The organism is Tunturibacter psychrotolerans, from assembly GCF_040359615.1.
Classification (GTDB): Bacteria; Acidobacteriota; Terriglobia; order Terriglobales; family Acidobacteriaceae; genus Edaphobacter; species Edaphobacter psychrotolerans.
The window spans coordinates 2,821,356-2,879,026 of sequence record NZ_CP132942.1 but is presented as its reverse complement, the minus strand read 5'-3'; the positions used below and the strand labels follow the sequence as shown (position 1 = coordinate 2,879,026).

Genomic DNA, 57,671 nt, shown 5'->3' with positions numbered 1-57,671 from the left:
CCAAACTTCGTGGTATCGAGTGTCAAATAAAAATCCTCACGCACAGATCACGAAGTTGCAGACCGTGCCAAACTCGGTTAGATCAAACGAGATCGGTATCGTCTCGATGTGGTCGAATTTTAACATCTTCGATCTATTGAACTGTAAAATTCCTGCTCAGATCGTACACTGTCTCCATCGTACAATTTGGTTTGAAGATTTCGCGCAATTTGATTTCAATCATTTGTTCTGCGACTCCGATTTTCAGAAGTAAATCAAAAATAAATAAGCGAACTCTTTCCAAGTGATCGCGCTATCAACCGGCCCGTTTCTTAGTGCCGATAATTTTCTGGATGAAACGCCGCCAAAGTCAGAGGATCATTCTTATGCTAGCAGCTATCCAAAGATCGATCGTACGACTTCACGACGAATCAGATAACGTTCGGCTTCCCGCATACTCAGTGCACATGGATGCAATTCGGGCTACAGCCGCCTTCCTTGTGCTTGCCGGTCACTCGAGGATGCTCTTCTTCGGTCAACATCAATCGCATCACACCAATGGAGGTGCTCCAACGAGCGCCCTAGGCTTGGGTGGCCAAGCAGTTGTTGTCTTTTTTGTATTGAGCGGATTTCTTGTCGGCAGCAGTGCATGGCGAGCGATTGAAGGAAACCGATGGTCCTGGAACAAATATCTTTTCCAGAGGATGACCAGGCTCTGGATCGTTCTAATCCCTGCGCTTATATTTGGAGGCCTTCTCGATCATATCGGTCTGAAATTCCTATCAAGCAATGGTGGGATCTATGCAGCGCCTCAGGGCCAGGGCATGGTTGAACACACTCTTATTGCCGGAATGACTCTCAAGGTGCTTCTCGGAAATGCCCTCTTTCTTCAAAAGATCCTGGTTCCTTCCTACGGGACGAATGCGGCGCTTTGGAGCTTGGCAAACGAGTTCTGGTACTACATGCTCTTCCCTCTTTTGCTCTTGCTTTTCAATGGCCGCACCGCGATCCGTCCGCGTGTGCTTTATGGACTCCTCGCTGTCGTCATCCTCGCGCTGATTGGAATAAAGATTGCCAGTTTCTTTTTAGTGTGGCTCTTGGGTTTCGGGATTTCGACGCTGGAACTGAAAATTCCATCGAAGTTCCGGCGGACCATGACAGTACTCGCTTTGCTTCAGTTCTTGACTGTCATCGTCTTCTTCCGCATACATCAAACAAGTTATGCGATAACGGCCGGTTCGATCGGCATCAGCTTTGCAGCGTACCTCTATGTGATCCTTCACGCGAGACAGCCGGTCGCTAGCTTTTACTATCAGAAGCTTGCAGTTACCTTCTCGAAGTTCTCCTATACGCTTTACTTGACTCACTTACCTTTCCTGGTGTTCCTCGTCGCGCTGACCAATAGACCGTGGCACCCATGGCCTAAAACTCCAGCTCACTTTATGCTCTCGATTCTCCTCGTTGTCGTTGCTTATTTGTACGCGTGGATGATGTATCTGCTCTTCGAACGGAATACCGACGCAGTTCGCAATCGGCTTACTCAAAAAGGAAGTGTAGCTGCTCCGGTGATTAGTTCATGACTATCAGTGAGAGAATTTGTTCATATTGGCACGGAAGTATGAGCCGATATGCACTGCCGAAAGATATCAATAAGTTGTCGGTAGTTTTGCTCTTCAGTGTAAGTTGTGAGATATCTTTCTCGGGCCTTAACTCTCATCAGCTTTAGCCGTTCCGGATCTATTAGAAGGGCGTTGACGACGGAGGCTAGTTCCTTGCTGTCTCCAGGGTTATATAAGTGGCCGGTTGCGCCGTCTTCAACCATTGCTTTCATCGGTGGAGTCGAAGCAGCTATCACGGGCGTGCCCTTGGAATAAGCTTCAACGATCGTTCGGCCAAATGGTTCATACCACTCTGAGGGAAATATGAGAAATGCAGCGTCGCCAAGATACTGGCAGACGTCGGAGAGTGACTTGCGGCCTAAAAACTCTATCCGCGAATCCTTCTGAGACGCTTCACGGACGACTGATTCGAGAGGACCATCGCCGATAATCTTCAGACAGATGGATTGCGGGATATCCTGCCAAGCGCTAAGGAGAGAACGAACGCCTTTTTCCTCTGTCAAACGGCCAACGTAAAGTCCGTAGCCACCAGAACCATCGCCGACGCCCGAGTCAGAGATGAAGTTCGGCTTTACCAGAATTCTATCTTCGGCAAATCCACCTGCAACAAGTTGTTGCTTCACAAAACTGCTAACAGCGATGAACCGATCTACGGAGTTTGTCCACACGCCGCGCAAGTGAGAGTACGCGTTGCTCGCGACAACCGCCGCTGACTGCAGATAACTCTTGCGGTAGCACCGATGATGAATCGCAGCAAGGGCCAGTTTGCTGCCAACGCATGTGGTGCATACGTGTCCGTCGCGAAACAGGTTAGCCGAGGGACAAACAAGCCTGTAATTTCTCACGGAAAGAGCAGTGGGGGTACCCGTTTCTCTTGCGGCACTAAAGATGGAGGGAGATAGACGTGGAAAAAAGTTATCCACCTTCATGATGTCTGGTTTTTCAGACCGAAGAAGTTGCTTCACTTTATGGAATTCGCTGGCATTCCAAATTGACTCCAAGCCAACGGTTAGCAGGTTGGCCGACCTCAATTCGGCATTGTCCAGGACATATTCGATGACCTCTTCGCCCCGGGAACGAAGCATCGAGATCTCTTGCTCTCGGGACTCGTCTTCTCCACCTCGGTAAATATATCGATTGTGTAAAAACAAAATCCGCATCAGGCCTCAAGTCTGTGGATGATACTTCCCATGGAGCGGTGTTCCGCTTCTCCATTGTGCCTATCGACCAAAGATTGTGAGTGAGAAAGATCTCTCATCCTCGTTTCAAAGAGCAGACTTGTCGCAGCTGCGAAAGAAACGGAGCTGTTGACGAAGGATAGATAAATGAACGATCTAGTTATTCGAGACTAGCTACTTGATCTTTTCGCGAACGAAATCGTAGACGATTGGCGGCGTGAATCTACGGGCCAAACTGCGCACGCTGGGTCTGGGTCGATAGCACTCTGGTGCGTAGACAGAACTGTGAACGCCCATCTCTTTCCCCAATGCTTTTCCCGAAGTGTTGTAGTAGGCCATGAAGGAGTAGCGCGATCGACCGCTCGGTTCCACGACCGGTTTGATGCCGTGATAGGACGTCTCAGAGATCTCCATCAGCATGGTCCTGTTGAACGCCGGCTCAATCTCTGCGACCTTACGACTGGCATCTTCATTCCAGAGTTCAAGTTGCCCCCCGTACTCCGGGCTCCAGTCTTCGTTCAGGTAGATGATCAGGGCGAGCCGACGGATCAAGCCACTCGTGAGATCGGCATTGGAATCGATGTGAACGTCAAATTTTCCTTTTGGAGGGATGATGCTGTAGCCAGCGCCATGCATATACGGATCGGGAAGCAAGTTCCAAATCCCGGTGATCTCCGAAAGAAGGTAAAGAAACGGGGCTGAGTGGAGCAAAGCAACGAGCTGAAAGCCGGCGTGACCGAGTCCTGCCGCGGACTTTTGTCCAAGCTTCTCAAGATTGTGGGTGTTATGGTGCACCCAATCTGACCTCTTGGTGTTGGACATCTCATGCAGGACGGACGATAGGTGCTCCGAATTGAATAAGTTATCGATCGTGAGATGGGGGAAAGGAGAATTCTTTTGATACCTTTGGGCCAAGCTCGCTGAGCTCTCAGAAAGTGAGAGTTGATCGAGCAGTCTGGAAACATCGCGGATACCCGGTTCGTTTTGCATATTTCTCCGTTGCACGGAACGCCAGAAGCTGCATTATCAATAAATTCATTATAGGTCCGTACCGCGGTGGTAATTGCGACTAACGTGCACCAGCCGAGGTACATGAGGGAACGAAAGTTCCCATGGGGTAGCAAATTTTTAGCACTTTCCTTTTTTCTTTGGAGACGCTCTACCTTCTGGCATGGCCGTCCTTCTCTTTTCCTTGGTAATGAAGTTATTTGCTGCCAAGACTTTGAGCATTTCTCAGTCCAAACCAGAACTCCTTTTTGTGCAATTCGCGAATCTGACTATCGCACTCCAGAGAAGGTTCTAGCAGGGGACATTTATTGGGCTGTTCGTTCAATCAACAGACTTATCTGATTGATCCTCTGTCCGGCCTCAAAATTGCTCATAACGATTGAGATAACAAATGTTCGTCGAATATGAGAAGGCTTTCTTAGATCGTCCGCTTCATTGCGGTGTTCTTGTTAGCTGGTTACTCTAGTTATGCTTGGTAATCAATTTTTCCCTTGACAGTTTTGGCATCATAACTCGCTGTACAGCGTTCAAAAAGGGGTTACACCAATGACGCCACCCAATAGAAGAATATTTATAGAGTTGGTGGGGCTTGGCGACATTTGTCTGTTGTTCGGTAGTCTGGGTGCCGCGTATGCCCTTACCTCCATACCCCGCTTCTTTGGGATTGTCGACTCGCTGGAGACCCGCCATCCGATACAGGTCTTCTTGGCGACACTTATCTTAGCGGTAGTGTGGCACGGAATCCTTCGGTCGAATAAATTTTATCGGTCTCGAAGAGTGGACGGACTTCTAAGAGAAGTGATGGATTTGTGCCTGGCGAGCTTTCTTTGCGCGCTCTCCTGCTTTGCCTGGCTACGGCTGGTGTGCTCCCACTCTAGGCACAGCATCGCGGATCTTGGTCTTGTCAGCGTCGTTTTTGGAGTGGTCAGCTTCGGTGTCTTCGTATCCACTCGGCTTCTAGGTCGAGCCTTAGCGCGGGTGTTTCGTTCGAAGGGATACAACCTTCGTCATATTTTAGTGGTTGGTACAAATCAGCGCGCCCACGGCTTTGCGCAGGATGTAGCGCTCCATCCGGAGTGGGGCTACCACCTGCAGGGTTTCGTCGACGATCAATGGTGGTCTGAAGAGACGGGCACCTCGAGTGCGGGCGCGTTGCTGGGAGGGTTGGATTCGATTCCGTCATTGCTGCGAACGATGCCGATTGACGAAGTGATTGTGGCGTTGCCGTTAGCATCTTTTTATCAGCAGATTGCGGAGATCGTCGCGTCGTGTCGCGACCATGGGATTGCGGTTCGAAGCATTGGGACGATTTTCGATCTGGAACAGACGAAGCGAACTGCGTATCTTCCGGGGGGTGTCGGTACGATCACGCTACATGACGAGTCGTGGAATGCGTGGGGCTTCATGATCAAACGACTGACTGATGCAGTGGTATCTGCGGCCATGCTGCTGGCTCTGGCGCCTGTTTTTCTGCTCGTGGCGACGTTGATCAGGTTGACTTCCAAGGGACCTGTCTTCTTTCGGCAAACCAGAATAGGCCACGGAAAACGGCCTTTCGAAATTCTGAAGTTCCGAACGATGGTGGTGGATGCCGAGAAGCTGATGGCCCAGGTGGAGCATTTGAATGAAACCAAAGGCCCTACGTTCAAGTTGAAGAACGATCCTCGTATCACACCATTGGGGAAGTTTTTGCGGAAGTCGAGTCTCGATGAGATCCCTCAACTCATTAATGTTTTTCGGGGAGACATGAGCCTTGTGGGTCCTCGGCCGCTTCCTGTGAGAGATTACGAAGGATTTTCGAAGGACTGGCATCGACGCCGGTTCAGTGTCAAGCCTGGGATTACGTGTCTGTGGCAGGTGATGGGACGAAGCTCGATCAGTTTCGACGAGTGGATGGCTCTGGATATGCGTTACATCGACCAGTGGTCGGTGTGGCTCGATATCAAGATCTTGTTTCAAACTATTCCGGCAGTCTTTCGTGGTTCCGGCGCAGTCTAGTTGCGCTGTTCTGGTATGGATCAAGAAAAACTCCGAGTGGCGAAGGCAGAGATGCCCGTGCTACTCGGAGTTTTTTGTGCGCGTTGCCTCACGCAAGGCTGCCAGTTGCGGGTGGAGGAGCTTGGCAGTGAGCGACCGGGTGAGGGCTTCTACCGCTTCGCGTTGTTGAGGGGAAAGATCCGCGAGTTTGGATTGGGAACGCGCCAGTTCGGCCACGCGGAGTTCTTCGGCCTGCAGTTGAAGCGCCTTGATGGCGGGAACGGCGTCGCGGGATTGGAGACGCTCCTGGTATTTGTCCACTTCCCTGCTGACGATATTCTCGGCTGCCGCAGCTTCGCGGCTGCGATCGGCTAGATTGGCGGCAGCGACCTGCTGGAGATCGTCGATGTCGTAGACGAAGCAACCTTCGACCTCGTTCATGCGCGGATCGACGTCGCGAGGGACGGCGATGTCGATGAAAAACATAGGGCGGTTGCGACGTCGATGGAGGAAGTGCTGGCCGTGGGAGCGTCCGAAGATCTTTTGTGGGGCGCCGGTGGAGGTGATGACGATGTCGGCACGGTCGGCTTGCTCGTAGAGGGCCTCGAAGGGGATGGCTTCGGTATGTACAGTGAGGCTGCTGAAGTTCGCGGCGATTTTCTCGGCGCGGGACTGAGTGCGATTGGTGACGAGGATGGAGGAGGCGCCTTGTTCGATGAGGTGACGAGCGGCTAACTCGGACATCTTCCCGGCGCCCACCAACAGCACGGTCTTGCCGTAGAGAGATCCGAAGATGTTTTTGGCGAGATCAACAGCTACGGAGGCGATTGAGACTGAGCTTGAACCGATTTGAGTTTCGGTACGGATCTTTTTCGCGACCGTGAAAGTGCGTTGCAGCAGAGATTCAAGATGGGTCGAGACTGCGCCAGCGTCACGCGCGATGGTGTAGGCCTCTTTGACCTGGCCGAGAATCTGGGGTTCGCCGACGACCATGCTGTCGAGCGAGCTGGCGACGCGGAAGAGATGGCGGACGGCCTCGCGTTCGCGAAACTCGTAGAGGTGCGGCTGGATGTCATGAGGCGAGACGGCGAAGTACTCGTGAAGGAAGCGGAGGAGATCGGTTTTGGCTTGTGGCGGCGCGGCTTCGGCGTCGTCTTGTAATGTCAGTAGTTCGACCCGGTTGCAGGTGGAGAGGATCAGGCCTTCGCGGATGCCCGGCTGGTGGAGGAGGGTGCGGGTGGCGTCGGCGAGGCGCTCGGCGGGGATGGCGAGGCGCTCGCGCACCTCGATAGGCGCAGTGTTGTGGTTGATGCCGAGAAGGACGAGGCGCCCCTGTGTGATTGTGCTCATGGGGCGGCGAACCTGTGAACGGCGGAGAATTGGTTGGCCACCCAGACGGTGAGCACGACCAGGAAGACAAAGCTGGAGAGGTAGACGGCTCGGCGGCCGCGGAGGCCGGAGATGCGACGTATGTGGATCATCGCTACGTAAACCAGCCACATGGCGAAGGCGAGAAGAATCTTGGGGTCACGGAAGTAAGAAGCGCCGACGGTGGCCTGGGCGATGAGCGAACCGATGAGAAGGCCGGCGGTCATGCAGGGGAGGCCGAAGAGAAGAGATTTGAGGGCGATCTGGTCGGTGGTTTCGAGCGGCGGCAGCCAGGAGATCGTTGGAGACTTTTGCTTGAGGCGGCGCTCTTGAACTAGATAGAGAAGCGAGGCAAGCATGGAGAGGAAGAGAGCTGCGTAGGCGGCAAGGAGAAGAGCTACGTGAAGGAAGATCCAACCGGTGTGGAGGATGGGGAAGGTGGTGCTCTCCTGGCCGGGATGAAAGGCTGGAACCAGACCGAGGAGAAAGCAGATGGGCAGAAGGAAGATGCCCAGGGAGACAGTGCGGTAGCGGGCGTAGACGAGGAGAAAGGCCAAGGCCAGGAGGAGGCCAAGGAGGGTCTGAGTTTCATGGGTATCGACGGGAAGACGATGGTGGGCCAGGTTGAGCATCTCGGCCAACGATACGAAGTGGAAGAACACGGCGGCTACGGTGGCGGGGACGGCAATGTGGCGCCAGCGGGGGCGGTCATAAAGAGCTGCGGGCAAGACCGCGAGCGCGGCGATGCCGTAGAGAGAGACCGCGACTCTGAGCCAGAGGAGGGACATAAGTGACGTACTGGGTGATACTTCGCGGAGTTTTTCCGCAAACCTTGAGTATATCGCTTATGGGTTTGATTCTGGAGGGGTGCTGACGGTTTCGCTGTCTCTGCCGGCTGCGCGCGAATGGGCCTGAGTATTCGTTGTTTTACGCGGAGGATCGCTGGGACATCCTGTGTTGACGCGGCCTTGGCTAGCGAACGGCGAGGAACATGGCGTGGATGCGGTAGATTCCGTATGCGAGGAACATCCAGGCGATCAGGGAGCAGAGAAGGCCGAAGACGATTCCGTAGGGGGCGCCTGGGCCGTGATCGATTTCTTTTTCCTGATTTCTTTCGGTTTTAGAGGGGATTGTGGGGTTGAAGTTGATACCCACTCCGATAGACGACACTGCTCTGGCCATATTTTCTTGTCCTTTCGAACGAAGACGAGAGTACGGCTGTCGGAATACACCTTGATATCCCTCGAAGGGGGTATGTGTGGAAATTTGGGTACGAAATTAAATCCGGCGTGGTGAAGGGGTGAACTTTGTGGGGGTTTTGGGGATTTTAGAGGTTTTTGTGGTGGTGAAAACGTGGTGAGATCGTGGTGGATGCGTGGTAGACGTGGTGTTTTGACATCCACTTTTTCTGGAGCCTGAAAATACGCCGAACTTTTGAAGTTTATTTTTGGTGATCGGACCTGGGGGGCGCGGCGTGGAATCAGGAGTTTGCGAGGATGCGGTAGACCCATTGGGTAGGGGGCGGCGGTAGGGCCTGGGTGATGGCGACGAGGTCGGCGTGGAGGTCGCTGAGGCTGCAGGCGGGGTCGGTGTTTTGGGCGTCGCCGGTTAGCTGGAAGGCCTGGCAGCGGCAGCCGCCGAAGTCGATCTCTTTGCGGTCGCAGTCGGCGCAGGGGTCTTTCATCCAGCTTTGGCCGCGGAAACGGTTGAATGCTGCGGATTGTTGCCAGAGCCATTCGAGGGAGTGGGTGCGGACGGAGTCGAACTCCAGGCCGGGGATGATCGCGGCGGCGTGGCATGGAAGGGCGAGGCCCACGGGGTCGATGAGCATCATCTGGCGGCCCCAACCTCCGACGCAGGGTTTGGGGTAGCGGGCGTAGTAGTCGGGGAACACGGCTTGCAGTTGGATGCGGCCGGCGAGACGGGACTGGGCTGCCTGGATGAGTTGGACGGAGCGCTCTACCTGGCTGGGGGTGGGCATGAGCCTGTCGCGGTTTTTGAGGGCCCAGCCGTAGTACTGGACGTGGGCTACTTCGATTCTTTGCGGTTGGAGGGACTCGGCGAGGGCGAGGATGTCTTCGAGGCGGTCCAGGTTTTCGCGGTGAACTACTACGTTGACGGTGAAGGCTATGTCTTGTTGGCGAATGAGGGTGGCGAGTTTGAGTTTGTGGGCGTGGGCGCGGGCTCCTGCGAACTCGTTGGCCTTTTCTTCGTCTGCGTCCTGGAGGCTTAGCTGGATGTGTTCGAGACCTGCGTCTTTTAGTTCGGTCATGCGGTCGGCGGTGAGGCCGAGGCCTGAGGTGATCATGTTGACGTAGAGGTTCGCTTCCCTGCCCGCTGCTACTAGTTTTGCGATGTCTGGTCGTGCGAGGGGTTCGCCTCCCGTGAGATGGAGGTGGAGGACGCCTAGAGCTGAGGCTTGGTGGAAGACTCTGGTCCAGTCTTTTGTCGATAGCTCATTTTCAGCTGCTTGCATCTGAAGGGGGTTGGAGCAGTAGACGCAGTGCAATGGGCAGCGATGGGTTACTTCGGCTACGAGCGAGAGTGGACCGGGGAGTGTCGACATATTTGCTGCTTGAAAAGATTGTATGCGCCCTGCGCGGGCGGCGGTCACTTCGTGACTTGTATACCCCTTCGGTTGGCGCTCCCGTTGGTCGCGATCATCAGGCGAAGCCGGTATAGATGTCACGAAGTGACCGCTCCGCGCGTAGCGGTCCCGGCCGGAAGGCCATTCTCTTAATCTAGTCCTTGTAGAGGAGCACGCTACGTGCGTGGAGTTTGTCGAGGAACTGTTTTACCTCGGCGGCGATCTGCGACGACTCGGTTGCGCTGTGCTTCTGCTGGAGTTGGGTTGTGATTGCTTCGACGGAGCGCTGGCCGTCGATGAGGGCGATTATTTCGCTGGCTGCGCCCTTGAGTCGAAGCGCGCCTTCGGGGACCAAGAGCATCGCTTCGTCAGGGGAGACAGTGCGGACGCGACAGCCTACTGCAAGACGCGGGATTCTGGTGCCTGCGACGGGTTCGCTCATTATTCCTCGGGACGGAAGACGTCTGGTTGTGGAGGAAGCGATCCGGGTTCGACGTAGCAGTATTGGAGTGCGTCGAGCTGCGCCCAGAGGAGAGCACACTTTCTTTCGAGCGAACGAACTACCAAGGATTGAAGGTGCGGAGTGTCGGCGTGTTCCGCTGCGTAGTCGAAGGCGAAGGCTGCGTCTTCGGGAGCCTGGGTGAGCCTGCCGTGGAAGTAGGCGAGACCGTTTTGAAGCCAGGGGTAGTGTTTCGCGAGAGCGTCCATGCGCAAGGCGATGAGCTGACCGGCGAAGAGTTCGGTGAGCGAAGAAGAGACAGCTTCGAGGAGAGTGCTGTTGGTGACGAGGTCGATATATGCGTCGACTGCGTAGCGAACGCCGGGGAGGATGGCGTGGGTACTGATGACGTAGTTGCGATCGAGGCCAGCGGCCTCTGCGAGTTGCAGCCATTTTTCGATGCCACCGACGCCGGTGTCGCCGTCGTGGTCGATGATGCGTTTTCGCCAGGCGCGGCGGAGGGCTACATCTTCGGACTTCGAGAGGATGATGGCGTCTTTGATTGGGATGCGGCTCTGATAGTAGTATCGGTTGAGCACCCAGGCCTGCATCTGGCCGCGTGTGAGCTGGCCTGCGTGCATCTGCAGATGGAAGGGATGCTTGTGGTGATACATTGCCTCGCCTACCTGCTGGAGGCGTTGGCGCAGCTCGGTTTTACTCAACAAAACCGGCTCTGTTTGATCTAAAGCGTTATCTCTAGTCCGTCCCATGCCACTTCCCAGCCTGCGTCCTCGACTGCGCGACGCTCCGAACTTTGTTCCTGCAAGATCGGGTTTGTGTTGTTGATGTGTGTGTAGATTTTGCGAATGTCTTTCAGGTCCTTCAGAGTTTCGAGTGATCCGTCTGGACCGTTGATTGGAAGATGGCCCATGGAGCGAGCCAAAGGTGTTCCGGGTTGGATTCTTTGGAGTTCGTCGTCGGTCCAGAAGGTTCCGTCGATGAAGATAGTGGAACACGTGGAGAGTAGCTGCTTCAAGGGAGCGGACACGGACGGAAGTGCGGGGAGGTATGCAGCACGGGCTCCCCTGGAGTCCTCGAGGATGAGTCCGATGGTAGCGGCGGTTGGGTCGAGGGCAGCGCGGTCTGCTTCGCTGATATAGGTTGGCAGGCTGTTGGATAGCGCGATTGGGGTGCAGGTGAGGCCGCCGCCTGCTTGAAAGCTGACGTTCGGTTCGATCTCGGTCCAGCGGGATTGTCCGGGGAGACGATCGAGCATATGGAAGAAGCTGTTTTTCTGGAGGATGCTGATGACCGGGCGCGTGGCGTAGATGCGGACGGGGGTGAACTCGCGCATCAGGAGGAGGCCGAGGACGTGGTCGAGGTCGGCACTGGTAAGGATGATTCCGGCGACTGGAGTGTTGCGCAGGCCCTTTGCTGGGTCTGGATGGATTTCAGAATTGTTGATGAGTTGCTGGCGGAGATCGGGGGAGGCGTTGATCAGGAACCAGGTGTTGTCGTCAGCGGTTACGGCTAGCTGTGACTGGGTTCTGGCTTGGATGTGGGGATGATGCTGGCGGAGAGAGGTGCAATTGGCGCAGGTGCAGTTCCATTGGGGAAGGCCGCCACCTGCGGCGGCCCCCAGGATTTTAATGCGCACGGAAACTCTGCTTAGAGTTCTACGGGAGCGTAGGAGTTGATCTCGCAGTTAAGGGATACTTCTTCAAAGTCGGGCGTGGCCCAGGTCGGCTGTGTCATTCGGTGGAACCTCTCGGGAAGATCTGAGACTGCTGTTCCTTAGAGTACCGTATTTGGCGGTTGGTTGCTAGAAAATGGCAAAGGCGTGCTGCGCGCACGGCGCGATCTGCCATCGAGGCTGGCGCGCCTTCGGCGCCTTGACTGCTGGGTACGGTATTCTGCGGTTCTGTGGTTATGACGAATGAGACAGTGACGAAGTTGGCGGGTGAAGCGGCTGGGGCGACGCCGGCGATGCGGCAATATTTTGCAGCGAAGGAACAGTATCCCGACTGCCTGGTGTTCTGCAGGATTGGGGACTTTTATGAGCTGTTTTATGAGGATGCGATTCTTGTCTCGCGCGTGCTGCAACTGACGCTAACTGCTCGCGATCGAGAGAAGAAGCAGCCGATGTGCGGGGTTCCCTACCATGCGGCTGAGGTGTATCTGCAGAAGCTGCTGCGCCTGGGATACAAGGTTGCGATGATGGAGCAGATGGAGGACCCGAAGCTGACCAAGGCGGTCGTGCGGCGTGAGGTTACGCGAGTGCTGACGCCGGGGACTGCGCTCGATCCGACGTTGGGGGCGGAACAGAGCAATTATCTGGCGAGCGTGGCGGTGTTGGGTTCGGGGGTGGGGCAGGTTTGTGGGTTGGCTTTGCTGGATCTTTCTACGGGGGAGTTTCGGGCTACGGAGTTTGCTGGCGGCGGATGGGCGGCGCTGGTGGATGAGTTGGGGCGGGTGCGGCCGGTGGAGTTGCTGTATGGGACGGGCCTGCTGGGTGGCGTGAATTTGGCGGGGGAGAGCGAAACGGCGGCGGGGCTGGATGGGATTCGGACGAAGACGGCGGTGGAGGAGTGGGTGTTTACGGCCGATTATGCGGTGCCGTTGGTGCGGAATCATTTTAAAGTGCATTCGCTGGATGGGATGGGGTTGGGTGGGCATGAGGCTGCTGCGGTGGCGGCTGGGGCTCTGCTGCACTATATGCGGGCGACCAAGCAGGGTGGGCTGGAGCATGTGGATGGGCTGCGTTTTTATGAGCGGTCTACTTGTCTTGAGTTGGATGCGGTGAGTGTGCGGAATTTGGAGCTGGTGGAGCCGCTGTTTTCGGGCGAGTCAGTGCAGACTACGCTTTTTTACACGATGGATGCTTGCTGTACGCCGATGGGAAAGCGGTTGTTGCGGGCTTCGTTGCTGCGGCCGGCGAGTGGGGTGGGGGAGATTGAGGCGAGGCTGGAGGCAGTGGGTGAGGCCGCGGGGGATCTGCGACGTCGGGAAGAGCTGCGGCGGTCGATGGATGGGGTGCTGGATTTAGAGAGATTGCTGGGGAGGGTGGCGCTGGATTCGGCTGGGCCGAGAGAGGTGATGGCACTGGCGAGGACGCTGGATTGTTTGCCAGGGGTGGTGGCGGCGGTTCGATTGTTTGAGAGTGCGAGATGGCGGGAGTTGGGTGCGAGTGTCGATCCGTTGGAGGATCTGCACGAGATGATTGTGCGGACGATTGTGGAGGAGCCGCCGGTTTCGCTTGGGGATGGTGGGGCGATTCGCGAGGGAGTGGATGCGGAGTTGGATGAACTGCGGGAATTGAGCCGCAGTGGGCGGCAGGCGCTGGCAGCGATTGAGGAGAGGGAGCGCGAACGAACGGGGATCGGGTCGCTGAAGGTGCGGTTTAACAATGTGTTTGGCTACTACCTTGAGGTGACGAAGGCGAATGCGAAGGCTGTGCCGGCGGACTATGAGCGGAAGCAGACGCTGGTGAATGCGGAGCGGTTTACTACTCCCGAGTTGAAGGAGTATGAGACGAAGATTTTGAACGCGCAGGAGCGGAGTGGGGAGATTGAGAAGAAGATCTTTGCGGAGTTGCGACGGCAGTTGCTGGAGGCCGCGGGGCGGATGCGGGAGACTGCGAGGAAGATTGCGGAGATCGATCTGCTTGGTTGTTTTGCGCATCTGGCAGCGCTGCGTGGTTGGGTGAGACCGCAGGTTGAGGAGTCGGGAGTGCTGGAGTTTGTGCAGGCGCGGCATCCGGTGGTGGAGAGGCGGATGGAGGAGTCGGGGAGTGGGCGGTTTGTGCCGAACTCGGTTCATCTGGATGCGGATGCGGGACCGGCGGTGCTGCTGATTACGGGGCCGAATATGGGGGGGAAGAGTACGTATCTGCGGATGGCTGCGCTTCTGGTGGTGATGGCGCAGATGGGGAGCTTTGTTCCGGCGGAGAGGATGCGGCTGGGGTTGGTGGATCGGATTTATACGCGCATTGGGGCTAGCGATAATGTGGCGCGGGGGCGGTCGACGTTCATGGTTGAGATGACGGAGACGGCGGCGATTTTGAATACGGCGACGAACCGCTCGCTGGTGCTGCTGGATGAGATGGGGCGTGGGACTGCTACTTATGATGGATTGAGTTTGGCCTGGGCGACGGTGGAACATCTACACGACCGGATTGGAGCGAGGACGCTGTTTGCGACGCACTATCATGAGCTGACGCTGCTTGCGGATCGGCTGGCGAGGCTGACGAATCTGCGGGTGACGGTGAAGGAGACGGCGGGGGGGATTGTGTTTTTGCATACGGTAGAAGCAGGGCCTGCCAGTAAGAGCTATGGGATCGAGGTTGCACGGTTGGCTGGCCTGCCTTCTGGTGTAATTGCGCGTGCTCGCGAGGTATTGAAGGTGCATGAGCGAGCGGAGACGCAGCAGGTACGAGAGGCTTCGCCTGCGCAGGGGGCGCAGATGCAGATGACTATGTTTACGCCGTTGTCGCAGAGGATTGTGGATCGATTGGCGGAGGCGGATGTGGATGGGCTGACTCCGAGGGATGCTTTGAATTTGCTGGCGGAGTTGCAGAGGGAGTTGAAGGGATGATGTTCTGCCGGACGAGCCCGCTACGCGCGGGGCGGTCACTTCGTGACTTGTATACCTTTTGTGGTGATGTCCAATGCATTGGACCGGGCGTTGCCCGGTGTCATTCGGTTGGGGAGGCTTTGTGAAGAGCTTGGTGGTAGCTGGAGTGATGAGTGGTACCTCCGCGGATGGAGTGGATGTTGCGATCTGCAGGATTTCGCCTCCGTCGGTGGCTGGTGGAATGCCGCGTATCAAACTGCTGGGACATTTGGGATTGGCGTATCCGAAGACTCTGCGGGCGGCGGTGCTCGCAGCGATGGATGCCGATGCGATTTCGGTGGCAGAGCTTGCGCGGCTGAACTGGCGATTGGGTGAGGTGTATGCGGATGCAGTGGCAAAGGCGCAGGAGAAGTTTGGGGTGAAGATAAAGCTGGTGGGTTGTCATGGGCAGACGGTGTACCACCAGGGGGCTTCGGAGAAGTATCTCGGGAAGGCGACGCGCGCCACATGGCAGATGGGCGAGGCCGCCGTGATCGCGGAGAGGCTAAGGATTCCAGTTGTGAGCGACTTCAGGCCGGCGGATCTGGCTGCTGGGGGACAGGGCGCTCCGCTGGTCCCTATGCTGGACTACTGCATGTTTCGCTCTGCGAAGGTGAGCAGGGTTTTGCTGAATCTTGGCGGGATTGCGAATGTTACCGCTGTTCCGGCTGAGGCGGGAGTGGATGCGGTGATGGCGTTCGATACCGGTCCGGGAAATATGGTGATCGATGCCTGTATGAAGAGACTGTATGAGCGCGACTTTGACCGTGGCGGTGCGGTGGCTCGGACAGGGCTCGTGCTGCGGGATGTGGTGGAGATGATTCTGAATGAACCATACTTCTCTTCCCTGCCGCCAAAGTCTTGCGGGCGAGAGCAGTTTGGAGAGACGTTTGTTTCGCGATTTATTGCGATGTGCCGGAAGGCGGCTGGGAGTGAGGATCGAGATGAAGATGTAGTCGCAACCGCTACTGCTTTGACAGCTGCGTCGATTTTGAAGGCTTATCGGAAGTTTTTGTGGGGGCACGTGGGCCAGGCAGCTCCGCTGTCTCCGGTGGAATTCGTAATTTCAGGAGGAGGGGCGAAGAATGCTTCCTTGATCGGACTGCTGACGGAAGGATTGGAGCCGATGGGAGTGAAGGTGCGGTTGATGGAGGAGTTGGGGGTTCCGGCACAGGCGAAGGAGGGGGTTGCGTTTGCACTGCTTGCGTGGTTGAGCTGGTTCAATCTGCCTGGAAATATTCCTGCGGCAACTGGGGCACAGAGAGCCGTGGTGCTGGGTAAAGTGACGCATGCTTATTAGCTCGAGGGGTGATACTCAAAGTCAGATGAGGGCATCAGGGTTCTCTGGCGTGCTCCGGACGAGATGACGATATCTTTTTTTAGTGCGAGCTCTACCGCGATTTTGGCTGGAATCCGACGACGATGGATTTGCATGGTCTTTATGGCTGTGTCTGTTGGAATCACTGGGTGTCGTGGGCGAGTGGAAGAGCCGGGGTCGGTGGTTGTGATTATTGAGAGCAGTCCGAATAATCTGGACTTGCGGGTGGGAGCGGATGCGCAGTCGGAACGTGTGGGTGGGCTGATCTTTGATGCTCTGGTGAAGAAGGATGAGCACTATGAGTTGCAGCCGTGGCTGGCAAAGAGCTGGGAGCAGCCTGATCCGTTGACGTGGGTGTTTCATCTGCGCGATGGCGTGCGGTTTCATGATGGAACGCCGCTTGACGCGGAAGATGTTGCTTATACGATCAGGAGTTTGATCGATGGTTCGGTTGTTACCGCAAAAGGCGGGGGCTTCGCGGCGGTGGACAAGGTTGAAGCGAGAGATCGGCTGACGGTTGTGGTGCATTTGAAACGGCCTGATGAGGGGCTGTTGTTCAATGTGAGCGATGGCTTGTTTGGCGTGGTGCCGCGTGGGAGCGGGAAGGATTTTGGACTTCATCCGGTGGGGTCGGGGCCGTTTCGGTTTGTAAGTGCGGTGCAGGATAAAGAGGTGATCGTTGCGCGGAATCATGAGTACTGGGCGGGGATGCAGGAGGTTCCTGCCGGTGCGCAGCGGATTGAACAGGTGCGGTTTGAGGTGGTGCCGGATGCGATTACGAGTGCGTTGGAGCTGAAGAAGGGATCGGCGGACCTGGCCAGCAACGTGGTGACGCTGGATATGGTGCATGCTCTAGAGAGTGCACCGAACCTGAAGGTGGAGTCGGGGGGTGGGTCGCCTGTGGTTTATGTGACATTTAATGTTACAGATCCGTTATTGAAGGATAAGCGGGTGCGACAGGCGATTGCGTGTGCGATGGATCGGCAGGCGATTGTGGATGCGATTTGGCGGGGACAGGCTCGGCTGGCGGATACGTTGCTGCCGGAGGGACACTGGGCGGCTGCGAAGGATGCGGGGTTAGCGCAATATCCGCATGATGTGGCGCGGGCGCAGAGGTTGCTGGAGGAGGCGGGCTTCCCTGCTGGCAAAGATGGTGTGCGGCTGCGGTTGACAATGAAGACGAGTACGGATGAGACGACTCGGCTGATGGTGACGGTGTTGCAGCAGCAGCTGCGAGCGGCGGGGATTCGACTCGAGATAAGGTCAGGGGAGTTTGGGACATTTTATTCCGACGTGACGAAAGGTGCGTTCCAGATGTATGCGCTGCGATGGATTGGGAGCAATGAAGATCCGGATATCTTTCGGTACGCGTATGCTTCGAGCAGCTTTCCGCCGAGGGGGGGAAATCGAGGGCGGTATTCGAATGGGCGCGTGGATGCTTTGCTGACGGAGGCGGCGGCTAGTTCGGATCGGGCGGCGAGGAGAGCCGATTACGTTGAGGTGCAGAAGATTCTGGCGGAGGATTTGCCGGGAATTCCGATGTGGTATCCGAATAATGAGGTGATTCATACTCGGCGAGTTGAGGGGGTTGTGCCTCGTGGGGCGGGGAGCTTTGATTTTTTACGGGATGCCTGGGTGCGGTAGAGCTGAGACGTGCGTTGGTTGTTACGACCGCTCGCTGGGCAGGTTCTTCAGGGCCCATCGAGTGATCTCTCCCAGGAAGATTGAAGTGCTGATCTCCTGTACGCCGGCTTTTGACCGCAGGGTCTCGATAAGCCCAACCAGCACGCTTTGGTCTTTGCACGCGACGGGAAGACGGAAGTCTAGTGCTCCGTCATGCTGGTCATACTCATAACTCCGGGAAGTTTGAGCGCCGCCGTTTCCAAAGGTTCGCAGGGACTGCGGATGTGGCTCGATACAGCAAACGGCCAAGCGCCGCAGAATTGGAGCCTGAACATTCAATAAATGAGTTCAATCGTCTTGCTCCGCACCACAGCCGACTAGTTGTGGTGCGGAGCAAGTTGAGAGCGACCGTCCGATTCACAACGAGAGTTCCTAATGCTCCATGAGCCTTCGCTAGTTAGCATAGCTATCTAATGACGTGGTAGCCATTCCCTGCTTCGCTACCTCTAATCAACACCGCGCCGTGGTCAGCGAACCGTGACCGCAACGGGGAGAGAATTGGATGGCGTATTGTTCTCGTCGCCGGAGTATTGAGCAGTGACCTGATACGTTCCCGCTTTCACTACCGTAGACGGAACCGTAAGAGTTGCCACACCCCCTGAGAGTTCGGCAGAACCGATGGAAGCCGTGCCGAATAACAGCCTCACCTTCCCCGTCGCGGTGCCGGGCAGGTTTGGTCGGGCAACGGAGATCTTATAGCTTCCGGATGACCCCGCATTGATGGTTGTCGGCCCGGTGAGGCTCGTGGTGGTTGTGGCCTTAGTAATCTTGATGGTCTGCGTAGCGCTGATTGCCTCGTTGTAGTTGTCGCCGCTGTAGGCGGCAGTCACCACGTAAGTGCCGGCGGAAATCTTGCCGAAGTTCGCGACAAAGCTGGCCATGCCACTGCTGACAGATGTGCTTCCAAACTTATAAGTAGGGCTGCTGAACGTTACAGTTCCGGTCGGACTCGGAGCTCCCGTTTTGCCGAGCAAAACACTGAAGGTCGAATCCAGACCCTGTGTCGTCGTAGTTGGACTGGCCCGGAATGTGATGGCTGGGACGACTTTGATATCCAACTTGGCATTGGCGGAGACTGAGTTGACGAAGGCAGTGGAGCCGCCGTAGGTCACGTGCACCTGGTAGACGCCCGGAGCTATGGTGGTGGTTGGCAACGAGAACGTTGCTTTTCCATTAGAGAGCGTTGCGGTTGAGAGTGTCTGACTGCCGACGATCAGACTCACGCTTCCTACGGGGAGATTGGTGCCGACGTGCGCGGCAACCGCCACAGATATCTTTGCTGTCTGCCCTTGCTGAATCGTAGTCGGAGCGCTTTCGATAGTGGTGACTGTTGCCACTTTGTTCACCTGGACGGTTGTGGTCGCTGATTCGACTCCGCCGCAGGTGAACGAATAGGTCACGCTGCCGCTGCCTACTGGAGTAACACTCTCATTTCCAACGATTGGACGTAGTCCAGCGGCTCCGTTCCCTCCGAAGGTGCCGTCAGTGCTGCGGACCAAGCATACGGCCGCGTTGTTGCTAAACGCATTGTTTACCGACCACGCGAGGGAGAGTGGCACACCGACGTAAGCCGAGGAGGTGCTCGCGGCCAACGTGATAGCGGGTGGGAGACCAGTGTTCAGCTCGTAGAGAATTCCTGAGGCGAACCCACTCGAGTAGGTGGCTCCATAGAGGTTGCCATCCTGCCCTTCCATCACTCCGTACGGGCTGATGGCGAAATCGTCGTATGGGTTTTCAAAGCTGTAGATTCTGTTTGCATTCCCGAAGGTATCCATCTGGAGCGCTGTGCCGCCGGGGTTGCTGCCACCATACGACGGCGTGAGGTAAATGTAGCCGTCACCTGCGATCAAGGGACGACCAAGGTCCACATCGCCGCCCTCAACAAACACATATGGGTAAACCGATTGGCCGAGAGCCGCAAGCGGGGTCAACGTGGATTCCGCGCCGTTCGGTGTGATTCGGAAGAATGCACCCTGAAGACTGAGCTCACCGCCGCAGCATGACGTTCCGTATAAGTTTCCGTCCTGGGCTTCCACTAAGTCTGCCGATGGAGAGGATCCATCCAGAGCCGAGTAGAAATTTGTGAAGTTGTAGAAGGCTTTGAAGCCGGTGCCGTCGATGTTCAGCACAAACGCTGTTCCCCATCCGAACGTTCCGCCGTAAGCCGCGGTCCCGTAGAGGCGGCCGTCGCTGGCAAGGACGAGACCGCCCGTCACACCGGCGCCGTCCTGCTCTCCCGTGAATGAGTAAAGCGTCTTGAAGGTGTTCTTCGTGTAGTTCCAGCTCCAAACGCTGCCGTCTTTGTAGACACCATCGGAAAATGTTGTTCCGTAGAGCGTTCCGTGGCCGTCGTCGATCATGTCACCATACGGCGTTCCGCCGTGCTGAAAGCGATAGAGAGACGTAAAGACCCCGGTGGAGATGTTGTAACGAAAGATGCCTCCGCCTGGAACTTCGGTCGCAGCGGGACCGAATCCGATTGTTGTTCCGTACAGGTAACCGTCTGCGGCTTGAATCAACCCGCTTACCGGAACAGTCCCATCCTTGTCGCAGTCCAAACTGTAAAGCGTAACGTAGACCTGCGTCGCCGGATCGAAGCTAAAGATGGTGCCACAGCCATTTTTCCCGCCTGCCGTCGTGGTGCTGTATAGCTTGCCGTCGCTGGCGAACATGACAGGCCCATCTGGACCTTGGCCGTCCAGGCTCGTGGGTACGTTAAAAGTATGGAGCACTGCAGGACTGACCCCGCTCGAAATCTGCAGCGTAGGAGTGTTTGCTACTGCCGCTTGAGGCTTAACCGGCATGTTTGCCGGAGGTGCGAGATGGCGCGCGCCCGGGATAAGACCGGCCACACCCTCCGCGAGCTTCTCTTTGACTGCCTGGTTCGATTGAGCGGCAGACGGCAGAGCCGCTGCAATTAGGGCGAGTACTAGGACCGGAACCTGCTTCATACGTTTCACCATCCCCTGTCATCTTCTGGAAAGGAAAACGCGGTCGCTGTGCGTTACTTTGCGCCCGCGTTTGCCCAGGTTTTATTTCGTAGTTACGGTGACAGTTTCGCGAGGGGAGGACGACGCCGCATTTTGCGTATCCCCCAGGTAGGCAGCGCTGTAAGAATACGTTCCTGCAGACACTCCCACGGTTGAACTCTTGATGACCGCCTTACCACCGGATAAGGTTGCGCTAGCGACGACCTGTCCGTTTCTCAGCAGCTGCACCGTACCGGTTGGGGTACCCGGTATGTTTGGCTTCGTCACAGCAATGTTCGCTACCAGCTGGTTGCCCACTACGACCGACGATGCAATTCCCAGCGTTGCGATGGTGCTGTCCTTGGCGATGGTCATCGTTTGCGCGGCAGACGCTGTCGTGTCGTTGACATCCCCTTCATACTTAGCGGTCACTGCATAGGTCCCGGCTGCATATTTGCTCGTGTCAATCGAGACGAGAGCTGAACCGGAGCTGAGCACCGCGCTGGTGATGGTTTGGTTTGCAATGGAGAAGACGACAGAGCCGCTCGGAGTTCCAGCTCCGTTGGTCACGGAGACCATTAGAGTGGCTGGCTCGCCATCAGCCAGCTTGGCGGGGGTTAGAGTGAATTTGACGACAGGCGTGGCCTTCGTAACCGCGATCTTCGCAGCCTTTGAGATCGAAGCGGCATACTTCTGATTTCCTTCGTAACTCGCCTGAACACTGTAGTTGGCCGCGGTGAGCTTGGCGGTCGCGAATGAGATGTGCGCGACACCATTTGTTACTTCTGCTGTAGCAATTGTTTTCCCTCCAGAGACGAGATCAACATTGCCTGAAACCTCTCCGGATGGAGTTGCAACCGAGACGTCAATCGCCCCCGTCTGTCCATAAACCAGACTCGTTGGCGCAGAGGTGATTGTTGTCGTCGTCACAATCTTCGGCAAGACGTCTACTGTCGCAGTTGCCGTCTGCGAGCCGCCGCAGGTGAGTGCGTAGAGGATCGTTCCCGACTTAGCCGGCTCAACCGTTATGTTTCCGGTGATCGACTTCGGACCGACGAAGCTGCCATCAGAGCTCGAGGCGAAGCATATCTTCGCTGAATCACTGAAGGCGTTCGTCACGCCCCATGTGAGCTTGACCGTCTGATCAACGTCTGAAGTCGTTGTGCTTGCAGTCAGCGTTATAGCAGGAGCAATGCCGGCTTCGATCTTGAAGATGTCACCGTTCTGGTGTTCGCCGCCAATGATGGTGCCACCCCAGAGGTTGCCGAGTTGGTCCTCCAGCACCGCGGCAGAGGGAATGCCGGAGGTATCGCTGGCTCCGACTACGGCGAAGTCATGTACGTCGGTATAAACGCCTGCAGTTGTGAAAGCCATCAACTGACCGTAATCAGTAGGCCCTCCCTGCGGGCCGACCACGTAGAGTTTTCCGTCACCGCCAAGTGTCGGGGAACCGTGCTGTGGATTCACACCCTGACCGGCGCTGAGGCTAAAGGCGTAGACCTGCGTGTAGGTGGGGTCGGCTCCATTTGGCGTGACCTTATATAGCGTGCCGCATCCGTTGCTGTTGTTGTTCGCCGAGCAGTCCTTGCCCCCGTAGAGAGTGGTGCTATAAAGCGCATGGTCGGGGCCTTCGACAAATCCCTGCACCGGAGAATACCCGTCGGTGGCACTTGCACCGAAGTTATGGATCACCTTGAAGTCGGTTCCCTGGACGTCCATAGACCAGGCCACGCCATCGCCGAAACCTGTACCGGTGTGATCCGTTGGGCCACCGAAGCGCGAGGTGCCGTATATTCTGCCGTCGCTCGCAACGAGGATACCGCCCCAGGGGAGCTTTCCATCGACGCCATTGGTGAAGTCGTAGATATCGGTATAGGAGTTGGTCTTGTAGTTCCACGAGAAGATATTCCCAAGGCCGTACAGTCCGTCGTCTGAGGTGCTTCCATACAGATGGCCTTTACCATCATCGATCAGTTGACTGTAGGAGCCGCCACCGACGACAAAGTTGTAGACCGTTGTGAAAACTCCCGTGGAGAGGTTGTACTGGAAGATCGTGCCGCGATAATTAGCGCCCCCCGAATCAGTTACTCCGTACAGGTTTCCATCGAAGGCTTCCATGAGCGAGGTGACTACGGTCGCGCCGTCGGGCGTAAACCCGAAGTTATGGATGTCGGTGTAGGTGCCATCGGGAGTCAGCTTGAACAAGACTCCGTTCATCAGCGTTCCGCCCGACACGGTCGCGCCGTAGAAGTTCCCGTCGCTGGCGAGCATGAGGCTGTTGGAAGAGCCTTCGCCGTCCGGCGCGCAGCTTCCACCGCAGTGATAGGCTCCTTCAAAGCTGAAGACATCCACGATGGCAGGCTGGGTGTAGGCAGAGGAGAATGCTTCCGGCTTGCTCTGCAGCGCCGCGGCAGGCAAGGCAGATGCGGCCATGATGGTGGCGGCGGTAGTGGCTTGGATCAGTCGACGAATCATCTTTCGAAACCCCCGAGATACTGCGGTAATGCCGATGTTTTAATCACTCATCCTTATCGCGTCGCGGCGGTAGCGGGTGCGGCGATAGTGAGGGTGAAGGTCCTTGTAGACGGCTGGTTGGTGGCGTCGCCGCTGTAGTTCGCGACCACACTGTAAGTTCCCGGTGTAAGGCCAGCGGTCTTTACGGAGAGCACTGCGCTGCCGGAGCTCAGGCTAAGAGTTCCGAGTGACTTGGTACCAAGGAGGAACGCGACCGTACCTGACGGAGGCACTGTCGAGCAGCAAGCGTGTGTGACGACCGCCGTGATAGATACCGGAGAGCCTTCGGCGACTGGATTAGCGCTGGAGGTGAGGGTTACCTCCGTCAGCGCCTTGGTCACAATTACAGTGAGCGTCGAAGAATTGGAGGCGGCATCCGAACCATCTCCTGCATACTTGGCGACTACGCTGTAGGTTCCCGCAGGAACACCGGTTAGCACTTGCTCGTAGACGGCCTTGCCCGTACTGTCTAGCGTCGCTACACCCTGTGCGCTTTGCAACAGAGTGCTGGAGTAGAAGTGCACCGTTCCTGTTGGGACGCCTGTGTAGCCTGCAGGACGGGCCACATTTGCAACTAGAGTGACCGTGCCGCCCGCTTCTACGGAGCTTGTACCGCTCGAAACAGTGGCGGTTGCCGCCTTAGTGATGATCAGTTGTTCCGTCGCCGAAACCGAAGACTCATAGGTGGCGGAACCGCTGTACACAGCAACCACTGAGTAAGTGCCCGCCGCATACGCGGCAGTTGCTAGGCTGATCGAGCATGCTCCCTTGGCGAGCGTGCAGGTTCCCTTCGAAACCCCACTTGATGTGAAGGTGACCGTACCATCGGGCGTACCTGTTGCACTCGAGACCTTTGCAGCAAAAGTAACCTTGGAAGAACCTGCTGCCAATGTCGTGGGTGACACGGTCAACGCGGTCGCGTCGACTACCGTGCCAGCCTTGATTACTTGGAGGGTCGTCTGCTTAGTGGCTGACGCATAGTTCTCATTGGTGGACGAGTAGGTCGCCGAAATTGAGTAAGCTCCTACAGCTAGCGTGCCCGGCACGTACGTGTAGCTCGCTACTTCGGTGCAGCTTCCGCCGGACGAACATCCGCCAGTCGGCTCGAGGGTCGCCGCCCCGAGCGTAGTGCCCCCGAGCGCGAAAGTCACTGTACCCGTGGGGTAGGTGCCCGATCCGCTGACTGTTGCCTTGTAAGTAATGCTCGCGGGTCCATGTCCGAAGACATAGGAGGCGACGCTTGAGGTAAGCGTTACGGTCGCCTTGAAGGGCGATGCACTGCCGTAGGCGTGCGCGAAACCCTGCGCCAGGTTCCAGGCATTGACCGAACCGATGCCGGTCGAGAAATCCCAACCAACATTGGTGCCGTAGGTCGGCTTGAAGGAGGTATTTGATACCGAGCCCACCCCGATCGGATAGCCTTGCGGAGAGTTGATGTTGGTATCGTTGGCGATGTCGAAGCAGTTGAAGCCAAGGTCGGTGGTCGCATCGAAGTAGCTGCAGGGCGTGTCTATATCGCCACGTGTGATGTCGTGAAAGATACAGCCGCTCGTGCCGTTTGTACCTTTCGTCGAGTTGCAAGCAGCACTCCCTGCAGATCCGTACTCAGTGTTTGCCAGTGAGTAGTAGAGGTAGTTCGGGTTACCTGCAAGCTCCTTCGTGTAGTCGTTGATCAGAGTTTGAATCCCCGCCATCATCGGAGAAGAAGCTGAGGTTCCCCCCTCGCCGGTCCAGGTATCGGGCGTGCCAGTGCAGGGCGCTGTGCCGTATTGAGCCTCTACAGGATTCGACGCGCAGATCACGATGTAGTGCCCCCATATACCGTTTGAGGCGAAGAGCGACACATCCGGTATATCGCGCACGGTATCATTCGGGTTGCCGAAGACCTTCTGCCACGAAGGTTTGGGCTGACCCGCGCAGCTTCCATCGGCTACACCGCCGATGTCGGGCGTACCGCTAAAGCAGCTGCTGGGGCCTCCACTGCCTGCCACCACGTCGATGTATTCGAGTGTGTTCTGAGGCGAAAGCGTTGCCGCCAGCGGGCTTGCGCAAAAACCGCTTGGGCCGTAGGTCGTTCCGAAGCCTAAATAGCTCGAGATCAACTGGCTTGCACAAGTGTCATTCCACGGGATCTCAGGAATATAGCTCTTTGCCGACGAGTAGTCCGAGTTATTGGTTGCGTTCCAGTAGGTCGCTCTGCTGTGGTCATAGGTATCGCCGAAGTCGGTCCCGCCTACAGCAACGTTGTATGGAGTGGTCGCGAAGCCGCTTGTGCCCGCCCCGTAATAGGAGACTGTGTTTCCGTCATCGCATGAGCGCGCGCCGTCGTCACCGCTCGACACAAAGATGGATACGCCACGGGCGGCCCCATGTTGATAGGCGTAGGAGAATGCAGCGTTATTTGCGGCGCCGTTACCCGCCTCGCAGAAGCCGTAGCTCATGCTCAGCACCGGTGCGGTGATCTGATCCGCGGAGACGAGATTTTCAAGTGCAATCAAGCCGCCGAAGGTGCTGTAACCATCCTGGCATGCCTCGACTACGACATTCGCTCCAGGCGCCATAGCTGTGGCGTATTCGATGTCGAGAGCGACCTCAATGTCGGTACCGTCGCTGTAGTCTCCTGGCTGACCGCAGAAGATCGGACCCTTGGGAAATGAGGTTGTCTGCTTTCCGCCATACTTTGCTAATCCGAAGGTATTTACAAAAGTCTTCCAGTCCGGGGAAACGCCTGTTCCGTCCGGATCGTATGCGGTTTCATCTTCGATGAGGCCGATGGTCTGTCCCTTGCCCGTGTGACCTGCAGCCAGCAGGGGTGTGGTGTTATAGATCGTCTGTCCATCACCAGGTGTGAACAGATAGTAGGTGCTATCGCCTTCGGGGGCCGTATAGTCTGGCCCGAAGGCCACCGCGCCCGCTGCTTTTCGACTCTCTACCACCGCCGCTTTGCTGCGTGCAACGTGATCGGTGTGCGGCATAAAGTTGCTGAGCGAGGTGGGACCGACGATCACACTCGCGAGCGAGGCCGGAATCTGCGGATCAGACATGTTGGCAACGTGTTTCTCGCCGTTGGGCAACTGCAGCCTGTGAATGTCGGTGTGGAAGGCCTCGCGGACCATGGACGCTGTGCCGGAGAAGTCCACCACCATCCCGTCCGGCGTGATGCCCCCGATCGTGAATCCGTGCCCCTGAAGCCAGGTCGTGACCTTGGTGAGATCACCTCGGTTGACACCGTACTGTTCGTCGAACTCCTGTTCGGACATCCAGGAGTGATACGACGCACTTCCTGGAGTCTGCATCTGCTCCATGACTTTTTGCAGCGCCGCCTCCTGCTCAGGCGAGCGTTTCAACTGCAACAGCATGTGCGGCATTGCAAAGTTGGCCTCGACCGCACCTCTGTCATTCGCCGCGTCACGCGCTGCGCGGTGGGTATTACCTACCAGCGTCACCAAGACGCGCTCATCGACCTGGCTGGTGACGCGAGCGGTTGCGGAGACCGAACCTGGCACGGTGGCGGCCCAGGTATAGCTGGCAAATACGAGAAGAGCGGCGACTACGGCTTTCTTCATAACTTCCATGACCTCAAAGCGTTGACTTTCAGTGCTTTATTGCGTGAACCGTCGCGTGGCCGCGACGAAGCGAGCGCCGGATGTGGTGCTGCGTAGAGGTGTTGTCTGTTAGGCGGGTCGGAGGAAATAGAAACCCTGTAGAATTGATAAATCTCCCATGAAAATTTGCCTAGCCCTCATTAGGATCTCTGCAGCACCCTCTTTTGAGGGGTTCCAGTGATTGGTTTGCGAAGGGCTCTCCAGCTGCTGCTAGGTATTGTCGCTGCGGTTCTGAGCACTCAGCTGCTTGCCGATTCGGCGCGTACCTCGGCCACAGAGGATATCCGGCAGCTTTATCACTCCACCTGGACCGTACGTGATGGCGCTCCGGTCGGCATCTGGCGGATCGCGCAGTCGACCGACGGATTTCTATGGATCGCGACGAACTCAGGGCTTTACCGCTTCGACGGCGTGCAATTCACCAAATTCAGACCAGCCGAAGGCGTTGCGCTTCTTTCTGAAAATATCATTGCGCTGTTCGCTCCCGGCACAGGCGGCCTCTGGCTCGGGTACCAGTTCGGCGGCATCAGCTTCATCAGGGACGGCAAGATCACTAATTACCCCGCCGCAGGCATCTTTGCGTCGTCTTCTACGGGCTTCCTCGAACTCAAAGACGGAACACTCTGGACCTCGACCGGGCAAGGCATGGCACGCTTTGTCCACAACCAATGGCAACAAATGGGTCCTGAGTGGGGGTTTCACGGACGTTCTGTATTTCGCCCATTTCTTGATGCATCAGGAACGCTTTGGGCTTACAACGGCAAAACACTACAGTATCTGCCGGCAGGAGAGCATTCGTTCCACGACACTCATATAGAAGGCAAGTTTTGGGGCCTCTTGGCCGACAGACCGGACCGAATCTGGCTTGCCGGTGAATACGATCTCGTTGAGCTTGTTCGGGTGCACGATGGCAGTTGGTCGCTGTACCCAACCCATGTGGATTTCTCACCGGGTTTCGCTGCACAGGCCCGTGACGGAAGTTTCTGGATGGCGTCTGACCAGTCGGGGGTTTTCCGCCTTCCCGCACCACTTCCCTCACCCAGCGTGCCGGTGAGCCGCGGATTGTTGGAAAACTTTGCGGCAAAAGATGGGCTCACCGCTGATGTGAGCATTCAAGTCATCCGCGATCGCGAAGGTAGTATGTGGGTCGCGACCGAAAAGGGACTCGATCAGTTTCGTCCGGCTGCACTGTCCTCTGTAGCGATGCCACTGGGAACCAATGGTATCTCGCTCGCACAGGATGAGGACGGGCTACTCGTTGGCGTCAAGAATGTCCGCGGCCCCTCGCTGTTTCGCCTTCGAGACAACAAGCTCGTACCGATTCCTCATAGTCCAGAAGGCATCACGAGCATCTATGCCGAAGGCGGTGCTGACGTCTGGCTCGGCGTGACGAGTCAGCTATGGCATATGGTGGGAAGCCGATTTACAAAGATTCCCATGCCCGAGGACGTGAACGGGCTGCCTCTGGAGATTCAGACCATGACCACGGACTCGAAGGGAGTCTTGTGGGCGAGTATTCTCGGGCACGGCACCTTCAAGCTCGACGGCGATAAATGGACCAAATTCAAAGCGCCGGACGCAGAGCACTTTGCAGTGCTCAGTATCATGCGCGACCACGAAGGACACATCTGGCAGGGCTTCGTCCACAACAACGTCGCGATTGTGACAGGCGACACGACAAGGACTCTTGGGCCACATGATGGCGTCACTGCGGGCAACATTCTAGCCATCGCTGAGCGTGGAGACCACGTGTGGCTGGGCGGGACTGAGGGCCTATCCTACTACCGCAACGGTACGATTCATTCCATCCTCAGTTGCAGCGAAGAATCTATCAGAGGTGTCAACGGTATCGTCGAGTCCGCGGACGGGAACCTTTGGTTGAACCAGGCTTCCGGCGTAATTTTCATCTCGCGCGACGAGATTGCGCAGGCTCTCGCCGATCCGCGGCATCGGGTCACTGTGCGCCTGTACAACTACCTCGACGGCCTTACAGGAACTCCTGTGCAACTCAGGCCGCTGCCCACTGCGATTGCCACAAAAGATGGACGCATCTATTTCGCAGCCCGCCACGAACTGACATGGATCGACCCTGCACACATTGCCAGCAATACGATTGCACCGACGGCCGTCGTCGATGAACTAGTCGCCGACGGTCATGAGTATCTTGCTCCTTCAGGCATAACACTAGACAAGGGCATACAGAACCTTCGCTTCGACTACACTGCGTCAAGTCTCCTGATCCCGCAGCGCGTGCACTTCCGCTATATGTTAGAGGGTTTTGATAAGAGCTGGCAGGACGCGGGCATCCGTCGACAGGCGTTCTATTCCAAGATTCCTCCTGGCCACTACACATTTCGCGTGATGGCCAGCAATAACGATGGCATCTGGAGTCCTATTTCCGCGATGACGCCGTTTTACCTTCCTCCGACCTTTCGGCAGAGTAGGTATTTTGCCGCGTTATTGGCTGCGATAACGGCTACGCTTCTCAGTTTGCTTCATAAGCTGCGGCTACGTTATGCAACCAATCAGGTACGCAGCAGACTCTTGGAACGGCTACGCGAGCGAGAGAGCATCGCTCAAGACCTGCATGACACGTTCTTCCAATCCATCCAGGTGTTGCTACTCCGGTTCTACACGGCCACCAAGCAACTGCCGCAAGATGACCCTGCCCGCCAATCCTATGAGAGCGCACTCAAGCAGTCTGAGCTGGTGATGAGAGAAGGGCGCGAACTATTGCTTGAGCTCCGATCCGAACCATCACGCGAAATGCCTCACCATACAACGTTCCAGCAGATGGTGGAAGATCTGCAGCCGAACACGACTGCAAGCCTCACGTTTGAGATAGAGGGGCGCCCCAGAGAACTGGCCGCCGACGCCGGCAGAGAAGCAATCAAGATAGCACGCGAGGCGCTGGCCAATGCGATTCGTCATAGCGGAGCTTCGCGCATCGAAGTTCTCCTCGCCTTCAGCAGGTCCCACCTGCGTGTTATCGTCCGCGACGACGGCACCGGCATCCCAGCCGAGATATTTCGACAAGGCCACCGTGAGGGTCACCTGGGAATGATCGGTATGCGAGAGCGAGCAAGGCAGCTTGGTGCACGCATCGAAATACGAAGAATTCTGTCAGGTGGCACGGCTGTGGAGTTGCTCGTACCAGCCGCCGTGATCTACCTGGCTGAGAACTTGCCGCGCAAACGAACGTCATACCTTGACCTGCTGAAGTTTTGACACTGTATCGAGGAAAATTGAATGATTAGAGTCCTTGTAGTCGACGATCACCCTATGATGCGCAAGGGGATTTCGGCTGAAATTAGTACCGAGCCAGACATGACCGTGGTCGGGGAAGCTGTCGACGGTCAACAAGCGATCCTTCAGTTTCGTTTGCACAGGCCCGACATCATGCTAGTGGACATGCGTATGCCGAATATGGGCGGTTTGGAGACGATATCCAAGGTACGCGCAGAGTTTCCGGCGGCACGCATCATTGTACTAACCACAGCAGGTGGTGACTTTCACGCCATGAGAGCCTTCCGTGCCGGAGTCTCCGGGTATCTGTTGAAGGAAATGCTTGGCTCCGAACTTGTCAAGACCATTCGCCTTGTACACGAAGGGCAGCGGTGCATCCCCGATGAGATCGCATCAAAACTTTTCGGCTCCAGCGGAGAGGCAGAGCTAACGGTGCGAGAGCTTGAAGTTCTGCGTCTCGCCTCACGCGGTCTATCCAACAAGCTCATCGCCGCGGATATGTATATCTCGGAGCATACCGTGAAGGGCTATTTGAAAAATATCATGGCAAAGCTGCAAGCGAACGACCGCACCCACGCAGTCACCATCTCCATTCAGCGCGGCTTATTCGATATCTAACCGTTGCACGAAAACGAAGGCGACAGACGACTCGGAGATCTCATTACACTCGCGAGAGTGTTACCTGAGAACAGCAGCGAGGAGCCGACCAGCGCGCTCGTGCCGCAGCGGTACACATCTTATCCAAAGATTGGCTTTGATTGTAGACGCGCGGGTGAATCGGCCACAACGGAAATGAATACTTCATCTCGCTCCTCGAATCCGGAAGCCCCAGCCACAGCGCTTAGGGATCTTGCATGGGATGGATCGTGTCTACCGGCTTCGCGTCAGAACGCACGCGCGCAATCTAGGAGGCCGAGGTCGGTGGCGAAATCGGCAGACCTGTCGCGCGCCACGCATTAAAACCACCAACCACGTCTGTCGCTCGCCAGAGACCGAGATCCTGCAAAGCCGCGGCCGCGAGGCTTGAGGTGTAGCCTTCGGAACAGAGCACGATCACGTTTAGATCATGATCGGTTGCGAGCGGCAGCCGCGCGCTAGAAGCCGGGTCGAAACGCCACTCAAGTACATTGCGCTCAACAATCAACGCGCCCGGGATACTCCCCTCAATCGCACGTTGACCTTCGGGACGAATATCAACGAGTGTCGCCGCCGTTTTGACCACTGCCCCATAGGCTTCCGCCGGAGATAGCCGTCGCAGCCGGGCACGTGCCGCTGCCAGCGTCTGCTCGATGCTCAAGGCCCCGATATGGTTTGAGAGGTTCGGACTCTGCGCTCGCCACTCTTGATCAAGTCTCGCTGATCGCTCCGACGACTGTTCACGTGGTACCAGTTGACTGCCATCCAGCTCGTACTCGTTCATCTCACTGAGCGGAGGCGAATATGCGTGAATGCTTATGGCTGGCGCACGGGAGGCATTTCGGACGTCGTGTGTGTAGTCTCGTCCGAAGGCGCGCGGATTGCCCGGAGGTATCGCAAAGGGATGCTGATCGGGACGATTCTCTTCAAGAACACCGGTCGTTACGACGAAGGCTCCCGCAGAGTCACCATGATCGTGGAACCCGGTTGATTGACCGGGCATCCAGCTTATGACCCAGATGTCATAGTTCGGCCCGTGATACAACCGCTCGTACCAGCGATGTTGGGCGCGCAGCCGTACCCTATCCAACCATCCATCCGACGACGCGAACCGCGAGACGATGTCGGCGAGCTCTTCGGGAGTTTTTGCTACCGCGCCGGATTGGCTTTCCGCCGACATACCTGTGTTGCTGGCGTCGCGTACTAGTATTTCTTCTGTTGCGAGGTGCATGGGACATCTCCAGAGCTGAACCGTCTCAAAACGCAGGGGCGCCATTGCAGACGGATACTTCCGAACCAACGATAAGTCTGGGATGAGCTTTGGAGAAGGCGCTTTAGAAGTCTCTAAAAGTGTCGCAGCTCACCCAACGAAGGGCTGGTCGCAGCGACAACAATGAAGTAGAGGAAACGCCATACTCCGACGCTAGCATGGCTTGAAGAATTGGGTCAATGTTTCAGTCGACTTTCTATGAGCAGGCACTTCCTTCAAGCCTTGGCACGCGAGGTTCGTTAAGGCCTTACACTGCCTTTCAGAGACAAGAGCGCTTGCTAGAAAGCCCTCTTGCCTGCGCCCGTACCTGCCTCCGGAGCTGACAGGGCGGAAGGCTCCTCAGGCATAGGAAACGCTGAGTTCAACGGTCTTGCCGCATGCTCCGTCACACTGCGGATTGTCCATAGGTCCGTCGTCCATTACGGCGACAGAATGTAGTCGTACGGCATCGTCCCGTAGCCCTGTTGCCCCCACTGCGTGCCCCACGAGTTCCGCACAAGAAACGTCCGGTTCGCATTGTTGTAGCCGACGATCAGCATGCAATGACCGCCATCCTCAGGCTCCGTTGGTCCCGGCATTGGGATTACACCGTCGTTCCACGTGTGGTCCATCGACGGAAAGCACGTATATCGGAACACAATCGGAAAGCCTTCCATGAGACATGCCTGCATCAGCGGCAGCGAACAAACCGTCGTACACTAATTGGGGACAGCGGCTGTAATATTAGCGGAAGAGCCGCGAATGATAAGATGCTTTTCGTTGTAAGCGATGACAACGTGTTTTGCCTGAGCGTGGCGCGGGTTGAGGACCCAGTTCCACGTCTCCGGCGTAATTGCGGAAGGGACCTTCAGTAAGGCGGTTTCGCTCCGTGCCAGCCAACCATCGCCTATCCTGCGGGTCTCGGTTTCATTGTTTCTCCAACCGGGCTACTGCGATGATAGATCAACCGACTTGTGCGCGACGCCATCGTCGACTTCTACTTAACTTATATGTATTGGTTGCCCCCCAGGGATTCGAACCCCGATTGATCGGTTCAGAGCCGACTGTTCTACCATTGAACTAGGGGGCAAATGCTTAGCGTGGTGCGCTTTGCGTCGCGAACAGGGTGCTCGCTGAGTGCCTCTTAAGAGTGTACGAGGTGAGGGAGATAAGGTCAACGTCTGGCGGGGATAGGAGATAGGGGGCTCCAAAACTGCCCCTCACTATCATCTGGCGACTAGATTGCGAGACTGGTACCCCAAAATGGGCCGGAAGAGAACTCCGCGCGGTTTTTGGAGTCGCAAAAACGTGAACAGTTCGACCGCTTCGGCGCGAAGTCTCCGCCAAGCGCATCGGCGTTTTGTCTCTGGAACAAGTCTCAGTATTGGACTACTCTAGGCTGACTTCCTATCAGGGGGTTTGTCTGTGAAGTTATTGAGCAACCAAAGATTGCCCCTGGCCCTGTTACTTTGCTGCCTGCCAACCCGCATACTCGCACAGGCCCCCAACGTGCCCCAACAATACAGGCGCCTCTTCTATTACTATGCCGACCAGCGTTCTTTGTATGAGAAAGCACTCAATTCTATAAGCCTGACATCTCAGCCAGTTGGCCGCAGTTACGCAATAATTGTGGGAGTAACGAAGTATCCAAATCTATCGCCAATAGACAGGGATCTAAAGCCCGCCGCCGTCGACATAGAAAAGCTGAAATCTTATCTGAAAGACCAGGAATTCTTTGACGAAATCATTGTGCTCAAAGACGGGGATGTGAATCTCGACAATCTGAATTATTTTTTGGAAAACTACTTTCCGGACCGTCTCAGCCATTCCCCGCACTCCCGGTTCCTTTTTGCCTTTAGCGGCCATGGTTACGCTGAAGGGACCGCAGAGACAGCACGTGGCTTCCTCCTTACCAGTTCGGCCGCCTCGAAGACCGATCCCGTCAACCGAATCGACCTCGGTCTCCTGCGGACTCTTCTTGACTCCGACATTGATGCTGCGGAAAAAGTATTAGTGCTTATAAACGCGTGTCAGAGCGGAGCATTTCTCGGACGGAAATCCTTCGGGGCCAATCCGCTTGGACCGGGGGACCATGGAGCCCACGCGATTATGGCCAGCCGCGCGAACCAGCAGAGCCTTCAACTTGCAGCAGTAGGTCCCGGCAGCGTGTTCTTTGAAAAGATTTTTGCCGGATTAGCGGGTGCCGCTGACAATTCCCCGCGAGATGGCGTCGTTACGTACCACGAATTGGATAGTTATCTTCATTCGGAAATTCCCTATGTAACCAACGGTAGCCAGATTCCCATGGAAGGTGACATATCCCGCAACGGTAGCATCGGTGAGTTCTTCTTTTTGAACAGAGGGCGGCAGGTTCAATTGGGAAATGTAAAGCCTTGGACCCCTGGCGGAGCGACAGCATTCGGCGAACCTGCTGATAACGTACTTGAACTAGGTAAATCGGAGTACCGCGCAGAGCACTATAAAGACGCATCTCGGGCCTTCAAAGAGGCGGCTGTCGCCGGGAATGCGGACGCAATGAATAACCTGGGGTATCTGTATGAAGAGGGACAAGGTGTCGCACAGGATTACCAGCAAGCTCAGCAGTGGTATGAGAAGGCCGCAGCTGCCGGGAGTGCGACCGCAATGAATAACCTGGGGAATCAGTATGGACACGGCCATGGTGTAGCACAGGATTACAAGCAGGCTCGGCAGTGGTATGAGAAGGCCGCAGCCGCCGGGAATGCGGACGCAATGAACAGCCTGGGTTATCTGTATGACCAGGGCCTAGGTGTAGCACAGGATTACCAGCAGGCTCGGCTATGGTTTGAGAAGGGTGCGGCTGCCGGGGGTGCGAGCGCAATGAATAGCCTGGGGTATCTGTATGACTATGGACAAGGTGTAGCGCAGGATTACCGGCAGGCCCGGCAATGGTATGAGAAGTCCGCAGCCGGCGGGGACCTGTTCGCCAAGTACAATTTGGGTGATCTATATGATCAGGGCCGTGGTGTAGCACAGGATTACCGGCAGTCTCGGCAATGGTATGAGAAGGCCGCAGCCGGTGGGAATCCGTTCGCCATGTATGTTCTGGGCTCTCTGTATGACCAGGGCCGTGGTGTAGCACAGGATTACCAGCAAGCCAGGAAGTGGTATGAGGAAGCGGCCGCTGCCGGCAACAATGAAGCTAAAAATCGACTTAGTCAGATGCCCAAATAAAACCTATGTCCATTCCAACAATCCTAAAATTTTGCGCTGCGCTTTACTTCGTAATTATCGTTATTGACTGGTTGCGTACCCGCGAACTCAAGCGATTCTTAATTGAGCTGCTGCCTCTCCTCGGTCTCATTGTCCTCGACGTCCTGGTTGCGAGTGCGAGTACCGGCTACGTGACCTTCGGCTCAGGCAGTTCCCCTCTATGGATTTCGCTCGCCATGTTCGGCGCAATCATCCTAGGGGTCGCTGCACGATCCATATTCTATCTTCGGGGGGCGTTTTCATGGCTCGATTTTGCCAAGCCGCTCTGCATCTCGCCGATTCTGTTGTTGCCGCTCATCGGCTCCCTGCAGTCTGTGAAAAGTCTCGAATCGATGCAGGTAGTCTCGTTTGCTTTGCTTGCCTTTCAAAACGGTTTCTTCTGGCAAGCGGTGTTGCAACAAGCCCGTCCGAAGAAGTAAGCTTTCGTTCCGCTCGCCATACGAAATTTGCGACATATGTTCCTGTTCCGACAGCGCTAGAAGCTTAGCCAAAGTCCACCAGTGCCGTGGATGCGGCACTCTCCCATGTCGAATTTCAGCTGAATACCCTCGCGAGACTCCAAGTTCGCGCTTTATGAGACTGCTAGATAAGAAGGCGATTTGCGGCTGAATCTTCTCCGCATAGAACTCAGCAGTCAGCCAGCATGGTTGGTCTGAAATCGACCACTTCCGTATATTGGCTTGTCTGGCAATCTGCGTTTCTGATCGCTTAGCTTGAGCTTTTGAGGAATGAGAAACGACGCGACCCTCTGTTGCGACTCTTGTAAGCCGCTCCTTCGACTCTTCAACTGAGCAAACCCTACACTTTTCGTTTCCATTGATAATTGGACTACCGCAGTCACTACAGACGTTCTGCAAGGTCACCGAGCTCTTCGACGCCACAAACGGACTGCCGCCTCGCATCTCGCGCTTGTTATTCTGCGTCAGCCGAGTTGCTGGAGTCGCTCTGCGGGTTTTCGTCGTTAAGGAAATCTCCTTCACAGTCCACTCGGCGAGTGGCGCGACTAAGCGAGCCCACATAGAAGTCGTTTCCGCGAGTTGACTCGCCAACTCAGCCATCAGACGACAATTTCCGTTGCGCTCTTCGAAGAACCAGTTTCTATTGAGAGGCTGTTTCAAAATTCGACTGAGAACATAGGCATCCACATCCGGCCGGATAGCCTCCATCAGATCACACGCAAGGCTATCTCTATTGATCGTGTCCATATGCAAGACTCCCATCTCGGGATCGAGTCCCAGGGCTGCAACAGCAAGACGACATTCCGCCTCTAGCAGTGCATAGAGATAGTTCAAAATCGAGTTGACCGGATTTACGGCAAGTCGCGGGGACCCTGAAAGTTCCGACGCGCGCGAACCAAACTTCTGCCAATGTTCCGGTACGCGAGTCAACTCCTTCTCGGGGAATTTGATTGAGACCGTCCGCCACGCTTTCCAGTAGATCTTGGCTGCGCGCAATTCCACAGACCGAATCTCATCAATGGTTTCAACTTCGGCCAACTCAGATCGAATCTGTTTGATCATGGCTGAGGCTGCATGATTTTTTAGGGACTCACTTGCGACACGCTCTTGACCTGCAAGTTTTCGATCAATCAGTTCTCGGCTGATTCGAAACGCCGCCCCCGAATGATGGGCTAACGCTTGCGCCCGACGTAATCGAACATCCGACGGTCGTACCGGGCCAGTTGTCGCGAGAACGGTACCATTCCGCTCCAGCATGACGAACGATGCGTTTTGATCGGCGAGCCAACGCAGCGCTGCGAGTGACACTACTCCATCTGCACCAATCACGACCAGCCGCTCAAGCCCGTGTCCGACCCGGGGGAAGCGACCCTTGTAACGATCAGAGCCAACTCCATCTTCGATGACTAGGTGACCGCGTTCGACACGAACGCTAGTGCCGTACCCATAGAGGACTATGACACCTTTGCGAGACCGCTTTTGGGAGGAGTTGGGGCTGGCTGGTTGGAGAACAGAGTCACTGGATTTGCGCAAGGTTGACGCTTGCGCTAGGGTCTGAGTAGCTGCCATTGGAGTTCACGCTCCTTGGTGGTCAGGGCTTGCCGCCTGCTAGTAACAGGTGACGAGCCCGCTGTAAGTCTCATTTTATCAGCTTGATAGACCCAATTCACCTCTCTTGGCCCAGATTTTTTGGATTGATCGGAGTGGTATTTTCCATTTCTTTACAGCTCGTCTTTGTGCATCACCTATCAACACACTTTTCGCATGAAGCTCGATGATTTCAGCGCAGATTTTGCGACATGTTGCCTCGCTGGGCATCTTTGACTTTCGGCCACCGGTCCGCCGCTGAGGTAGAGCCTTTGTCAACCCTTGTGCTGCTAAGCGCTGAGCGGGAAGAAATTCCTTCAATAGAAACTTGAAAAAAATCTCGATCTCTGGGACCGCTTCCTCAGGAAGACTGGCGAATACTGTGCTGTACTTCTCTCGGGAATCAATCATCCCTAGAATTTCGTAGTACTGCGCCGGATCGACAGAATCTGGCTCACTCGTCGGATATACCTCTCGCGCAACCCTATGCAACCATGCCGCAGGCGATGTGCTCTTGTCTCGAACCTGCTCACGCAGAACCGCGATAGCTTCCTCATAGCTCTTTGTGCCACTCATTCGACAAAAGTACTCGACTACTTGATCGAGCATCGGTTCAAATTTCTTCAGTGTTTCTAGTTCCATTTCGCAACAACTGCCCCCGATCAGTTTAGGCGAAATTTCGTCATAACTGTCACGGGATTGTATCGGCGGATCTCATAGGGCAGAATCCGCACACAATGAAACGCAAACCTCAGAAGCAATCAAGTCCTACGAAGAAGTCCACGCCCTCACTCAATCAAACACCACGGGCTACGAAGTCGAGGCCAAAAAACAAGGGTCTTCCCAGCAAATCGCGAGCGAAACCGAGGCTCGCCGCTCCTCGCACAGAAGCCGAATACCTCGCGAAACCCGAGAAGTTTAAGGATACCTGGGACCGAGTCCTTGGCGTCGTCTCGAAGATGCGACGCGAAAAAATCTCACTCACGCAGGCTTCGCGCGATGCAGGCATCAACCCACGCACTGTAACCAGGTGGGGCAAAACAGCGTTGCAAAAACAGAAGAATGGCAAATACGCAGCTAAGAAATCCGACAGTTTGCTGCGACTAGTCATCATTCCTACACCAGACGGAACGCGCGACATTGCCGTGCGTGGTTCCAAACAAGTCACTCTGCTTGCCGAATATTGGAACGCGCTCCATCGCTATCTGCAAACTGGGGACTCCTCCCCGCTCAAGAAGTTTCAAGGCAAGCACATCGTAGATGCGAAGGGTGTGGACATTCCGTTGTCGGTTGATCTCAGCGCTCTGAACCGTTTGGGATCTGCTGGTGTTTTGTCGTTCGAATCCCTGTATGCGAGGACCACATGAAGAATATGCCATCAACGTCAGATCCCATAAAGGCCTACCAACGCAAGTCGTCTGCTGCGCGCCGTGTAGGAAACAACAACCGCTGCACGTGTGGCGAGAAACGAATTGAAGCACTTGTCGGAAACAAGGGCATCTGCGCCGCGTGCCAACGAAAGAAGATGGGACGTCCTATCACGGACAAGCATCACGTTGGGGGAAGAGCCAACAGCCCCGTCACTCTAGAGATGTGGATCAACGATCACTGGGCTGTGTTAAGCGTCGCTCAGCATGAATGGCCAAAAGAAACACTCGAAAACCCTATGGGCTGTCCGCTGCGATCTGCGGCAGGATGCATTCGAGGATTCATCGACACGATCTGTCACCTCATTAAGAGGTTATTGAGCTGGATCGCCGAGATGCTGGAGTTGTTGAGCACACTTTTGATCGAACGACTAGGGCCAAACTGGTGGTCCGGTACACCTATAGCTCAATTTGCAAGGAAAGGGTAAGAACAAATGTCACGAATCACATCACTTCCAATAGCAGTTCGCGTTTATCCAGAAATAGCAAGCCCCGAAGCGGAGAATCCACCATCAGGTCCCCACCGTCCTAAGAAGTGGAGAAGGCCCGGCGCCATGATGGTGTTCGACACGGAGACACGGATCGATGCTACCCAACGCCTCACGTTCGGCAGTTACCGATTCTTGACCAATGGGGAATGCCAGGAAGAAGGATTATTCTTCGCCAACGATCTGCCAGAGCATGACCGTCAAGTTCTTGAGCGTTACGCTACGGAGCATCCAGCAGAAGCTAACAACAAGAAATTGAAGCTTCTCACATTGAATCAATTTCTTTCGAAGTTTTATTCGTCTGTCTATAAAGGCCGCTGCCTCCTGGTCGGTTTCAATCTTCCGTTCGACCTGTCGCGGGTCGCTCGCGACAGCACCACCGCGCGAGGTCGGTTCGCTGGGGGCTTCTCGCTGGAACTTTGGTCTTATATTGACAAGTCCGGCAATGAACTCAAAAACGGGTTTAGGCCAAGGGTGGGTATAAAGCAGATTGATGGTAAACGCGCTTTGAAGGGATTCACGGCTCGGAATGGATGTGATCCTTCGGATCTCATTCCTGACGGATCGCCAACCGGGGAACCTGAGGAGGGATATATTTTCCGTGGGCATTTCCTCGATTTGCGAACATTGGCATTTGCCTTAACGGATAGGAGTTATTCTCTGGCGTCCGCGTGCGAGGGATTCGAAGTGGAACACGGAAAACAACATGCCGAACACCATGGCGAAATTACAAGCGAATACATCGATTACAACCGCCGGGATGTTTTGGCCACGGCGGAATTAGCGGAAAAGCTACTCGCGGAATTTGATAAACATCCGATCGATCTGCAGCCGACAAAAGCATATTCACCAGCTTCGATTGGTAAATCGCATCTGCAAGCAATGGGAATTAGGCCAATCCTTGAGCGACAGCCCGATTTTCCGAAGAAATATCTTGGATACGCTCAGTCGGCTTTTTTCGGTGGACGCACTAGTGCGCATATCAGAAAAGTTCCAATTCCGGTGGTTTACACGGATTTTCTTTCGATGTATCCAACCGTGAACATTAACATGGGTCTTTGGGACTTCGTGACTGCTCAGGAACTCACAATTGATGACCACTGCGAAAAGGAAATAACAGATTTCCTTAATTGCGTTTCGGCTGATCATTTATTCAACCCGGATACTTGGAAAAATCTCGCGGCGTTTGTCCAAATAATCCCCGACGACGATATTCTGCCTTCCAGGAGCAAATACGCCACCGCAAGCAATGATTGGCAGGTAGGCGTAAATCACATGTACAGCGACGCAGAGAACTCGACTGCGCTCTGGTTTGCATTGCCTGATGTCGTTGCGTCCGTGATTCTAACTGGTCGCGTTCCGAAGATCGTCGATGCCTTCCGGTTGAAGGCTAAAGGCAAATCTAAGGGACTAAAACCAATTAGTCTCCGCAATGCAATCAAGGTTGACCCTCGCAACCAAGATCTCTTCAAGGTCGTCATTGAGGAGCGTAAAAGATTGGATTTTGGTACAGACACTTCAAAGTCTGAAAAGGGTCGGCTGGACAAAGCGCTCAAAGTGCTCGCCAATTCCACAAGCTACGGTATTTACGCAGAGATGAACCGCCAGGAATCGGATGAGATGGTGAATGTTCTTTGTCACGGAATTGATCCAGAGCCGTTTACTTGCAAGGTCAAACATCCAGAGATTCCGGGCAAATATTGTTTCCCGCCCCTTGCTGCTCTGATTACAAGCGCTGCACGACTCATGCTGTCGCTGCTGGAGCATTGCGTGTCCGAGAAAGGAGGAACGTATGCGATGGAAGATACCGACTCGATGGCAATCGTGGCAACAGAGCGCGGCGGACTCATTCCGTGTCCAGGCGGATCGTATCTAAAAGATGGCCAGCCCGCGATCAAAGCCCTCTCGTGGAACGAGGTTGAGGAAATTGCTAACCGGTTTGAGGCTCTCAATCCTTACGATCGCGATGCTATACCTGGATCAGTTCTGAAAATCGAAGGTGACAATTTCGATCCAACCAGAAAGCAGCGGCAGCTTTACTGTTTTGCCATCTCTGCCAAGCGGTATGCCCTATTCCTCAAAGACAAACATGGCAACCCCGCACTGCTCCGGAACGGAGTCAACAATGACGAGGATCGATGGTCGGAGCATGGTCTGGGCCATCTGCTAAACCCGACAGATCCGGAAAGCGAAGATCGTAAATGGGCCGGACAGGCGTGGCTCAACATGGTTCGTGGTGCGCTAAGTTTTCCCAGAGCAAATCTCGGATTTGAAGATCTGCCTGCTGTCGGTCGCGTCACCGTAAGCAGCCCCGCTGTCATCCGACCTTTGGCCAAACTGAATGAGGGCAAACCGTATTCGGGACAGATCAAGCCCTTCAATTTCTTGCTAACTTGCCATGTAAAGCCGTTTGGTCATCCCAAAGGAGCGGACCCTGAACGCTTCCACCTCATCGCACCGTATAACAACAATTCGGCGCAATGGCTCAAAATGGATTGGATTGATCAGTACACGGGGAACACTTATCGGATTACGACCTCCGAGTACACAGGAAGCGCGCGAACGGCCTTCGTCAAAACGTACGGGGACGTTCTTCGCGAGTATGAATATCATCCCGAATCGAAATGCGCAGATGCAACGGGAGATCCCTGTGACAAGCAGACGGTCGGATTGCTCCAACGTCGGCACATCACGGTCGATCAAATTAAATACATTGGCAAGGAATCTAATCACCTGGAAGATGTCGATGCGGGACTCGTTCATTCCCGTGAAAGCGTCTATACGGAATATGTCGATCAGAGCCGGGATGAATGGCAAACGAAGATTTTGCCATTGCTGAAACGGCTACCTTTAAAGACGCTGATCAGTGAAAGCGGGCTTTCTCGACGTGCGCTGATGGATATTCGGGCGGCCCGTAGTAGACCGCATTTAAAGAACCAGGAGTGCCTTAGGGGTATTGCCATAACGAAGGCAAAGGGGCCTGAGTAGCCATGAGAGCTTTCTCATTCAATTCGGTAGGCGTTGACCTGGGCCGTTACAGTTAAGCTAAACTGACCGCTCAACAACCTCATAGTCGAGCCAAGCGAATGATTACGTACCTTTTTAGCTGTAGAGTTCACTGGCCAGGCGATCGATTTCTTCCTGGATTGGACCGGTTTGGTCTTGTATGCGGAGGTTCAAACTCGTCGGGATCGCGTATGTTTCCCGGGATCTGAACCCGCGACTCTGTATGGTCTGCTTTACTAAACCAACCGAGTCGAGTATGTCTGGCTCAAATTGAGCCAGTGAAGAAGCCTCTACTTGTTCCGAACCTTCGACTATGTGCTGGAGCCAAAATATGTCCCGCATTCGGTTTCCGGCGCACGCTAGATCGCGTGCAATCTCAAGCTGGTTTGAGGACGGGATCCGAATTGCGAAAGGAGTACCAGAACTGGCCTCCTCTAGAAACTCGGATGCTATTTCGGAGTTGTATATCGCAGCCACATAAAAGTTGAGGGCGTTCATTGGCAAGTTTGCCTCTTGCAATCGTTCAAGCAATCTCAGTCCGCCCTGGTTCAGATTGTTTGGCGATCCATCCATCCGCCGCGCCTGTGATTGGTTCACGAGCCCCGTATAGTTGTACTGCTGACTCATGCCACCATGTTTCTTCACATACCATTCGTCATCAACTACGAAAGCCTTAAGTCCGTATTGGGGCTTGGAGGCTGTCGTATATATAAGTTTGGGGCTGATTATGTGTGACAGCGGCTCGCGCCACTGCTGCATGGTACCCCATCCTACAACGCGCCCCTCGTTTTCGTTTCTCGGGATGTCCAATCGTACTTCGTAATAAACGAAGACCGAATTGCGCCGTGGTGGATACCATCGCACATTGTTTGGCATGGCCCCATCCAGCGCTCGCTTTATATTGGAAGCTACGAATGCGAGCCCTCTTTGCCGAACCTGATGCGCCAACTGGCAAAGTCGCTCATATTTGTCCTCATCAATAGCGTTCTCTCCTCCCCACCGTTCCACGGCAGCGGTAAACGCGGGCCCACCAAGACGAGGTCGATTGCAAAGCTCAAAGAATGTCGTCATCCTTGTCTCTAACTCAATACTCGAGCCAGCCTTGAAAAACTCATCGAACGCTGTAACTAGTCCGGGCCACTTGGACTCAAAAATGCGCTCCACCTTCTTTTCAAAGAGAGGCAGAGAATTAAGGCGCACCCGGTCGATGATAGGGGAGACTGGATACAGAGAGTAGTTGAGAGACTTTCTCGGAGAGTCCATGACAGGCTCCGGTAGCGATCGCTCGCCGCTCGATACTGCTTGCATCAACAGGAAACGCGGATCAAGCTCCGTACCAAGGATATTTTGGGCTACACCGGTTGTTAGACCCCGCAGATCGATGTAGGGATGCGTTTCAAGTTCATTTGGAGCTGCGAGCGCTACGCTTCTTTTCTCAAGCACCACTATTACGAAGTCGATCCTGGGCCCGACATCTTGAAATACCTGGCCTCCGAGGCGAATCAAATGGCGAATGTGGTATCGCCTCAGCAGATCCTGTCGGAAGTACCTATAGCTTCTTTTTTGAGCGAACGAGTCCGAGACGATAAAGGCGATAATGCCTGACTCCCTGACATAGAAATCTGCCGCACCGAAGAACCAGGCGTAGTCGTCTCTTGGGTTTATTTCCTGGGCCCGCGAGTTCTCCATAGATGATTCAAAAAGCGCAGGAAACACTAATGCCATTTGGCTGAGCGTTCGATTGCTATTATTCCGGTACGGAGGATTGCCTATAACAACTGTGAACGTCCCGTTTTGCTTGACCTCAGCACTAATCCGAATCCTTTCTTCTATGAAGTTCTTGTAGTTCTCGTCCGGAATCAGCGGAAGAATCTGCTTCAAGTATTGCCCGTTGCGGGGATCGAGAGCGTCAGTGGCGTAAACATGGAGGTCGCCCACTTGCTCTGCTTGATTACGGTCAAGCTGGCTGAGAATTGCGACGTATAGATTCACATACGCTATTCCCAGAACTTGGGCAGATAGATCGAACCCGGACAGACGATCCCAGAAGCGAGGCACTCCAGACTTGGCTAACTGCCTGACGCCCTCTGTCAAGAAGGTTCCGGAACCCATTCCTGGATCCAAAACGTTCACCGTGTTCTCAACGCCGCGTTCGTGCACAAGATTTACGACCAGACTCCAAATCACCTCGACCACAGGTTGAGGAGTGTAATACTGGCCGAGGGCGCGTCGTTTGGTCCGATTAATTTTCTGCGCGTACAGTTCGAAGAAGCGTCCAAGCAGGTCTCCCTCAAGCGATTCAAAATTACGGCTTCCTATCATTTCGATCAACCTACGAAGCAGAGTCGGATCGACGTAATCCTCTATCCAGTCAAAAAAGAAGCCGTATTCTGCAAATCGCCGAATCGCGAGTAATTCGGAATCCTTGAGATCGCGAAGTGAACGAAACAGAGCTTTTCTAATCTCTTCTGAAGCCTTCCTATCGTATCGAGTCGTACGGAAAATCCAGTGATCCGCGTCTATGAGTGGATCTGTTTCCGAAACACAGAATTTGTCCTCGATGACCTTGAATGCGAAGAGTCTGCCAATCAGCGAATGGATGCTAGCAGCCACAAAATCCGAAACCACTTCCTGCGGATGCTCTTTCGCCAAAGTCTCCACTGCGGTCTGTTTCATACCGGGATACTGGGTCATCAAGAAGATATGAAGATCCCGCTTGGTAGTGCCCTCTAGAAGTTCATAGGAAGCTGGCAGTCTCGTGCGCACAGACTCAAACAGACCCGAACTGCTTATGTCATCGTTGCCTGCGGCAAACCCAGCTAACTCGCCTGCAAAGCTCTCCAGGTCTCGCCGGGACTCTACAGAGAAAGCGCTAATAATGGTGGAGATCGGCACCGGCGCGATGCGAGTAGGTTCAAAATGCGATTCTAACCATGATTGCCATTGCGACTGCTGATGGTGCGGAGAACAGAGGTGGAATGTCGTCGTATTGGCTCGAACTGCGCTACGCAGCGATTCGTCCTCTCCGGCCACCCATTCGATGAAGCCACGTCTCAATTCTTCGGAAATCGTAACGATCGCGAAGGAGGTGAATGTCGTCACGACAAAGTACTGAATGCGTGTCAAATTCTCTCGTATGTATGGAACAGTCTTTTCCGCCCAAAACCACCCAGAATTTACCGCATCTGTAATGGTGGCATAGTCAGAGAGTTCATTAGGTTTTTTCGATTCGATGACAATCTCAGCCGGAAGAACAAGGTCCGCGTCTTCGGATCTGACGTAGCCCAGAATGTCAGGTCGCTTGCGCATACCACCTGGGCTACTAGTGTCTAGCACGGTTGATAGACCCAGCGCCTGGAGGCAACTCGCAAGGTTCGCGGAAAGATCATTCTCGCTTCGCGCGGTGGTGGCTGCTTCCACCTTTTTCACGAGAGCGAGAAATCGAGTTACGGCACTATCGAATGTCATGCAAACACCAATTGTAACTTGCGATTAGAGCAGAGTTGAGATGGAAGGGCGAAACGGCGCAAAGCTCTTCATCATACTACCGATTATTCTCATCCCGATCCCCGAGCTGGCCCAGGCACTGTGGATTATCCGGAAGCAGCTCCTTGTGCAAGTCAGCAAAATTGCACCGAAACTAGCAATCAATAGGAGCTTGAAACAGCGGTGAAGAAAGTCTGGGAGCCTGAACTGAACCCCATTGCTAGGGTGGAGAAAGGGGCCTATGCAACGGTACATCGCTGTTTCTCAGCGAGTGTTTATCAGAATGGGACACGCAAACCACTTCTGGATCTGGGCGACAGGTCGAGCTTTTATTGCGTGCTAGATGAAGCAGGTGACGTCCTGATGGAGCAGAGGTTGAGCACGACGCCTAAGGCGGTAAAAGAGATCTTCGGAGCGATGCCTCGGAGCCGCATCGCACTGGAGACCGGAACACATTCACCGTGGGTAAGCCGGTTGCTTAGCGAACTCGGTCATGAGGCGATCGTGGCGCACGCGCGCAGCGTGCGACTAATCGGGGAGAGCAGGCGCAAGGATGATCGGATCGACGCCAGAACGCTTGCACGACTGGTACGGATCGATCCGCAGTTATTGTGTCCAGTGAAGCATCGAAGCGCCGAGGCCCAAGCCGACCTGACAGTGATCCGGGCGCGAGCCGCTCTGGTGCGTACACGGACGACAGGGTGATGTAAAGGGGTCTTAGCTGAGTCCACAGCCTCGACGATCAAGCAAAAGTCCTGCCTCATCGGTAATGGGCTACTTTGAGATCAGCTATTTTTTCTCAGTTCCGCTAACATCTCTCGGTATGTCTTTACAGCATCTGCTGGAGACTTCTTAGTTCCAAGCCCAGGCGTGAAGATAGCCCTTATTAGAGCGCATGACAGTTCAAGCGCTATAGCCTCATCTTTTTCTAGCATTTTTTGCCTTCTCCTCTTCTATTCTTTCATCCGCTTCCTGTGTTCTTATGCCGCTCTTTCCGCCCTCCGCTGGTCGTAGACTTCCCAGAGGGCTACAAGGTTTTCCACACTCCACATCCGATCCGTCACGTTCGCGGCCATAGCCGGAGATATGCGAAGTGTACGGTGAATCTTGATGAAGCTACACGCTAAATAGTTTAATGCTATCGCCGCTTCGTCATTCTGAATTTTAAAGCTGAGACCATTCGAAATCGTTTACATATATGTAAGTCTGTAGCCAGAGTCTTTGCTCCTATTGCGAAATCGGCTAATCGGACAAGCGACTTCGCACGGCCACCAATTTTTCGGATCACGGTCGTTCTTAAGACAGGGAGGGCAGTTTTGGAGCCCTCTATCTCCTATCCCGTCAACGTCTGGCGGGGTAGGGGGATAGGGACGAGAAAAGTGCACCCCCGAAAGCGATTTCCGATTGTTGAAAAGCCTGATAAGCTAGGGCGACAAAAATAAGCAAAAAATGGGCCCTCTGCAATTGAGTGGTAGCTGGAGCCTAATATGAAATTATTTCGTTCGGGCGTTGGCTCATGGGTATTGTAGTCGCGTGGTGCTTCTTGAAGGGTGCCATGTTTAAGGCCTAACTCCATGACAAATAAGCAAGCCAAGAATGAGAAGCCACCAGACATACAGCCCAAGATGCATGCGAGAAGGACACAAAGCCGAATCCCAAATTATTCGCTGGTTTCCTTCGTTGCCTTTCTATGCTTTTTGGCGCTTCTTTTTGTGCTCATTGTGAATGCTGAAAAATTGAGCCGATTTGGCTTGTTGCAACAGGTCTACTATCTAGTTCTTGTTTTAATGAGCCTCAGTGCTGCAGGATTTTTGTTTGGTGTTCTCCAATCGTCGGCGGACTGGGTTGGTGAAGCCTGGGGTGGAACCCTCAGGCTCAGCGGCTCAATCGTCGGGGCCGCACTAGTAGTGATCGGTGGATATTACTTTATTCCGAAGCCGACATTCTTCCCGCTCACTGTTTATGTCCGCGGTGAAGGTGGTCCGCAGGATATAGTTCTGCGAAATACCGGTAAGGTCTTTCTAAAGCTTGGAGCGGAGATTAATCCGGAAGGGATCGAAGAAAATGGTCAGGCGGTCTTTCCTCGAATTCCCGCTGAGTTTCGCGGACAACAAGTACCTGGATGGGTCGAATCAGAGGATTATGAGGCTTCCACTCCTACCGTAACGATTGCCGGCAGCGACGTAGATCTAATCGTCAAAAAGAAGATCAAGCATTTCACGCTGGCGGGCACGGTATTGGACATACATGGGAAACCATTGCCCGAGGTCCACGTAATACTGCCGGAGTACAAAAAAGAGTTTACGACAAAGAGCGATGGTAGATTCGAATTCCAGGTGACCGCCGACCGAGAGAAGAGTGCAGATCTAACCGCGGAAAAACATGCGTATCAAACGATACGCCTGAGCCCGACCTTGGGCGATTCCGGGGTAACCTTCTCCCTGAAGGTGGTCAACAATGCGCCTCGTTAGCCTTCTTTTAGCAAGCTGTCTCGTCTGTTCTGCACACGCCCAAGTCCAAAGGGAACTCCTTGGCAAGCTTGTGAAAGGTGATGATCCGTCGCGGACTCCGGTAGACAATGTCAGTGTCAGCCTCGACGAAGATGAGAGTCGTGATGTAACCAAGGGAGGCGGACTCTTTCACCTCTTTCTTTCAGCCGCTCTCAAAACTGGGGTCGAGATAACGATCACGGTTACGATCCCCGGGTTTGCTGTCTATGAGCCACCGGGAGGGAAGCTAATAGTTCCGATGGATTTGGTCCACAGAAAAGAAATCCAGCTATTGCCGAAAGGATCTCCAAAGTTTCTCTATGACGCTCAGTTACGAGCACTCGTCGAGCGCACAGCAACAGAATCAAGCCGGGTAGCAAACCAATCCAATGCCAAAGAGCAGCTTGAGCTAAGCCGCTATTTAAGAGAATGGGCTATTCAATACGGCTTCAGCATCGAGCAGGTGCAATCCGAATTGAACCGTTGGGCCTCCGAAGTGGAATCGAAACAATCCAGTCCATATGATCTTGGCTTGGCTGCCTTCTCGAAGAATAACTTTAACGAGGCTCACAATAAGGCAATGGAAGCTGCTGCCGATGAAGAAGGTCACGTGGCGTCACTCCAGAAGCAACAGCGGGATAGCATTGATCGCATCGTTCGCGATTATCGACTAGCGGGTGACGCAGCTTACGGCGCAATGGACTTCAGCAACGCCTCGGCAGCATACCAGGAGGCACTTGCGCATACCTCCCAGGACCGAAACGGAACGCAGTGGGCCGACATCCAGTTGCGGGTTGGCAACGCAGAGGAAGCTTTGATCTCGCGTTCCGAGGGTACAGCAATCTCCGGGCATGAAGAATCAGCCCGAAAGGCTTATCTAGCAGCAGAGACCGTTTACACCCGCGACCAGCTACCTCAGGATTGGGCGCGGACCCAGAACAACCTTGGCATCGCGCTCATCGATCTAGCGGAACGCTGTGAAGGGGCTCAATCCTCGCAATATCTGCAACAGGCGATCGAAGCTTACCATGGCGCCCTACAGGCTTACACCCAGGAGCGGTTGCCTCAAAACTGGGCGATGACCCAAAACAACCTTGGAAACGCGCTTCGCAATCTAGCGGAACGAAGTGAAGGCGCCCAGGCCTCCCAATATTTGCAGCAGGCGATCGAAGCCTTTCGGAGCGCCCTACAAGTTTATACCCGCGAGCAGCTGCCCCAGGACTGGGCGATGACCCAGAACAACCTCGGAAACGCGCTTCGCAATCTAGCGGGACGCAGTGAAGGAACTCAGGCCTCTCAATATCTACAGCTGGCGATCGAAGCTTACCGCAGCGCGCTAGAGGTGAGAACCCGCGAACTGCTACCCCAGAACTGGGCAGCAACCCAGAACAACCTTGGCATCGCGCTTCGCAATCTAGCGGGACGCAGTGAAGGGGCTCAGGCCTCCCAATATCTACAGCAGGCAATCGAAGCTTACCAGAGTGCCTTACAGGTGAGAACGCGCGTGCAGTTGCCCCAGAGCTGGGCCACAACCCAGAACAACCTTGGCAACGCGCTCCTCGATCTAGCGGACCACAGTGAAGGGGCTCAGGCCTCCCAATATCTACAGCAGGCGATCGAAGACTTCAGCAGCGCCCTTCAGGTAAGAACCCGCGAACGGCTGCCCCAGAACTGGGCAGCAACCCAGAACAACCTTGGCAACGCGCTTCGCACTCTAGCAGAACGCAGTGAAGGAGCTCAGGCCTCTCAATATCTACAGCAGGCGATCGAAGACTTCAGCAGCGCCCTTCAGGTTTACACCCGCGAGCAGTTGCCCCAGGACTGGGCAGCAACCCAGAACAACCTTGGCAACGCGCTTCGCACTCTAGCAGAACGCAGTGAAGGAGCTCAGGCCTCCCGATATCTGCAACAGGCTATCGAAGCCTTCAGCAGTGCCCTGCAGGTGAGTACCCGCCAGCAACTGCCTCAGGATTGGGCAGAGACCCAGCACAACCTTGGCATCGCGCTTCGCAATCTAGCGGGACGCAGTGAAGAGGCTCAGGCTTCCCAATATCTACAGCAGGCGATCGGAGCCCTCAGGAGCGCCCTTCAGGTTTACACCCGCGAGCAGTTGCCCCAGGACTGGGCGAAGACCCAAAACAGCCTTGGCGACGCTCTCCTCGATGTCGCGGGACGCAGTGAAGGGGCTCAGGCCTCCCAATATCTACAGCAGGCGACCGATGCCTACCACAGCGCCTTACAGGTTTACACAGAACCAACATTCCCATTCCGATGGAACTTAGCAACCCGAAATTTGGCGAAGACCTACGAAGTCGAGAAGGATTGGAATAATGCTCAAAAATGTTATGAACAGCTTTTGAGTCACAATCCAACCAATCAGCCCCTGCAGACAAAGATTAAGGAGCTATCTGAAAAGCGCTAGATGTTCACATAATGATGCCGAAGTACGGGTGATCAACGGCGATAGAAGATTCGAACACCTTCGTCCAATGCTAGGTGATACTGGAGTGATGGTTATCCTCCAAGGGTGTCGGCAATGCGGCTCGTTAGCCTCCTTTTAGCAAGCTGTCTCGTCTCTGCACACGCCCAAGCCCAAAGAGAACTCCTTGGCAAGCTTGTGAAAGGTGATGATCAGTCGCGAACCCCCGCTGACAATGTGGCCGTTAGTCTCGACGAAGATGGTAGTCATGATGTAACGAGGGACGGCGGACTGTTCCATTTGTTTCTCTCGGACGCTCTCAAGCCTGGAGTCGAGGTAACGATCTCAGCTACGATCCCTGGATTTGCTATCTACGAACCTCCGGGAGGGAAGCTAACGGTCCCGATGGATTTAGTCCACAGAAAAGAAATCCAGCTATTACCAAAAGGCTCTCTAAAGTTCCTATCGGATGTGCAGGTCCGGGCATTCGTCGAACGCACGGCAAAAGAATCGAGCCGTGCGACTTCACTACCGAATGTCAAAGAGCCGCCAGATCTGAGCCGCTACCTGAAGGATTGGGCGGTTCAATACGGCTTTGGCGTAGACCAGGTGAAATCAGAGGTAAACCGTTGGGCCTCCGAAGTGGAATCAAAGAAGTCCGACAATTACGATCTGAGTCTTGCCGCGTTCGCCAAGAAAAACTTCAACGAAGCGCACGATAAGGCGATGGAAGCAGCTGCCGACGAAGAAAACCGTTTAGTGTCACTGCAGCAACAACAACAGGAAAGTATTGACCTTATCATTCGCGATTACTTACTAGCTGGCGACTCTGCTTACAGCGCACAAGACTTTAGTAAATCATCTACAGCGTACGGGAAAGCACTCGCCCATACCTCACAGGTGCAGAATGGAATAGAGTGGGCTGGCATTCAGATTCGGCTTGGCAATGCTGAAGCGGCATTAGTCTCGCGATCTGAAGGGGTGGCAATATCGCAGCACGAAGAATCAGCTCGTAAGGCTTATCAAGCCGCGCTGACCGTGTACACACGGGAGCAGGTTCCAGAAGACTGGGCGGCGACGCAGAACAACTTTGGGCTTGCGCTTTTCAATCTGGCCGAACGTAGCGAAGGGGGGCTCAGGCCTCCCGATACCTGCGCCAAGCGATCGACGCTTACAGCAATGCACTACAGGTTTATACCCGCGAGCACCTACCTCAAAATTGGGCCGGGACCCAGACAAGCTTAGGCAACGCGCTCATCGATCTAGCAGATCTGAGTGAGGGGGCCTCGGCGTCTGAATATCACCGGTCGGCGATAGAGGCACACACGAGTGCACTCGGGGTGAGAACACGCGAAGACCTGCCTCGGGATTGGGCGAGGACTCTGTCCAATCTCGCATCCGCGCTCTTTGATCTTGCAGACCATAGTCAAGGGGTGCAGGCTTCCCTGTATTTGCATCAGGCGATTGAAGCCTATCAAAGCACCCTACAGGTGTACACCCGCGAGCAACTTCCCATAGACTGGGCTCTGACCCTGAATAACCTCGCCGGTGCGCTGAGGGGTCTTGCGATACGTAGCACAGGAACTCAGGCCGGCCAACTTCTGCAGGAGGCGATCGAAGATCTCCGCAGTACTCTGCAGGTAAGGACGCGGGAGCGATTCCCTCAAGACTGGGCATTGACCCAGCACAACCTCGGCACTGTGCTTAACGATTTGGCAGACCGTGGCGAAGAGACTCTGGCCTCGCCGTATCTGCTGCAGGCTATTGAAGCCTACAACAGCGCCCTTCAGGTTTATACCCACGAGCAATTGCCTCAGCAATGGGCTGGGACTGAGAACACCTTGGGCGTCGCGTTCCTCGACCTCGCGGGACGTAGTGAAGGCGCTTTGGCTTCTCAAAATCTGCAAAAAGCGATGGACGCCTTTCTCGGTTCATTGCAGGTTTACACCGAATCATCATTCCCGATTCAATGGGCTACAACAACTCAGAACCTGGCAAAAACGTACGAAGCCCAACGCGATTGGGACAATGCTCGCAATTCCTACAAGCATCTATTAAGCCATTATCCCCGTGATCGGTATCTTCAGGTGAAGATCGATGAGCTATCACAGAAACATTAATTAAGCCTCTAAACCTGCAAGCTCTGCCAACGCCCTCCAGTGCCTCGGGTGGGGAACTCGGCCTTTTCTAATGTTGCCTGCATAACCTCGCGAAACCGAAAGATGGCTCGTAATCAGACGGGAAGACAAAGACGACATTAACGGCTGAATCTTTTCCGCGTAGAACTCAGCTGTTAGCCAGGATGGCTGATCTGAAGGCGACCACTTCCGGATGTTTGCTTGATTGACAATCTGTGTCTTGGACCGCTTCGCTTCCGCGTTTGAAGTATGGGAGACGGCCCGACCTTCCGTCGCGATCTTTGTCAGCCGCTGAGCAGACTCTTCTATGGCACAGTTTCTACATTTCTCATTTGCATTCACGATTGGACAGCCGCAGTCACTACAGACGTTCTGCAGGGTCACCAACTTCTTGGACACAACGAACGCGTCTCCGCCTCTCGTTTCGCGCTTGTGGTTTTGCGTTAGACGAGTTGCTGGGATTGCTCTACGAGTTTTCGTAGTTGAGGCAATCTCCTTCGCAGTCCACTCGGCGAGCGGGGCTGCCAAGCGGGCCCACGTAGAAGTTGTCTCTGCAAGGTGACTTGCCAGGTCAGCCATCAGTCGGCAGTTTCCATTTCGCTCTTCGAAGAACCAGCTCCGTTTTAGCGGCTGTCGCAAGATTCGATTGAGAACATAGGTACCGTGACCCGCTGATCGACAAGATCCCGAACGTTTCATGCAAGCATTTGGGACACGTCCTGTAGGGTTCACTGATGAATCTCTCGGATCAAATGTGATCGTCTCTGCCATGTCTAGAGGCATGATAGACCCAATGTAGGCGAGATTTGCAAAGGGACCGAGTGCCGCATCCACGGCATTGGATCACGCTGGCAAAACTTACAGGAGTGTCTGAGTGAGAACTATCGCGCGCGAACATTCCCAATCTTCAATGAATACATTGGCCTGTTAGCAACAACTGAGATGTATCACTTGTTGAGAATCGTGGCCGCGGCAACATTCCAATTCGTTATGCTATCAAGCTCGCAGGCGATAGCGTCTTTTATCGCAACCTATCCACCAATGTCCCAGAAGCCGACTTCTGGCCCGGAATGTGAACGCTCCTCTGGGCGAGCGGGCCGTTAAAAAGACTTGAGACTGAAATGCTTTTAAGCCCGCGTGCATTATTTAGGAGATGCGGGTCTTACATCTAAATTCTGATTGATCTGGCTGGTGAGGCCAAGGGTCTATCGGAAAATCGACTTCGCTCTCCACTGCTGCAAAGCAGCCAAAAGCCCTCCGCAGCTTGGGATTCCAAGATGGAAATTCAGGTGTAAAGGAGTTTGATATGGGTTGGTCGACGGTAAATAACGTTCCTGCAAGCATCGACACGATGCTGTTGCTCACTGACGGCAGCGTAATGTCACACGTCTTGGCCTCTCCAAAATGGTACCGGCTTATTCCCGACAAAAGCGGCTCGTACGCCAACGGAAACTGGGTGCAGACGGCGTCCATGCTCAACGATTCCAATCTCACGGCTACCATGAACGGTCCGACTTACGGACCAGTCTTCTTCGGTTCCGCACTGCTGCAGGATGGAACCGTCCTCGTGTTCGGCGGCGAGTACAACGCCCAGTACCCGGGGAACACCCCTGACGCCCTGGAGGTTCAGCTCTACGACCCAACCACGGACTCTGGACAATCCTACCCAATCCTCCGGGCTGGACCAATATCGGCGACCCGGCATCGGCCGTACTGGCGGATGGGCGGGTCTTGTTTGGCAACCCCAACAACGCCGCGATGGCCTTGTTCGACCCGCAGACTCAGACCTATTTCTTCACATCGGCTAAGAACGACAATTCGTCTGAAGAGACCTTTACGTTGCTTCCCACCGGGGACATTCTGGACGTCCAGTGCTCGAACGGCACCAACGCGGAACTCTACACGTCGTCGACCGACGTCTGGTTGCAAATGGGCAGCACCGGCGTTAGCCTGCCCCAACCATGCTCGGGGTTCGTAAGCGAGATAGGGCCGGCCATTTTACTGCCGAACGGAACTGTATTTGCCATCGGTGCCAGCGGCAACACGGCCATCTACATACCCGGCGCCGCCGGAACCGCGGGGACCTGGAGTAACGGACCGACCCTGGTCGATACCAGCAATAACACGACGTTTCCGATGGACGCACCGGCGGTGCTGTTAACCAACGGCCAGGTCCTGCTCACGGCCAGTCCGAGCCCCGCGTGCAGTTATCCGGGGCCAACGACGTTTTATCTGTACAATTCGTCGACCAATAAGGCGACGATTACGCCGGGCCCTACGAACAATGGTCAAGCCTGCTTCGAAGGCCGCTTCCTCCTGCTTCCGTCGGGTGAGGTCCTATACTCCAACCAGTCAGGGACGGTCTCCATTCTCGCTTCTGTCGGCGGTGCCCAGGCGGCCTGGGCTCCCGCGATCACAAACTGCGCGACTTCGCTCATTCTGGGGCACACTTACCAAATATTTGGCACCCAGTTTAACGGACTGTCGCAGGCATGCAGCTACGGTGACGACGCGCAGGTGGCCACGAACTACCCGATAATTCGTCTCCAGGATACAAGCGGCAACATCTATTACCTGCGCACCGCGAACCACTCCACGATGGCGGTGGCCACCGGCGCGGCCCAGGTCAGCACATTCGTTTCAGTGCCCACGGACATTCCCCCGGGCCAGTACAGCCTGTTCGTCGTTGCAAACGGCATCCCGTCCGCTGCTTTCGCGGTCAGCGTCGGCACGCAGGATCTGGTTATCCGCCTGGAGATGTCCAATTTCACGGTTGGCGAGGTGACCGCCCAGCAGGGTCTTACAGGTTTTGGCAATTTCGACAACGCGCTCTATGTCGAGGTCGAGGGTTTTAGCCAAACCGCCATTGGCAGCGCGGTCCCAAGCGTGGCACCACCTATCAATGGACTGCGGTATGTCTCGACGGGGCCGGGTTCGCCATCCGATCCCACCTTGGCGGCGAACCAGCCGCAACGGTTCACCTTCCCGTTCCAGGCTCAGTTCACCGGCACGGGGATGTTCTCCACCACCGATCAGACCCTCGTCGTTTCCGCCACATTCACTGCGGCGGGCAGGACGGTTTCCAACAACGCCCAGATCATATTGCAGGAACACCGAACCCGTACATGTTTCATGGAGGCAGCGGGCCGGGCGCCGAGTGGTATCTCAGCGTCGACATCAAGGTGTTTCAGCTCAAGGCCGGGGAGAAGATGTTTGGCCTGACCGCCGGGCAAGGAACAAGCCCACAGGACGGCGCCACGACGTGGATTCAAAAGACGATCGACAACCTCAATACCGACCCTGCCGGTCTCGGGCCGGTGTTCGACGGCATGTCATCGGACGAGGACACCGCAGCGCTGAACTTGCTTCAGACAGACAGCTCCGGAAACAACATCTATAACTTCGCATTGGCGCGGGTCCGGTATCAGGATACCCAGGTGGCGTCCAATGTGAGTGTGTTCTTCCGCATTTTTGCCGCGCAGCAAGTTGCCACGACTTACGACCCAACGACAACGTACCGCTCCTACACGAGCGGTTCCACGGTTGTCCCTGTGCTAGGCCTTCAGGCAGACGAGATCGTAACGATTCCCTGCTTCGCCACTCCGCGCGTGGATGCATCGCAGGCGCTCAGCAGACAGACCGACCCGAAAAACACACACACTATTAATCCTGATCCGCTAGGCGCGGTGGTCGATACCTTCTACGGATGTTGGCTCGACATCAACCAACCCGGCGACCTGCGATTTCCGGACCGGATGGTGGCGAATACCCCCGCCGACTATCCCTATGGACCATACGGGAGCTTTAATAACCTTGTCTCGATTCTTCAACTCGTACGAAGCCAGCACCAGTGTCTCGTTTGCGAAGTGTCCTTCGCTCCCGATCCGATTACCGTGGGCGACGACCCCTCCGACACCGACAAACTGGCTCAGCGCAACCTTGCATTCGTGTCTTCGGCCAACCCGGGGGTCGACCCGTCTCGCATTATCCCGCAGACATTCGAGTTGAAGCCTTCGCCGAAGGCTCTCAAACTGGATCAAAAGCCGGACGAACTCGTCATCGACTGGGGTAACGTACCGAGCGGAAGCGTGGCACAAATCTATCTACCCGGAACGACCTCAACCGCCATTTTGGCTTGGGCTGGAAACCTTTACACGACTCACAACTTGAAGGCGGCCGACCCGCACACGATCGAAGTGAACGCAGGGGGGACAACGTACATCCCGATTCCAAAGGGTGGTCTTGTCAATCTCGCCGGTCTGCTTTCGATTCAATTGCCCGCGGGTGTCAAGAAGGGCGACAACTATGAGGTTGTCGTGCGTCAGATCACGAGCGACGACTATACGAATCCGCTGATCCCTCAGGCTAGTGAGCAAAATAAGAAAGCGCAGGCAATCGTCGGCGCTCCACCCCAATACGCCTGGCGCCATACAAGCGGCATCTTTAAGCTTAACATTCCTGTCGATACGAAGACCGAACTCCGCGAGACGGAGGAGCGGTACTATGCCATCCTCCAGTTCATCGCGAAAGCGATTCCGGTCGCCACCCGCTGGTACCCAGTCTTTGAACGGTATCTGAAGCAAGTGGCAGGACGCGTGAAGGGATTTGGCGGCGATCCGTGCCTCATCCTTCCTTCGGGAACCGGCGCCTTGCCCGGAGACGGGAAGCAGCCCGAACCATGCGGCGGCGACCAGGTGGTTAAATTCGTGGGCAAAGTTGCTGGCCTAGTTTACGACCACTTTGGCGATTTCGACGGGTTTATCTTGGAAGAAAGATGCGATCATGTGCGGCGCTTCCGCTGTCGAGGATACAGACTGGCGCAGGTGCTCCGCGAGGCTTGGAAGGATCGGGCGACCGTCACCGTGCTGACGGATTCCTGCGACGAATCGTGTCCAATCGAAGTGATCGTTGGCGGCGAACCGTCAGGCTGCTGCG

Annotated in this window: 37 protein-coding genes, 1 tRNA gene and 1 pseudogene (2 of these 39 cut by a window edge); 18 read left to right on the top strand and 21 right to left on the bottom strand. The window is 55.1% G+C overall.

Going from position 1 to position 57,671, the window contains the following annotated elements:
* A protein-coding gene (locus RBB77_RS11900) for a hypothetical protein (RefSeq protein WP_353061972.1) crosses the window boundary here: on the bottom strand, positions 1-44 show its start. Its footprint begins 886 nt before the window's first position; 44 of the gene's 930 nt are visible here — the first part of the coding sequence; the start codon lies at positions 42-44; its stop codon lies off the left edge, out of view.
* A 321-nt stretch (positions 45-365) separates the two neighbouring features.
* Here RBB77_RS11900 and RBB77_RS11895 point away from each other — a divergent pair, with 321 nt between their 5' ends.
* Complete coding sequence (locus tag RBB77_RS11895; protein WP_353061971.1) at positions 366-1,559, top strand: acyltransferase family protein; 1,194 nt, start codon at positions 366-368, stop codon at positions 1,557-1,559.
* 20 nt (positions 1,560-1,579) lie between these two features.
* On the opposite strand, the gene RBB77_RS11890 is transcribed toward RBB77_RS11895, so the two are convergent.
* On the bottom strand, positions 1,580-2,758 hold the full coding sequence (locus RBB77_RS11890; protein WP_353061970.1) for a glycosyltransferase: 1,179 nt from the start codon (positions 2,756-2,758) through the stop codon (positions 1,580-1,582).
* Between the two features lie 192 nt (positions 2,759-2,950).
* Positions 2,951-3,571 (bottom strand): 2OG-Fe(II) oxygenase, encoded by a 621-nt coding sequence (locus tag RBB77_RS11885; RefSeq protein WP_353061969.1) that lies wholly within the window; start codon positions 3,569-3,571, stop codon positions 2,951-2,953.
* Between the two features lie 759 nt (positions 3,572-4,330).
* Here RBB77_RS11885 and RBB77_RS11880 point away from each other — a divergent pair.
* Positions 4,331-5,782 carry a sugar transferase gene (locus RBB77_RS11880; RefSeq protein WP_353061968.1) on the top strand — a complete coding sequence of 484 codons (1,452 nt, stop codon included), beginning with the start codon at positions 4,331-4,333 and terminating at the stop codon, positions 5,780-5,782.
* Positions 5,783-5,842: 60 nt separating this feature from the next.
* Here the strand turns inward: RBB77_RS11880 and hemA are convergent, their stop codons facing one another.
* The 8 genes from hemA to pqqA all read right to left on the bottom strand — a co-directional run bounded on the left by hemA (position 5,843) and on the right by pqqA (position 11,910).
* Positions 5,843-7,111, bottom strand: coding sequence for a glutamyl-tRNA reductase (hemA, locus tag RBB77_RS11875; protein WP_353061967.1), 1,269 nt, complete (start codon positions 7,109-7,111; stop codon positions 5,843-5,845).
* Positions 7,108-7,917: a cytochrome c biogenesis protein CcsA gene (gene ccsA, locus RBB77_RS11870; RefSeq protein WP_353061966.1), complete on the bottom strand. Its 810-nt coding sequence runs from the start codon at positions 7,915-7,917 to the stop codon at positions 7,108-7,110. The genes hemA and ccsA overlap by 4 nt, the downstream gene beginning before the upstream one ends.
* A gap of 184 nt (positions 7,918-8,101) precedes the next feature.
* Positions 8,102-8,311: a hypothetical protein gene (locus RBB77_RS11865; RefSeq protein WP_353061965.1), complete on the bottom strand. Its 210-nt coding sequence runs from the start codon at positions 8,309-8,311 to the stop codon at positions 8,102-8,104.
* Positions 8,312-8,609: 298 nt separating this feature from the next.
* The gene (gene pqqE / locus RBB77_RS11860) at positions 8,610-9,695 is read right to left on the bottom strand and encodes a pyrroloquinoline quinone biosynthesis protein PqqE (RefSeq protein ID WP_353061964.1); all 1,086 of its coding nucleotides are present in this window, start codon (positions 9,693-9,695) and stop codon (positions 8,610-8,612) included.
* A 175-nt stretch (positions 9,696-9,870) separates the two neighbouring features.
* Positions 9,871-10,158 carry a pyrroloquinoline quinone biosynthesis peptide chaperone PqqD gene (gene pqqD / locus RBB77_RS11855; protein ID WP_353061963.1) on the bottom strand — a complete coding sequence of 96 codons (288 nt, stop codon included), beginning with the start codon at positions 10,156-10,158 and terminating at the stop codon, positions 9,871-9,873.
* Positions 10,158-10,877 (bottom strand): pyrroloquinoline-quinone synthase PqqC, encoded by a 720-nt coding sequence (gene pqqC, locus RBB77_RS11850; protein ID WP_353061962.1) that lies wholly within the window; start codon positions 10,875-10,877, stop codon positions 10,158-10,160. The genes pqqD and pqqC overlap by 1 nt, the downstream gene beginning before the upstream one ends.
* Positions 10,878-10,897: 20 nt before the next feature.
* The gene (gene pqqB, locus RBB77_RS11845) at positions 10,898-11,812 is read right to left on the bottom strand and encodes a pyrroloquinoline quinone biosynthesis protein PqqB (RefSeq protein WP_353061961.1); all 915 of its coding nucleotides are present in this window, start codon (positions 11,810-11,812) and stop codon (positions 10,898-10,900) included.
* Between the two features lie 11 nt (positions 11,813-11,823).
* Positions 11,824-11,910 (bottom strand): pyrroloquinoline quinone precursor peptide PqqA, encoded by an 87-nt coding sequence (gene pqqA / locus RBB77_RS11840; protein WP_353067615.1) that lies wholly within the window; start codon positions 11,908-11,910, stop codon positions 11,824-11,826.
* 174 nt (positions 11,911-12,084) lie between these two features.
* On the opposite strand from pqqA, the gene mutS reads away from it, so the two are divergent.
* From mutS to RBB77_RS11825, 3 genes are all read left to right on the top strand, one after another.
* Positions 12,085-14,748 (top strand): DNA mismatch repair protein MutS, encoded by a 2,664-nt coding sequence (gene mutS / locus RBB77_RS11835; protein WP_353061960.1) that lies wholly within the window; start codon positions 12,085-12,087, stop codon positions 14,746-14,748.
* Positions 14,749-14,869: 121 nt separating this feature from the next.
* A complete protein-coding gene (locus tag RBB77_RS11830) occupies positions 14,870-16,066 on the top strand; it encodes an anhydro-N-acetylmuramic acid kinase (protein WP_353061959.1) in 1,197 nt (398 codons plus the stop codon).
* A gap of 141 nt (positions 16,067-16,207) precedes the next feature.
* Complete coding sequence (locus tag RBB77_RS11825) at positions 16,208-17,728, top strand: ABC transporter substrate-binding protein (RefSeq protein ID WP_353061958.1); 1,521 nt, start codon at positions 16,208-16,210, stop codon at positions 17,726-17,728.
* A 506-nt stretch (positions 17,729-18,234) separates the two neighbouring features.
* Here RBB77_RS11825 and RBB77_RS11820 read toward each other — a convergent pair.
* From RBB77_RS11820 to RBB77_RS11810, 3 genes are all read right to left on the bottom strand, one after another.
* A complete protein-coding gene (locus tag RBB77_RS11820; protein ID WP_353061957.1) occupies positions 18,235-20,718 on the bottom strand; it encodes a choice-of-anchor tandem repeat GloVer-containing protein in 2,484 nt (827 codons plus the stop codon).
* 81 nt (positions 20,719-20,799) lie between these two features.
* Positions 20,800-23,211 carry a choice-of-anchor tandem repeat GloVer-containing protein gene (locus tag RBB77_RS11815; protein ID WP_353061956.1) on the bottom strand — a complete coding sequence of 804 codons (2,412 nt, stop codon included), beginning with the start codon at positions 23,209-23,211 and terminating at the stop codon, positions 20,800-20,802.
* Between the two features lie 53 nt (positions 23,212-23,264).
* Complete coding sequence (locus RBB77_RS11810) at positions 23,265-26,816, bottom strand: Ig-like domain repeat protein (RefSeq protein WP_353061955.1); 3,552 nt, start codon at positions 26,814-26,816, stop codon at positions 23,265-23,267.
* A gap of 216 nt (positions 26,817-27,032) precedes the next feature.
* On the opposite strand from RBB77_RS11810, the gene RBB77_RS11805 reads away from it, so the two are divergent.
* Together RBB77_RS11805 and RBB77_RS11800 are read left to right on the top strand one after the other, a co-directional pair.
* Positions 27,033-30,083 carry a sensor histidine kinase gene (locus RBB77_RS11805; protein WP_353061954.1) on the top strand — a complete coding sequence of 1,017 codons (3,051 nt, stop codon included), beginning with the start codon at positions 27,033-27,035 and terminating at the stop codon, positions 30,081-30,083.
* Between the two features lie 21 nt (positions 30,084-30,104).
* Entirely contained in the window at positions 30,105-30,719 is a 615-nt protein-coding gene (locus tag RBB77_RS11800) for a response regulator transcription factor (RefSeq protein ID WP_353061953.1), read from the top strand.
* 286 nt (positions 30,720-31,005) lie between these two features.
* On the opposite strand, the gene RBB77_RS11795 is transcribed toward RBB77_RS11800, so the two are convergent.
* The 4 genes and pseudogenes from RBB77_RS11795 to RBB77_RS11780 all read right to left on the bottom strand — a co-directional run bounded on the left by RBB77_RS11795 (position 31,006) and on the right by RBB77_RS11780 (position 33,076).
* Entirely contained in the window at positions 31,006-31,968 is a 963-nt protein-coding gene (locus RBB77_RS11795) for a rhodanese-like domain-containing protein (protein ID WP_353061952.1), read from the bottom strand.
* 458 nt (positions 31,969-32,426) lie between these two features.
* Positions 32,427-32,663, bottom strand: a complete 237-nt coding sequence (locus RBB77_RS11790) for a C1 family peptidase (RefSeq protein ID WP_353061951.1) — start codon at positions 32,661-32,663, stop codon at positions 32,427-32,429.
* A 42-nt stretch (positions 32,664-32,705) separates the two neighbouring features.
* A pseudogene (locus RBB77_RS11785) lies at positions 32,706-32,915 on the bottom strand (RES domain-containing protein); the annotation flags it as partial.
* Between the two features lie 87 nt (positions 32,916-33,002).
* Positions 33,003-33,076 (bottom strand) — tRNA-Gln (locus RBB77_RS11780).
* Positions 33,077-33,411: 335 nt separating this feature from the next.
* Between RBB77_RS11780 and RBB77_RS11775 the strand changes: the two genes are divergently transcribed.
* Positions 33,412-35,199 carry a caspase family protein gene (locus tag RBB77_RS11775; RefSeq protein WP_353061950.1) on the top strand — a complete coding sequence of 596 codons (1,788 nt, stop codon included), beginning with the start codon at positions 33,412-33,414 and terminating at the stop codon, positions 35,197-35,199.
* Positions 35,200-35,477: 278 nt separating this feature from the next.
* On the opposite strand, the gene cas1 is transcribed toward RBB77_RS11775, so the two are convergent.
* Positions 35,478-37,265, bottom strand: a complete 1,788-nt coding sequence (cas1, locus tag RBB77_RS11770; RefSeq protein ID WP_353061949.1) for a CRISPR-associated endonuclease Cas1 — start codon at positions 37,263-37,265, stop codon at positions 35,478-35,480.
* A gap of 78 nt (positions 37,266-37,343) precedes the next feature.
* On the bottom strand, positions 37,344-37,925 hold the full coding sequence (locus RBB77_RS11765) for a hypothetical protein (RefSeq protein WP_353061948.1): 582 nt from the start codon (positions 37,923-37,925) through the stop codon (positions 37,344-37,346).
* A 95-nt stretch (positions 37,926-38,020) separates the two neighbouring features.
* Here RBB77_RS11765 and RBB77_RS11760 point away from each other — a divergent pair, with 95 nt between their 5' ends.
* From RBB77_RS11760 to RBB77_RS11750, 3 genes are all read left to right on the top strand, one after another.
* Positions 38,021-38,650 (top strand): hypothetical protein, encoded by a 630-nt coding sequence (locus RBB77_RS11760; RefSeq protein WP_353061947.1) that lies wholly within the window; start codon positions 38,021-38,023, stop codon positions 38,648-38,650.
* Positions 38,647-39,138, top strand: a complete 492-nt coding sequence (locus RBB77_RS11755) for a hypothetical protein (RefSeq protein WP_353061946.1) — start codon at positions 38,647-38,649, stop codon at positions 39,136-39,138. The genes RBB77_RS11760 and RBB77_RS11755 overlap by 4 nt, the downstream gene beginning before the upstream one ends.
* A gap of 126 nt (positions 39,139-39,264) precedes the next feature.
* Positions 39,265-42,186 (top strand): hypothetical protein, encoded by a 2,922-nt coding sequence (locus RBB77_RS11750; RefSeq protein WP_353061945.1) that lies wholly within the window; start codon positions 39,265-39,267, stop codon positions 42,184-42,186.
* Between the two features lie 114 nt (positions 42,187-42,300).
* On the opposite strand, the gene RBB77_RS11745 is transcribed toward RBB77_RS11750, so the two are convergent.
* Complete coding sequence (locus RBB77_RS11745; RefSeq protein ID WP_353061944.1) at positions 42,301-45,672, bottom strand: HsdM family class I SAM-dependent methyltransferase; 3,372 nt, start codon at positions 45,670-45,672, stop codon at positions 42,301-42,303.
* A gap of 201 nt (positions 45,673-45,873) precedes the next feature.
* Here RBB77_RS11745 and RBB77_RS11740 point away from each other — a divergent pair, with 201 nt between their 5' ends.
* The 7 genes from RBB77_RS11740 to RBB77_RS11710 all read left to right on the top strand — a co-directional run.
* Positions 45,874-46,395 (top strand): IS110 family transposase, encoded by a 522-nt coding sequence (locus tag RBB77_RS11740; protein ID WP_353061943.1) that lies wholly within the window; start codon positions 45,874-45,876, stop codon positions 46,393-46,395.
* A gap of 869 nt (positions 46,396-47,264) precedes the next feature.
* Positions 47,265-48,161 (top strand): hypothetical protein, encoded by an 897-nt coding sequence (locus RBB77_RS11735; RefSeq protein WP_353061942.1) that lies wholly within the window; start codon positions 47,265-47,267, stop codon positions 48,159-48,161.
* A 70-nt stretch (positions 48,162-48,231) separates the two neighbouring features.
* Positions 48,232-50,601, top strand: a complete 2,370-nt coding sequence (locus tag RBB77_RS11730) for a hypothetical protein (protein ID WP_353061941.1) — start codon at positions 48,232-48,234, stop codon at positions 50,599-50,601.
* Between the two features lie 114 nt (positions 50,602-50,715).
* Complete coding sequence (locus RBB77_RS11725; protein ID WP_353061940.1) at positions 50,716-51,843, top strand: hypothetical protein; 1,128 nt, start codon at positions 50,716-50,718, stop codon at positions 51,841-51,843.
* A gap of 206 nt (positions 51,844-52,049) precedes the next feature.
* Positions 52,050-52,718 (top strand): hypothetical protein, encoded by a 669-nt coding sequence (locus RBB77_RS11720; RefSeq protein WP_353061939.1) that lies wholly within the window; start codon positions 52,050-52,052, stop codon positions 52,716-52,718.
* 1,749 nt (positions 52,719-54,467) lie between these two features.
* Complete coding sequence (locus tag RBB77_RS11715) at positions 54,468-55,958, top strand: hypothetical protein (protein WP_353061938.1); 1,491 nt, start codon at positions 54,468-54,470, stop codon at positions 55,956-55,958.
* Positions 55,862-57,671, top strand: the 5' portion of a protein-coding gene (locus RBB77_RS11710) for a hypothetical protein (RefSeq protein WP_353061937.1). Its footprint extends 5 nt past the window's final position; 1,810 of the gene's 1,815 nt are visible here — the first part of the coding sequence; the start codon lies at positions 55,862-55,864; its stop codon lies off the right edge, out of view. Before RBB77_RS11715 ends, RBB77_RS11710 begins: the two co-directional genes overlap by 97 nt.

What these genes read in the sequence shown, in the direction of transcription:
- mutS (WP_353061960.1), top strand. Translation starts at nt 12,085, where the DNA reads ATGACGAATGAGACAGTGACGAAGTTGGCGGGTGAAGCGGCTGGGGCG.
- RBB77_RS11890 (WP_353061970.1), bottom strand. Translation starts at nt 2,758, where the DNA reads ATGCGGATTTTGTTTTTACACAATCGATATATTTACCGAGGTGGAGAA.
- RBB77_RS11810 (WP_353061955.1), bottom strand. Translation starts at nt 26,816, where the DNA reads ATGAAGAAAGCCGTAGTCGCCGCTCTTCTCGTATTTGCCAGCTATACC.
- RBB77_RS11865 (WP_353061965.1), bottom strand. Translation starts at nt 8,311, where the DNA reads ATGGCCAGAGCAGTGTCGTCTATCGGAGTGGGTATCAACTTCAACCCC.
- hemA (WP_353061967.1), bottom strand. Translation starts at nt 7,111, where the DNA reads ATGAGCACAATCACACAGGGGCGCCTCGTCCTTCTCGGCATCAACCAC.
- RBB77_RS11725 (WP_353061940.1), top strand. Translation starts at nt 50,716, where the DNA reads ATGCGGCTCGTTAGCCTCCTTTTAGCAAGCTGTCTCGTCTCTGCACAC.
- RBB77_RS11765 (WP_353061948.1), bottom strand. Translation starts at nt 37,925, where the DNA reads ATGGAACTAGAAACACTGAAGAAATTTGAACCGATGCTCGATCAAGTA.
- RBB77_RS11750 (WP_353061945.1), top strand. Translation starts at nt 39,265, where the DNA reads ATGATGGTGTTCGACACGGAGACACGGATCGATGCTACCCAACGCCTC.
- RBB77_RS11880 (WP_353061968.1), top strand. Translation starts at nt 4,331, where the DNA reads ATGACGCCACCCAATAGAAGAATATTTATAGAGTTGGTGGGGCTTGGC.
- RBB77_RS11755 (WP_353061946.1), top strand. Translation starts at nt 38,647, where the DNA reads ATGAAGAATATGCCATCAACGTCAGATCCCATAAAGGCCTACCAACGC.
- RBB77_RS11795 (WP_353061952.1), bottom strand. Translation starts at nt 31,968, where the DNA reads ATGCACCTCGCAACAGAAGAAATACTAGTACGCGACGCCAGCAACACA.
- cas1 (WP_353061949.1), bottom strand. Translation starts at nt 37,265, where the DNA reads ATGGCAGCTACTCAGACCCTAGCGCAAGCGTCAACCTTGCGCAAATCC.
- RBB77_RS11825 (WP_353061958.1), top strand. Translation starts at nt 16,208, where the DNA reads ATGGCTGTGTCTGTTGGAATCACTGGGTGTCGTGGGCGAGTGGAAGAG.
- ccsA (WP_353061966.1), bottom strand. Translation starts at nt 7,917, where the DNA reads ATGTCCCTCCTCTGGCTCAGAGTCGCGGTCTCTCTCTACGGCATCGCC.
- RBB77_RS11815 (WP_353061956.1), bottom strand. Translation starts at nt 23,211, where the DNA reads ATGATTCGTCGACTGATCCAAGCCACTACCGCCGCCACCATCATGGCC.
- pqqA (WP_353067615.1), bottom strand. Translation starts at nt 11,910, where the DNA reads ATGACACAGCCGACCTGGGCCACGCCCGACTTTGAAGAAGTATCCCTT.
- RBB77_RS11820 (WP_353061957.1), bottom strand. Translation starts at nt 20,718, where the DNA reads ATGAAGCAGGTTCCGGTCCTAGTACTCGCCCTAATTGCAGCGGCTCTG.
- RBB77_RS11895 (WP_353061971.1), top strand. Translation starts at nt 366, where the DNA reads ATGCTAGCAGCTATCCAAAGATCGATCGTACGACTTCACGACGAATCA.
- RBB77_RS11735 (WP_353061942.1), top strand. Translation starts at nt 47,265, where the DNA reads ATGACAAATAAGCAAGCCAAGAATGAGAAGCCACCAGACATACAGCCC.
- pqqE (WP_353061964.1), bottom strand. Translation starts at nt 9,695, where the DNA reads ATGTCGACACTCCCCGGTCCACTCTCGCTCGTAGCCGAAGTAACCCAT.
- RBB77_RS11760 (WP_353061947.1), top strand. Translation starts at nt 38,021, where the DNA reads ATGAAACGCAAACCTCAGAAGCAATCAAGTCCTACGAAGAAGTCCACG.
- RBB77_RS11800 (WP_353061953.1), top strand. Translation starts at nt 30,105, where the DNA reads ATGATTAGAGTCCTTGTAGTCGACGATCACCCTATGATGCGCAAGGGG.
- pqqD (WP_353061963.1), bottom strand. Translation starts at nt 10,158, where the DNA reads ATGAGCGAACCCGTCGCAGGCACCAGAATCCCGCGTCTTGCAGTAGGC.
- RBB77_RS11790 (WP_353061951.1), bottom strand. Translation starts at nt 32,663, where the DNA reads ATGGAAGGCTTTCCGATTGTGTTCCGATATACGTGCTTTCCGTCGATG.
- RBB77_RS11745 (WP_353061944.1), bottom strand. Translation starts at nt 45,672, where the DNA reads ATGACATTCGATAGTGCCGTAACTCGATTTCTCGCTCTCGTGAAAAAG.